The 57,671-nt window shown below is 28.4% G+C and carries 65 protein-coding genes (2 of these 65 only partly in view); 12 read left to right on the top strand and 53 right to left on the bottom strand.

Annotation, left to right across the window (positions count from 1 at the left end; all coding sequences use genetic code 11):
• The 20 genes from CQA42_RS00910 to gmd form a co-directional block, all read right to left on the bottom strand.
• A protein-coding gene (locus tag CQA42_RS00910) for a tol-pal system YbgF family protein (RefSeq protein WP_115582818.1) crosses the window boundary here: on the bottom strand, positions 1–502 show its 5' portion. 419 nt of this gene lie to the left of the window's left edge; the window shows 502 of its 921 coding nt (coding positions 1–502); it begins with the start codon at positions 500–502; its stop codon lies off the left edge, out of view.
• Between the two features lie 98 nt (positions 503–600).
• Positions 601–1,149: an OmpA family protein gene (locus CQA42_RS00915; protein ID WP_115582819.1), complete on the bottom strand. Its 549-nt coding sequence runs from the start codon at positions 1,147–1,149 to the stop codon at positions 601–603.
• Positions 1,150–1,225: 76 nt separating this feature from the next.
• Positions 1,226–2,482: a Tol-Pal system protein TolB gene (gene tolB / locus CQA42_RS00920; RefSeq protein ID WP_115582820.1), complete on the bottom strand. Its 1,257-nt coding sequence runs from the start codon at positions 2,480–2,482 to the stop codon at positions 1,226–1,228.
• Positions 2,482–3,312: an energy transducer TonB gene (locus tag CQA42_RS00925; RefSeq protein WP_115582821.1), complete on the bottom strand. Its 831-nt coding sequence runs from the start codon at positions 3,310–3,312 to the stop codon at positions 2,482–2,484. Before CQA42_RS00925 ends, tolB begins: the two co-directional genes overlap by 1 nt.
• Positions 3,305–3,706, bottom strand: coding sequence for a biopolymer transporter ExbD (locus CQA42_RS00930; RefSeq protein ID WP_115582822.1), 402 nt, complete (start codon positions 3,704–3,706; stop codon positions 3,305–3,307). Before CQA42_RS00930 ends, CQA42_RS00925 begins: the two co-directional genes overlap by 8 nt.
• A 9-nt stretch (positions 3,707–3,715) precedes the next feature.
• Positions 3,716–4,324: a MotA/TolQ/ExbB proton channel family protein gene (locus CQA42_RS00935; RefSeq protein ID WP_115582823.1), complete on the bottom strand. Its 609-nt coding sequence runs from the start codon at positions 4,322–4,324 to the stop codon at positions 3,716–3,718.
• Positions 4,325–4,332: 8 nt separating this feature from the next.
• Positions 4,333–4,728: an ATP synthase F1 subunit epsilon gene (gene atpC, locus CQA42_RS00940; RefSeq protein WP_115582824.1), complete on the bottom strand. Its 396-nt coding sequence runs from the start codon at positions 4,726–4,728 to the stop codon at positions 4,333–4,335.
• A gap of 11 nt (positions 4,729–4,739) precedes the next feature.
• Positions 4,740–6,140, bottom strand: a complete 1,401-nt coding sequence (gene atpD, locus CQA42_RS00945; RefSeq protein WP_115582825.1) for a F0F1 ATP synthase subunit beta — start codon at positions 6,138–6,140, stop codon at positions 4,740–4,742.
• Positions 6,141–6,151: 11 nt separating this feature from the next.
• Complete coding sequence (atpG, locus tag CQA42_RS00950; protein WP_115582826.1) at positions 6,152–7,057, bottom strand: ATP synthase F1 subunit gamma; 906 nt, start codon at positions 7,055–7,057, stop codon at positions 6,152–6,154.
• Positions 7,058–7,069: 12 nt separating this feature from the next.
• A complete protein-coding gene (gene atpA / locus CQA42_RS00955) occupies positions 7,070–8,578 on the bottom strand; it encodes a F0F1 ATP synthase subunit alpha (RefSeq protein ID WP_115582827.1) in 1,509 nt (502 codons plus the stop codon).
• A 21-nt stretch (positions 8,579–8,599) separates the two neighbouring features.
• On the bottom strand, positions 8,600–9,130 hold the full coding sequence (locus tag CQA42_RS00960) for a F0F1 ATP synthase subunit delta (protein ID WP_115582828.1): 531 nt from the start codon (positions 9,128–9,130) through the stop codon (positions 8,600–8,602).
• Positions 9,130–9,636 (bottom strand): F0F1 ATP synthase subunit B, encoded by a 507-nt coding sequence (locus tag CQA42_RS00965; RefSeq protein ID WP_115582829.1) that lies wholly within the window; start codon positions 9,634–9,636, stop codon positions 9,130–9,132. Before CQA42_RS00965 ends, CQA42_RS00960 begins: the two co-directional genes overlap by 1 nt.
• A gap of 13 nt (positions 9,637–9,649) precedes the next feature.
• Positions 9,650–10,084: a F0F1 ATP synthase subunit B' gene (locus CQA42_RS00970; RefSeq protein ID WP_115582830.1), complete on the bottom strand. Its 435-nt coding sequence runs from the start codon at positions 10,082–10,084 to the stop codon at positions 9,650–9,652.
• Between the two features lie 80 nt (positions 10,085–10,164).
• On the bottom strand, positions 10,165–11,019 hold the full coding sequence (locus CQA42_RS00975) for a ParB/RepB/Spo0J family partition protein (RefSeq protein ID WP_115582831.1): 855 nt from the start codon (positions 11,017–11,019) through the stop codon (positions 10,165–10,167).
• A complete protein-coding gene (locus CQA42_RS00980; RefSeq protein WP_115582832.1) occupies positions 11,019–11,813 on the bottom strand; it encodes a ParA family protein in 795 nt (264 codons plus the stop codon). The genes CQA42_RS00975 and CQA42_RS00980 overlap by 1 nt, the downstream gene beginning before the upstream one ends.
• A 119-nt stretch (positions 11,814–11,932) precedes the next feature.
• The gene (locus CQA42_RS00985) at positions 11,933–12,565 is read right to left on the bottom strand and encodes a biotin--[acetyl-CoA-carboxylase] ligase (protein WP_115582833.1); all 633 of its coding nucleotides are present in this window, start codon (positions 12,563–12,565) and stop codon (positions 11,933–11,935) included.
• Positions 12,555–13,463, bottom strand: a complete 909-nt coding sequence (locus CQA42_RS00990) for a methionyl-tRNA formyltransferase (RefSeq protein ID WP_115582834.1) — start codon at positions 13,461–13,463, stop codon at positions 12,555–12,557. The genes CQA42_RS00985 and CQA42_RS00990 overlap by 11 nt, the downstream gene beginning before the upstream one ends.
• On the bottom strand, positions 13,460–14,239 hold the full coding sequence (gene proB, locus CQA42_RS00995) for a glutamate 5-kinase (RefSeq protein ID WP_115582835.1): 780 nt from the start codon (positions 14,237–14,239) through the stop codon (positions 13,460–13,462). Before proB ends, CQA42_RS00990 begins: the two co-directional genes overlap by 4 nt.
• A 235-nt stretch (positions 14,240–14,474) precedes the next feature.
• Complete coding sequence (locus CQA42_RS01000; RefSeq protein WP_115582836.1) at positions 14,475–15,185, bottom strand: Crp/Fnr family transcriptional regulator; 711 nt, start codon at positions 15,183–15,185, stop codon at positions 14,475–14,477.
• 12 nt (positions 15,186–15,197) lie between these two features.
• Complete coding sequence (gmd, locus tag CQA42_RS01005; protein WP_115582837.1) at positions 15,198–16,307, bottom strand: GDP-mannose 4,6-dehydratase; 1,110 nt, start codon at positions 16,305–16,307, stop codon at positions 15,198–15,200.
• A 226-nt stretch (positions 16,308–16,533) separates the two neighbouring features.
• Between gmd and napA the strand changes: the two genes are divergently transcribed.
• Genes napA through msrA form a run of 8 tightly spaced genes read left to right on the top strand, consistent with a single transcriptional unit; the run spans position 16,534 to position 23,652 of the window.
• Positions 16,534–19,293 carry a nitrate reductase catalytic subunit NapA gene (napA, locus tag CQA42_RS01010; protein ID WP_115582838.1) on the top strand — a complete coding sequence of 920 codons (2,760 nt, stop codon included), beginning with the start codon at positions 16,534–16,536 and terminating at the stop codon, positions 19,291–19,293.
• A gap of 10 nt (positions 19,294–19,303) precedes the next feature.
• Entirely contained in the window at positions 19,304–20,095 is a 792-nt protein-coding gene (gene napG, locus CQA42_RS01015; RefSeq protein ID WP_115582839.1) for a ferredoxin-type protein NapG, read from the top strand.
• Positions 20,095–20,916, top strand: a complete 822-nt coding sequence (gene napH, locus CQA42_RS01020) for a quinol dehydrogenase ferredoxin subunit NapH (RefSeq protein ID WP_309544412.1) — start codon at positions 20,095–20,097, stop codon at positions 20,914–20,916. The genes napG and napH overlap by 1 nt, the downstream gene beginning before the upstream one ends.
• Positions 20,913–21,434: a nitrate reductase cytochrome c-type subunit gene (locus tag CQA42_RS01025; RefSeq protein WP_115582841.1), complete on the top strand. Its 522-nt coding sequence runs from the start codon at positions 20,913–20,915 to the stop codon at positions 21,432–21,434. The genes napH and CQA42_RS01025 overlap by 4 nt, the downstream gene beginning before the upstream one ends.
• A complete protein-coding gene (locus tag CQA42_RS01030; protein ID WP_115582842.1) occupies positions 21,418–21,882 on the top strand; it encodes a 4Fe-4S binding protein in 465 nt (154 codons plus the stop codon). The genes CQA42_RS01025 and CQA42_RS01030 overlap by 17 nt, the downstream gene beginning before the upstream one ends.
• On the top strand, positions 21,882–22,823 hold the full coding sequence (locus tag CQA42_RS01035; protein ID WP_115582843.1) for a WD40 repeat domain-containing protein: 942 nt from the start codon (positions 21,882–21,884) through the stop codon (positions 22,821–22,823). The genes CQA42_RS01030 and CQA42_RS01035 overlap by 1 nt, the downstream gene beginning before the upstream one ends.
• On the top strand, positions 22,820–23,167 hold the full coding sequence (locus CQA42_RS01040; protein WP_181881442.1) for a chaperone NapD: 348 nt from the start codon (positions 22,820–22,822) through the stop codon (positions 23,165–23,167). Before CQA42_RS01035 ends, CQA42_RS01040 begins: the two co-directional genes overlap by 4 nt.
• Positions 23,167–23,652, top strand: coding sequence for a peptide-methionine (S)-S-oxide reductase MsrA (msrA, locus tag CQA42_RS01045; protein WP_115582845.1), 486 nt, complete (start codon positions 23,167–23,169; stop codon positions 23,650–23,652). The genes CQA42_RS01040 and msrA overlap by 1 nt, the downstream gene beginning before the upstream one ends.
• A gap of 15 nt (positions 23,653–23,667) precedes the next feature.
• Here the strand turns inward: msrA and CQA42_RS01050 are convergent, their stop codons facing one another.
• The 8 genes from CQA42_RS01050 to CQA42_RS01085 form a co-directional block, all read right to left on the bottom strand.
• Complete coding sequence (locus tag CQA42_RS01050; protein ID WP_115582846.1) at positions 23,668–24,225, bottom strand: isochorismatase family protein; 558 nt, start codon at positions 24,223–24,225, stop codon at positions 23,668–23,670.
• A gap of 10 nt (positions 24,226–24,235) precedes the next feature.
• Complete coding sequence (gene hypD / locus CQA42_RS01055; protein WP_115582847.1) at positions 24,236–25,345, bottom strand: hydrogenase formation protein HypD; 1,110 nt, start codon at positions 25,343–25,345, stop codon at positions 24,236–24,238.
• Positions 25,346–25,430: 85 nt separating this feature from the next.
• Positions 25,431–27,137, bottom strand: a complete 1,707-nt coding sequence (locus CQA42_RS01060) for a WD40 repeat domain-containing protein (protein ID WP_115582848.1) — start codon at positions 27,135–27,137, stop codon at positions 25,431–25,433.
• Positions 27,130–28,950: a DUF342 domain-containing protein gene (locus CQA42_RS01065; protein WP_147289245.1), complete on the bottom strand. Its 1,821-nt coding sequence runs from the start codon at positions 28,948–28,950 to the stop codon at positions 27,130–27,132. Before CQA42_RS01065 ends, CQA42_RS01060 begins: the two co-directional genes overlap by 8 nt.
• Positions 28,951–29,003: 53 nt before the next feature.
• Positions 29,004–29,831 (bottom strand): MetQ/NlpA family ABC transporter substrate-binding protein, encoded by an 828-nt coding sequence (locus CQA42_RS01070; RefSeq protein WP_115582850.1) that lies wholly within the window; start codon positions 29,829–29,831, stop codon positions 29,004–29,006.
• 13 nt (positions 29,832–29,844) lie between these two features.
• On the bottom strand, positions 29,845–30,624 hold the full coding sequence (locus CQA42_RS01075) for a MetQ/NlpA family ABC transporter substrate-binding protein (RefSeq protein WP_115582851.1): 780 nt from the start codon (positions 30,622–30,624) through the stop codon (positions 29,845–29,847).
• Positions 30,621–31,265: a methionine ABC transporter permease gene (locus CQA42_RS01080; protein WP_408941428.1), complete on the bottom strand. Its 645-nt coding sequence runs from the start codon at positions 31,263–31,265 to the stop codon at positions 30,621–30,623. Before CQA42_RS01080 ends, CQA42_RS01075 begins: the two co-directional genes overlap by 4 nt.
• A complete protein-coding gene (locus tag CQA42_RS01085) occupies positions 31,255–32,310 on the bottom strand; it encodes a methionine ABC transporter ATP-binding protein (protein WP_181881443.1) in 1,056 nt (351 codons plus the stop codon). The genes CQA42_RS01080 and CQA42_RS01085 overlap by 11 nt, the downstream gene beginning before the upstream one ends.
• 154 nt (positions 32,311–32,464) lie before the next feature.
• On the opposite strand from CQA42_RS01085, the gene CQA42_RS01090 reads away from it, so the two are divergent.
• A complete protein-coding gene (locus tag CQA42_RS01090; protein ID WP_115582852.1) occupies positions 32,465–32,665 on the top strand; it encodes a hypothetical protein in 201 nt (66 codons plus the stop codon).
• A 188-nt stretch (positions 32,666–32,853) separates the two neighbouring features.
• Complete coding sequence (locus tag CQA42_RS01095) at positions 32,854–34,170, top strand: hypothetical protein (protein WP_115582853.1); 1,317 nt, start codon at positions 32,854–32,856, stop codon at positions 34,168–34,170.
• A gap of 38 nt (positions 34,171–34,208) precedes the next feature.
• On the opposite strand, the gene CQA42_RS01100 is transcribed toward CQA42_RS01095, so the two are convergent.
• The 5 genes from CQA42_RS01100 to mltG all read right to left on the bottom strand — a co-directional run bounded on the left by CQA42_RS01100 (position 34,209) and on the right by mltG (position 38,133).
• Positions 34,209–34,754, bottom strand: coding sequence for a 2-oxoacid:acceptor oxidoreductase family protein (locus CQA42_RS01100; protein ID WP_115582854.1), 546 nt, complete (start codon positions 34,752–34,754; stop codon positions 34,209–34,211).
• The gene (locus tag CQA42_RS01105; protein ID WP_115582855.1) at positions 34,754–35,578 is read right to left on the bottom strand and encodes a 2-oxoglutarate ferredoxin oxidoreductase subunit beta; all 825 of its coding nucleotides are present in this window, start codon (positions 35,576–35,578) and stop codon (positions 34,754–34,756) included. Before CQA42_RS01105 ends, CQA42_RS01100 begins: the two co-directional genes overlap by 1 nt.
• A 1-nt stretch (position 35,579) precedes the next feature.
• Positions 35,580–36,704 carry a 2-oxoglutarate synthase subunit alpha gene (locus tag CQA42_RS01110; protein WP_115582856.1) on the bottom strand — a complete coding sequence of 375 codons (1,125 nt, stop codon included), beginning with the start codon at positions 36,702–36,704 and terminating at the stop codon, positions 35,580–35,582.
• Positions 36,705–36,722: 18 nt separating this feature from the next.
• Positions 36,723–37,034 carry a 4Fe-4S binding protein gene (locus tag CQA42_RS01115; protein WP_115582857.1) on the bottom strand — a complete coding sequence of 104 codons (312 nt, stop codon included), beginning with the start codon at positions 37,032–37,034 and terminating at the stop codon, positions 36,723–36,725.
• A gap of 151 nt (positions 37,035–37,185) precedes the next feature.
• Entirely contained in the window at positions 37,186–38,133 is a 948-nt protein-coding gene (gene mltG / locus CQA42_RS01120; RefSeq protein ID WP_115582858.1) for an endolytic transglycosylase MltG, read from the bottom strand.
• On the opposite strand from mltG, the gene CQA42_RS01125 reads away from it, so the two are divergent.
• Complete coding sequence (locus tag CQA42_RS01125; protein WP_115582859.1) at positions 38,075–40,744, top strand: AsmA-like C-terminal domain-containing protein; 2,670 nt, start codon at positions 38,075–38,077, stop codon at positions 40,742–40,744. The two genes, mltG and CQA42_RS01125, sit on opposite strands and share 59 nt — an antisense overlap.
• A 4-nt stretch (positions 40,745–40,748) precedes the next feature.
• Here the strand turns inward: CQA42_RS01125 and thiE are convergent, their stop codons facing one another.
• From thiE to flgB, 20 genes are all read right to left on the bottom strand, one after another.
• Entirely contained in the window at positions 40,749–41,369 is a 621-nt protein-coding gene (thiE, locus tag CQA42_RS01130; protein WP_258865519.1) for a thiamine phosphate synthase, read from the bottom strand.
• Positions 41,366–42,325, bottom strand: coding sequence for a TIGR01212 family radical SAM protein (locus CQA42_RS01135; RefSeq protein ID WP_115583118.1), 960 nt, complete (start codon positions 42,323–42,325; stop codon positions 41,366–41,368). Before CQA42_RS01135 ends, thiE begins: the two co-directional genes overlap by 4 nt.
• Positions 42,326–42,351: 26 nt before the next feature.
• Entirely contained in the window at positions 42,352–43,731 is a 1,380-nt protein-coding gene (purF, locus tag CQA42_RS01140; RefSeq protein ID WP_115582861.1) for an amidophosphoribosyltransferase, read from the bottom strand.
• Position 43,732: 1 nt separating this feature from the next.
• Positions 43,733–44,503, bottom strand: coding sequence for a 4-hydroxy-tetrahydrodipicolinate reductase (gene dapB, locus CQA42_RS01145; RefSeq protein ID WP_115582862.1), 771 nt, complete (start codon positions 44,501–44,503; stop codon positions 43,733–43,735).
• 22 nt (positions 44,504–44,525) lie between these two features.
• Positions 44,526–45,464: a thioredoxin-disulfide reductase gene (gene trxB, locus CQA42_RS01150; protein ID WP_115582863.1), complete on the bottom strand. Its 939-nt coding sequence runs from the start codon at positions 45,462–45,464 to the stop codon at positions 44,526–44,528.
• Positions 45,465–45,491: 27 nt separating this feature from the next.
• On the bottom strand, positions 45,492–45,920 hold the full coding sequence (locus CQA42_RS01155) for a hypothetical protein (RefSeq protein ID WP_115582864.1): 429 nt from the start codon (positions 45,918–45,920) through the stop codon (positions 45,492–45,494).
• Positions 45,921–45,935: 15 nt separating this feature from the next.
• On the bottom strand, positions 45,936–46,253 hold the full coding sequence (trxA, locus tag CQA42_RS01160) for a thioredoxin (protein ID WP_115582865.1): 318 nt from the start codon (positions 46,251–46,253) through the stop codon (positions 45,936–45,938).
• Positions 46,254–46,322: 69 nt separating this feature from the next.
• Positions 46,323–46,670, bottom strand: a complete 348-nt coding sequence (locus CQA42_RS01165; protein ID WP_115582866.1) for a YraN family protein — start codon at positions 46,668–46,670, stop codon at positions 46,323–46,325.
• Positions 46,660–47,928 carry a homoserine dehydrogenase gene (locus tag CQA42_RS01170; RefSeq protein ID WP_115582867.1) on the bottom strand — a complete coding sequence of 423 codons (1,269 nt, stop codon included), beginning with the start codon at positions 47,926–47,928 and terminating at the stop codon, positions 46,660–46,662. Before CQA42_RS01170 ends, CQA42_RS01165 begins: the two co-directional genes overlap by 11 nt.
• A 9-nt stretch (positions 47,929–47,937) precedes the next feature.
• Positions 47,938–49,146 (bottom strand): LL-diaminopimelate aminotransferase, encoded by a 1,209-nt coding sequence (locus tag CQA42_RS01175; RefSeq protein WP_115582868.1) that lies wholly within the window; start codon positions 49,144–49,146, stop codon positions 47,938–47,940.
• 20 nt (positions 49,147–49,166) lie between these two features.
• A complete protein-coding gene (locus CQA42_RS01180; RefSeq protein ID WP_115582869.1) occupies positions 49,167–49,985 on the bottom strand; it encodes a hypothetical protein in 819 nt (272 codons plus the stop codon).
• Positions 49,979–50,896 carry a hypothetical protein gene (locus CQA42_RS01185; RefSeq protein WP_115582870.1) on the bottom strand — a complete coding sequence of 306 codons (918 nt, stop codon included), beginning with the start codon at positions 50,894–50,896 and terminating at the stop codon, positions 49,979–49,981. Before CQA42_RS01185 ends, CQA42_RS01180 begins: the two co-directional genes overlap by 7 nt.
• The gene (gene rlmB, locus CQA42_RS01190) at positions 50,883–51,563 is read right to left on the bottom strand and encodes a 23S rRNA (guanosine(2251)-2'-O)-methyltransferase RlmB (RefSeq protein ID WP_115582871.1); all 681 of its coding nucleotides are present in this window, start codon (positions 51,561–51,563) and stop codon (positions 50,883–50,885) included. The genes CQA42_RS01185 and rlmB overlap by 14 nt, the downstream gene beginning before the upstream one ends.
• A gap of 3 nt (positions 51,564–51,566) precedes the next feature.
• Entirely contained in the window at positions 51,567–52,391 is an 825-nt protein-coding gene (gene rsmI / locus CQA42_RS01195) for a 16S rRNA (cytidine(1402)-2'-O)-methyltransferase (RefSeq protein WP_181881444.1), read from the bottom strand.
• Positions 52,392–52,393: 2 nt separating this feature from the next.
• Positions 52,394–52,597 (bottom strand): 50S ribosomal protein L31, encoded by a 204-nt coding sequence (gene rpmE, locus CQA42_RS01200; RefSeq protein ID WP_115582873.1) that lies wholly within the window; start codon positions 52,595–52,597, stop codon positions 52,394–52,396.
• Positions 52,598–52,651: 54 nt separating this feature from the next.
• Positions 52,652–53,788 (bottom strand): CCA tRNA nucleotidyltransferase, encoded by a 1,137-nt coding sequence (locus tag CQA42_RS01205; RefSeq protein WP_115582874.1) that lies wholly within the window; start codon positions 53,786–53,788, stop codon positions 52,652–52,654.
• Positions 53,781–55,607, bottom strand: a complete 1,827-nt coding sequence (locus CQA42_RS01210) for a penicillin-binding protein 2 (RefSeq protein WP_115582875.1) — start codon at positions 55,605–55,607, stop codon at positions 53,781–53,783. The genes CQA42_RS01205 and CQA42_RS01210 overlap by 8 nt, the downstream gene beginning before the upstream one ends.
• Before the next feature lie 12 nt (positions 55,608–55,619).
• Positions 55,620–55,877, bottom strand: coding sequence for a flagellar hook-basal body complex protein FliE (gene fliE, locus CQA42_RS01215; protein ID WP_258865536.1), 258 nt, complete (start codon positions 55,875–55,877; stop codon positions 55,620–55,622).
• 56 nt (positions 55,878–55,933) lie between these two features.
• Positions 55,934–56,428, bottom strand: coding sequence for a flagellar basal body rod protein FlgC (flgC, locus tag CQA42_RS01220; RefSeq protein WP_115582877.1), 495 nt, complete (start codon positions 56,426–56,428; stop codon positions 55,934–55,936).
• Positions 56,429–56,439: 11 nt separating this feature from the next.
• Entirely contained in the window at positions 56,440–56,871 is a 432-nt protein-coding gene (gene flgB / locus CQA42_RS01225) for a flagellar basal body rod protein FlgB (protein WP_115582878.1), read from the bottom strand.
• Positions 56,872–57,015: 144 nt separating this feature from the next.
• Between flgB and rfbF the strand changes: the two genes are divergently transcribed.
• Positions 57,016–57,671 carry the 5' portion of a glucose-1-phosphate cytidylyltransferase gene (rfbF, locus tag CQA42_RS01230; RefSeq protein ID WP_115582879.1) on the top strand. The gene runs 142 nt beyond the window's last position, so only the first 656 of its 798 coding nucleotides appear in the window; the start codon lies at positions 57,016–57,018; the stop codon falls past the right edge of the window.

A 57,671-nucleotide genomic window follows, 5' to 3' on the forward strand; every position in this document is an offset into this window, starting at 1 on the left:
CTGCAATAGTGCTATTATTATCTAGTATATCTTTAATGACACTTGAATTTTCTTGTTGAGAATTTTCTTTTTGTGCTTGCTCATTTTTTTGATTGATTTCATTTGTTATTAATTCTTGGATTTGTTTTAGATGCACATCTATGCTGTCTTTTAAAGCTTGTATATTATTTTTATTATTTTCAATTTCTTCTTTTAATTTATTAAAATTTTCTTCTGTTACTTTGGATTCTTGTGGTATTTGATTTGATATAGAATTTAGTTTATCATTTACATCTTTTATATTTATACCATACCCTTCATATATACTTTTTAAGCCCTCAAGTGAAGTTTCTAATTGCTTAACTCTATTTTCTAAAGTAAAGATTCTATCTAGTTGCTGATTATTTGTATTTTTTAACTCTTCAACTTCTTTTTTTGTAACACTACTTTGCATTTCAAATACTGATGGTTCATTTGCAAAAACAAGATCAGCTAATAATATAAAAATAAATATAAATTTCACGGGTAAAAAACATCTTTCTTTGTGGGATTTGTGGAATACTGCAAAATGCAGTTATTAGACTAAATAGAAGAATTATAATTCTTCTATTTAATATAGAATCAATCTATAGAAACAAAATCAACTCTTCTATTTTCTTGCCAGCATTCTTTAGTTTTATCTAAGCATACAGGCTTACTTTCACCATAGCTTACTAATTTTATACTTTCAGCTGCTACACCATTGCTAATAAGTGCATCTCTTGCAGCTGAAGCTCTTTTTAAAGCAAGTGCAAAATTATATTCATCATTTCCCCATTCATCAGTATTACCTTCTACTCTTACTTCTCTATATCTATTATTGTTAATATCTTGAGCATTTGATTTTACTATAGATATATTTTCACCATCTATGCTAAACTTGTCAAATTTGAAATAAATAGATTTTAAATTGTTATTTCCACGATTTGTATTTGCAGAATCTATATTTGTATCTGTTGTATCACCAGACATTGTGCTATTACCATTTAATGTGTCATTATTTGTATTGTTTGCATCGCTTGTTGTTTCACTACTAGTAGCATTTTGATCAGGTTGTACGTCTGATTTATCTGAACATCCAGCAATGATAAAAGCTAAAACTAATGAGCCTATAATAAATACTCTTTTCACCTTATTCTCCTATGTTATATTTTTAAGATTAAATGTTAAATTCTAGCTAAATATATAAGTGCTGTCAATATATAAACTACCAATCTATAGCTTGTATTTTTTCATTTGGTAGCGGAAATAGATAGCTTTTATTGTAATCCAATCTTATGATTCCAAGCGAGCTTTCTTCATTTGTATTTTTTATAAACATTATACTTCCTCCATCTCTTGAGAATCTTGGCATTTGATTGATTCCGCTTGCTGTTAATCTTCTTATGTAATCACTTTTTGTTGATATTAAATATAGATTAAATATATTACTACCAAATTCATTTTCACTCTCTCTGCTTGAATAAACAACATATTCATTATATGCACTTGCAGAGCTATTATTTCTACCATGATATACCATTTGATTTATCAATTTTGTAGATAAATCTAGTGAAAATATATTTGGATAGCCAGATCTATCAGAAATAAACATAATGCTTTTTTCATTATTGATAAAATTTGCTCCTACATCAATACCGCTATAATTTGTAAGACGTTGTATATTATTACTTTTTACATCATACATATATACATCTGGTTGATTATTTGGGGACATGCTTAATAAAACTTTACTTCCATCTTGACTTACATCTGATGCGATCAATATACCATCACTTGATAGCAATTTTTCCATTTTTCCTGTATATATGTTGTATCTTATTAGAGTTGGAGAATCTAAATATTTTGTAAAATAAATACTATCTTGCTCTTTGTTTGCCCATTTAGGAAAAATATTTAATCCATCGCGAATTATTGTATTTTGAAATGTTAGAGTATAGTCTGCAATAACTATATGGCTTTCTTTTGATTGTGTGTATTTTGCAAAAACAACAAATCTATTCATCCAATCAATAGAAGGTGCTTTTATATAGTCATTAATGTCTATTGCCATTTTATGTGATAAAAAAGGATATCTAGAATCTTGATTAACCGTGTATTGTTTTGATAATACTACTTGTTTTATATTTATATCATATACAATTAGTGTAGCCATAATTTCATTATTATTCATAGAACCTTTTACATGTGCAACAAGATTGATATTATTTTGTGCTTGTTTTTCATAATTGATATCTTTATCTCCATTGTTATTTTCTAATACATTAAAATGTCCGCTAACTTTTAAGTCCGCAACAAGCATTTTATAAATCTTACTACCAATTAATACATCATTTTTATCTGTATTTAGATTCTCAACCATTATAATTGGTAACTTAGTAGTGTCTTTGATAATCTCAATAGTCGCATCTGCAGCAAAAATATTGACTACAAAAATAAAATAAATAAAAATTTTTCTTATCATTAATTCTCCTTTTTATTTCTAAAAATTACTTCTAATTTATCAAAATTAATGCCATCTAAAGTTGGAAATTTTACATCTTTTAATTGTTCTAAAGATTCTAATAATTCTTTATCAAAAGTAGCATTATTGGATGATTTTTTGATAGTATAACTAAAATCTCCATTTTTACTAATTTTGATAATTACAATAGATGACAACACTTTATCAAAACCACTTTTTATATTCCAATTTGAATATAAAAGCTCTGCAAGTTTATTGCAATAGTCTTTATAAGTATCGCAAAATTGACTTGCATTAGTATCTTCTATAGATATATTTTGATTTAAGTTTTGTATGCTTTGAGAAAGACTTTGTGTAGATTGTAGAATCTTATTTAGCTGTTCGTTTCTATCTGCATTTTCTTCACTTTTTTTATTTAGTGCAATTTTATCTCTATTATCAGTTATGTTATCTTGTGTTTTTTTATTTGGATTTGTAGTATCAATTTTTTCAAATAAATCCCCAGCACCAAGACCTGCAATAGGTGATTTTGAGCCACTTTCTTTGTCATTTGATTTATTGTTGTTGGAATCTTTTGATAAATTTTTTTCTTCTATATTTTTTGAATTTTTTTCTAAAATCTCATTTACTAAATCAATCTCTATACTACTAATCTTGCTTGAATTGTTTATTGATAAATCTAGTTTCTTATTTATTTGAAATAAAAATATAAGAAAAACTATCATTAAGATATATACAAATATAGCAAATATGCCACTTAATATAAAATATATATTATCTATAAAACTATTTAAAATATTTGCTTTGAAACCTGTATGTTTTCTATCCATTTGTTATCAAAGATGCCTTTAGGAATCCTGCTTCTTTTATCGTTTTTAATACAAAAATAACATCCCCATATACGATACCTTCATCAGCTCTTATTCTTACTTCTGTATCTTTGTCGTATTTATTTGCAAACAAATTAAAATTATCTGTAAAGTTTGTGTATGAATAGATGGAATCTTTAATATAAATATTTTTTTTCTTATCAATTCTAATTTCAATTATAGACTCATCTAGCACTTTTTGTGTTTTTGAACCTTTTGCTAGTGTGATGTCTTCTTTGTAATTTATTGTCGGAACTGTAACCATTAATATAGCAAGAAGCACAAGCATGATATCAACTAATGGAGTTATATTTAAATCTGGATTATCATCCCAATTAAAACTACTATTTTCCAAAAATATACCTTATTTTAATGTAATCTTAGAATCTATACTCTGAGAATCTACATTTTTAGAATCTGTATTTTTAGTGCTTACAATAATATTAATTTGCATATCCAAATAAGTGGTAAATTCATAAGCTTTTCTTCTTAAGAGTATATAAAATGAATACGCTGGGATAGCAGTTAAAATACCAAATGCTGTTGCAACAAGTGCCTTTGAAATGATTGGTGCAATAACATCAAATGATATTTTTCCATCTCCACCTAGATGGTAAAAAGCCTGCAATATTTCAATAACAGTGCCAAATAATCCTATAAATGGTGCTGTTGATGAAATAACACTTAGCATTGATAATCCAGCAGTAGCTTTTTTAACTGCTTCTAATTTATAAACATTAAGCACTTCGACATTTATATATTTTTTAGAATCTAAAATCGAAAAAAAAATAGATTTTCTAATTGGTAAATGATTGCTATAAAGTAACTCTAAAGTATTTTTTTCTAGGGCTATAATATTACTTAATTTAAAGAATCTCCATAAAAAAATCCAAATATTTGCTATAAAATATATAGACAACCATATCAATACAAACCAAGTGATAGCACCTATATCAGAAACAAAACTACTCAATTTATATCCTATAACATATTTTTTGCATCAGTTTCTATTTTATACACTATATGTGCAAGCGATACTTTATCTGATGTAGCATCCTCTAGTAAAGCTTTAGCATTTTCTATTGCTTTAGATACTTCACTATCATTATCCCCAGTAATTGCAATAGCTCCATTTGCCAAAATATCAACACTACTTGCATTTACTTTTACATATCCCCAATTTATAGCAATTAGTTCATTTTTATCATCTTTGTGTATTTCAATAATACCAGCTCTAAGTAAAGACAAACAATCGCAGTGACCAGGAAGAACACCAAAATCACCTTCAATACCAGGTAAATCTACACCTTTTACATAACCATCAAAAATCTCACCATAAGGGGTAACAATGGATAGTTTTATATTATTTGTTTCCATTATAACTACCTTTATTTTAATTTTTTAGCTTTCTCTAATACCTCTTGTATATTACCAACCATATAGAATGCACCTTCTGGAATATCATCATATTTACCTTCTAAGATTCCCTCAAAGCCTTCTATAGTCTCTTCTAGTGTTACATATTTTCCTGGGCTACCAGTAAATACCTCTGCAACAAAGAATGGTTGAGATAAGAATCTTTCCATTTTTCTTGCTCTGCTAACAGTTCTTTTATCTTCTTCAGATAATTCATCCATACCAAGCAATGCAATAATATCTTGTAAATCTTTATATTTTTGTAATACTTGTTGAACCCCAATTGCAACTTTATGATGTCTTTCACCAACAATATGCGGATCAAGGATTCTAGATGATGAGCCAAGTGGATCAACAGCTGGATAAATAGCCTTTTCAGCAATCTTTCTATCTAAAACAGTAGTTGCATCTAAATGTGCGAAAACAGAAGCAGGAGCTGGATCTGTTAAGTCATCTGCTGGCACATATACGGCTTGCACTGATGTAATTGAACCTTTTTTTGTAGATGTAATTCTTTCTTGTAATTTACCCATTTCAGTTGCAAGTGTTGGTTGATAACCAACAGCAGATGGAATCCTTCCTAAAAGAGCTGACATTTCAGCACCTGATTGAGCAAATCTAAAGATATTATCAATAAACATCAAAACATCAAGACCCTTTTCATCTCTAAAATATTCAGCCATTGTAAGACCAGTAAAAGCGATTCTATTTCTTGCTCCTGGTGGCTCATTCATCTGTCCATAACATAAAGCAACTTTATCTAAAACTCCACTTTCTTTCATTTCATTATATAAGTCATTACCTTCTCTTGTTCTCTCACCAACACCAGCAAAGATTGAATATCCACTATGCTTATATGCAACATTATGAATGAGTTCCATAATAATAACGGTCTTACCAACACCAGCACCACCAAATAAGCCTACTTTACCACCTTTTGAATATGGTGCTAATAAATCAACAACTTTTATTCCAGTCTCAAACATTTCTGTTTTTGTGCTTTGTTCTTCAAATACTGGTGCATCTCTATGTATTGGGAGAGTTGTATCCCTTTTTAGTGGTTCTCCTCCATCAATAACATCACCTATAACATTTAAGATTCTACCAAGGACTTCTTCACCAACTGGGACTTCTATCATTGTCCCACGAGCTTTTACTTCTTGTCCTCTTTTAAGACCTTCTGTCATATCCATAGCAATAGTTCTAACTCTATTATCACCTAAGTGAGCAGCGACTTCTAATACTAATTTTTTTTCTTCACCATCAAGTGTATAATTTACATCTATGGCTTCATAGATTTTTGGTAAGTATCCATCAAAATCAACATCAACAACAGGACCCATTACCTGTGAAATTACTCCATTTAAATTCATATATACTCCTTTTACTTCATTGCTTCTACACCAGCATTGATTTCAACTAACTCTGTAGTAATCGCAGCTTGTCTTGCTTTATTAAGTTTTATTGTTAATTCTTTTACTAATTCCGATGCATTTTTTGTTGCTGTATCCATAGCTTGCATTCTAGAGCTTAACTCTGCTGCTAAGGAATCAATTAGTGCATAAAACATATTATAGTTAATATATTGTTTTGCTAGCTCTTCTAATATGCTTTTTTCACTATCACTTGGTTCTATTAAAATTTCACCATTATTATTTTGTTCTTTAGATACTTCATTTAAATCTATGCAAAATGGCAGAATCTCACTTATTCTAATTTCTTGAGTAAGCATATTTTTAAATCCATTATGAACAACAATAACTTTATCTGTCATACCATTCATATAATCTTCTACAGCTTTCATCACGAATTCTGAAGCACCTTCATCAGTTGGATTTGATGATAATGTTAATGATTGGTCATATAATTCAATTTCATTAAATTTAAAATATCTAATACCAGTTTTACCAATACCTCTTAATCTTATTTTTACATCTTCACTTTTGTATTGATTCACAAGTTTCATAACTGCTTTAATTGTATTAGAATTAAATCCGCCACACAAACCTTTATCAGATGTAACAAAAATAATATCAACTTTTTTTACTTTTCTTTCTTTATCTACAAATAAAATATCATTTTTTTCAAACATATTTCCATTAGACAAAGTTTTATTGATAATTTCATTAAATACTTCATTTAATTTTTTTGAATATACTTCACTTCTTTTAGCCGCTTCTATAGCTTTTTTTAGTTTAGAATTAGCTACCAATTTCATAGCCCTTGTAGTTTTCTGGACATTTTTAATACCAGAAATTTTTTTTCTAATATCTTTTAAACTATTACCCATAATTAAGCCTTACTATATTGAAAAAACACTTAAGAATTCTTCTAATGCTTGTTTTAATAATGCTTCTAAACTAGAATCTATAGCTTTTTTTGTACTTAATGTTTCAAATATATTTGGATATTTTGCCTCTATAAATGGATATAAATCTCCTTCAAATTTAGTAATTTTATTTACTGGAATGCTATCTAAATATCCTTTTGTACCTGCAAATATAATAACAATTTGTTTTTCTACAGATAAAGGAGAGTAGGGAGGTTGTTTTAATACTTCAACCATTCTTTGACCTCTATCTAGTTGCTTTCTGCTACCTTCATCTAAATCTGATGCAAATTGTGAAAATGCTTGTAACTCCCTAAATTGTGCTAGATCGAGCCTTAATGTTCCAGATACTTGTTTCATAGCTTTTATTTGAGCTGCACCACCAACTCTAGATACTGATAAACCAACATTAATAGCAGGTTTTATGCCAGAGTAGAATAAATCTGTTTCTAGGAATATTTGACCATCTGTAATTGAAATAACATTTGTTGGAATATATGCAGCAACATCTCCAGCTTGTGTTTCGATAATTGGCAATGCAGTAAGTGAGCCAGCGCCTAAATCATCGCTTAGCTTAGCTGCTCTCTCTAATAATCTTGAATGTAGATAAAATACATCACCAGGGAATGCTTCTCGTCCTGGAGGTCTTCGTAAAATTAAAGACATCTCTCTATAAGAGACAGCATGCTTGCTTAAATCATCATATACTATTAGTGCATGTCTTGAATTATCTCTAAAATATTCACCCATAGTCACACCAACATAAGGAGCTAAAAACTGCATAGTAGCAGAATCTGATGCTGAAGCATTTACTATTATTGTGTATTCCATAGCATTATGCTCTTCTAATCTTCTAACAACTTGTGCTACTGTAGATTCTTTTTGTCCTATTGCAACATATATACAAATTACATCTTGTCCTTTTTGATTGATTATTGTATCGACAGCTACTGTTGTTTTACCAGTTTGTCTATCACCAATAATCAACTCTCTTTGTCCTCTACCAATTGGAACTAAAGCATCGATTGCTTTAATACCAGTTTGCAATGGCTCATGAACTGATTTTCTAGACATAATACCTGGAGCTTTAACTTCAATAAATCTATATTCTTTAGATTCAATAGCACCTTTTCCATCGATTGGCTCACCTAGTGCATTTACAACTCTACCAACTATTGCATCACCAACAGGCACACTCATAAGGCTACCTAATCTTTTTACAGAAACACCTTCTTTTATATCTTTGCCGCCACCAAGTATAACAACACCAACGCTGCTATCTTCAAGATTTAAAGCAAGCCCTTTATCACCAGTTTCAAATTCGACCATTTCATAATACATTACATTTTTTAGCCCATAAACTCTTGCAACACCATCTGCATAGCCAATAACGGTTCCAACTTCATTGATATCAATTTTTAACTCAAAATCATCAATTCTTTGTTTGATAATTGAACTTATTTCATCTACCTGAACTTTCATTCTTTTTACTCCTTACTTAAATTAAAATGCTTTTAAAATGTGTTTTTTTAGATTACTTGAAAATCTATATTTTAAAAATGAAGTTTCCACGCTAATGCCATCTACAAATAGCTTGATACCTTCTATTTCCATATATTTTGTTGTTACATATAGTGAAACTCCAAGTTTTTCGCTTAGCTCTTTTTTGATATGTTCTTGTTCCTTAGAATCTATATCAAATGATGATTGTATGACAAGTTCATATTCATTATTGCTAGAATTGATGGATTTTTTTAATTCATCATATATAAATGGAATTTCATTTAGTCTATTTTTTTGATTTAAAAGTTTAATAAAATTGATGATTTTTTCATCTTTTGTTTCTATCATAGAGAGAATAAAAGATTCTTTTTTATTTTTTTTAATTGTTGGAGAATTGATAATATAATTGAATTTTTCACTCATAAAACAATCATTTAGAGTTTTAAAAATTTCTAATGCACTTTTAGCTTTTTTTAGACCAATTGAATCGATTAATGCTTTTGTATATTTTTTTGATACTATCGATGTCATTATGCAATCCTTTTTAATAATATATCAATATAATCTTTTTTATTCAGTGTTATATTATTATTTGATAATAGCTCATTGATAATATCATCTATCACAGCATTTTTCATTCTTTTTTGTTCAAAATTAATTCTCTCTTTATGATTTTTATTCATAGTTTCTATATCATTTTTACATTGTTCATTTATATGATTTACTATAATTTCAGCTTCTTTTTTTGCATTTTCTATTATTTCTTTTGCATTTTGTTTAGATTTTTCTAATGCTTTTAGTGCTTCTTCTTTTTTCATTTGAGATTGACTAAGTCTATCTTGAACAGCATCTAATTGATTAGCGATATTATTTTGTCTATTTTGTAGAGCCATCTTTATTTTATTTGCAGCAAAATACCACAAAATAACTACAAATATAACAAAATTTATAGTCCTCTCAATAATATCACTTTCTGCGATATTTACTTCTGATGCCATCAAGGATATAGGTAATAAAAATAAATACAATAATTTCATACTAACCCTTTTATTATTTAGATTGCATTTGTTTTAATTTTGCACTTAAACTATTTTTGAATTCTGCCATTTGAAGTGTGAGTGCTTCTCTTAGCTCATTTTTTTCTTCTTTTAGTGAATCTATGAAAGATGCAAGTTCTTTTTCATTTTTTGATTTTATCTCATCAATATTTTTTTCATATTTATCTTTTGCCTGTAATTGTGCTTGCTCTTTAATCGCAGCAGCCTCTTTTTTTGCATTTTCCAAAATGGCATTGATTTGACTTTTTATCTCTACAATCTCACTATCATTGCTACTACTACTTTCTAAATCATCTTTAATCATTTTATCTCTTGCATCCATAAACTCTAATATAGGTTTATAAAGCCATCGATTAAGTAAAAATATACATAATATAAATAAACAAAATACAAGTAGCATGAGCTCTATATTTAATCCAATATTCATAAACTCTCCTAATTCAACTTTAAATACTTTAAGCAAAACCTAACAAAATATAATATTAACAAAATTACATATGATTTGTATCATAAATCTTTAAAATTACTTAATATTTGTAACAATCTATCTACTTTCTCCTTATTTGTAAATTTTATTGTTATCGCATTATTTGATATTTTTACATCTAATTGATTGTTTTGAAAAAAACTAGCAATCTTATTTAATTCATTAGTAAAATTTATATTTTCTTTATTAGTCTTTTTTCTCTTGATATTTTTTACTAGATTCTCTGTTTCTCTTACTGAAAGCTTTTGTCCTACAATAGAATTAATAGCTAGATTAAAATCATCTCCATTTAGATTGACTAAAACTTTTGCATGTCCTTGTGAAATTTTACCATCAATAAGTAATTTTTGAACTTCTTTTGGAAGTCTAAGCAAAGATAGTGTATTTGTGATTTGAGTGCGACTTTTTTGTAATCTTTGTGCTAATTCATCTTGTGTGATATTATAATCTTTAATTAAAGCATCATAAGATATAGCTAAATCTATAGGATTTAAATCTTCTCTTTGTATATTTTCTATCAATGCTAATTCTCTAAGTTTTTCTAATTTTATATCAACAACAATAGCTTTCATAGTGTTTAATTTTGCTAACTTAGATGCTCTTAATCTTCTTTCACCCGCAATTAGAAAATATTCATTGTTATCTTCATATACTAATATTGGCTGAAGTATGCCATGTTCTTTTATAGAATTTGATAATTCTAATAATGTAGATTCATTAAATTTTTTGCGAGGCTGCAGAGGATTTGGCTTTATTAAATCAATATCAAGCTCAACAACTAAATCAGAATTATCATTTAGATTATTATCATAAGCTTGTTCTACTTCACCCAATACAGCACTCAAACCTCTGCCTAAAGCTTTTTTCTTTACCATTATAATCCCTGTTGCAATATTGCTTCTGCTAGATTTTGATATGCAATGCTTCCATTTGATCTAATATCATATAATAATATTGGCTTACCAAAGCTTGGAGATTCAGCTAATTTTATATTTCTTGGTATGATAAGATTTTGTTTATTGTCATCTTTAAACATATATTTATCAAAATGCTGTGTCAAATCATATATAACTTGCTTTGCTAAATTATTTTGCGATGCATACATAGTAGGCAAAAAGCCTTTTATATTTAAATTTGGATTGATTTGCTCTTTTAGAAACTTTATAGTGCTTAATAATTGCGCTAATCCCTCTAATGCAAAAAATTCACATTGTATTGGTATCAATACAGAATCTGATGCAGTAAGAGCATTTATAGTTAATGGACCAAGGGCTGGAGGAGAATCTAAAATAATAAAATCATAATCATCTCTAATCTCACTAACTCTCTTTTTTAAAATTTCCTCTCTACCTTGAATCTTTTTATTATAGTATTCTTTTTCAAATCCAACTAATCCAATATTGGATGGAGCTAAAAATAAACTATCAATACTAGTTTTTCTAATGATTTGTGATATTTTTTTTGAGCCTGTTAATACATGATATAAATAAAATTCGACTTCATCTCTATGCACGCCAAGGCTTGTAGTAGCATTTGATTGTGGATCAACATCAATTAATAATACTTTTTTACCTTTAAAGGCTAAAGATGCAGATAAATTTACTGCTGTTGTAGTTTTTCCAACACCGCCTTTTTGATTGGCAATAGTAATAATCTCACATTTATTCATAAATTTATACCCCAATTTGAATAAAATAGTTGGCTAAAATCCAAAATAAGAAACCCAAAAAATAGATTGATATTTTAACTTTTTTAATATAAATTATATCTTACCTGGATAAAAAATATTTATCTACAAGAGTAGAGTATTGTTCCATCTACCTCGATAGCTCCATCATTTAAAAGCTTTGCATCTCTAAAAGATATTATTTTATTTTTATGATGAAAACTAAAATTATGATTTTTATAAAACTCTAATTGGTATTTATTGAATACCAAATCCCAAGTATATGCTTTTATATTATCAAAATAAGATTCTAAAAATTTATTTATATCATTAATTACATTATTTTCAATGCAAGTAAAAATATTAGATTCTAGATTTAGTCCAATTCCACATATAACAAAACCATCTGTGAGATTGCATAAAATCCCACCAATCTTGTTTTCATCTATATATAAATCATTTGGATATTTTAGCCATGCTTTTGAACCATTTATAGCTAGAATCTCTTTAAAAATAAAACCAAAAAAAATCGACATAGATTCTAATCGTAAATCCCTAGGAAGATTGCTAAGCTTTTTTGCAAAAGAAAAATACAATCCTTTATCAACACCATTCCAAGAATTTTCTCTTGAGCCAATGCCTTGATTTTGATTGATTGCAATGATACATATTTCATCATTTATATTATGATTTTTTATTTCATTAATTAAATATTTTTGTGTAGATGGCAATGTATCAAATATTTTAATTTCCATTTAAGACATCCCCAGCCTTTAGTCGCTTACCAAGCAAATAGACGCTTGCATTTACTTTATTTTTTCCTGTATCTTGTAATTCTTTTACAATCAAACTACCTTTTAGACAACCAATAATAATAGAATCTTTATTGATTTTGAGTATCTCACCTTTTTTATTAGTAGAATCTAATTCATTAATATCAATAGAAAATAATTTTGTGCCGTTTTTTAAAAATATATTAGGCCAAGATTTATATGCTAAATATTTTAGATAAATTTCAAATGCATTTATAAAATCAATTTCTCCATCAGTTTTTTTGATTTTTTTACAATAACTAGAATCTACATGAAACTGGGGTAGGGGAGTGATATAATCTATCTCTTTTAGAATTTTTATGATAAATGCAGAGCTTATAATTGATAAAAGACTAGTAGCTTCATCTATATCCAATCTTGGATTTTCTATATATCTAATTCCAAGTATATCGCCATCATCGAGCTTATGACTCATTTTCATAATGCTTATACCAAAAAATCTATCATTTCTTAATATCATATCTTGAATAGGGCTTGCCCCTCGACTTTTTGGTAATATTGAGGCATGAATATTAATGCAATTAAAATTATCAATAATATCTTTTGGTATTAGATTCCCATAAGCAACAACAAGAATAATATCTGGATTTAAATCATATACAAATTTTGTATCATTTAGATTTATGTGCTGAAATATCGGTATATCGCTTTTGATAGATTCTAAAAATTCCTTTGTTTGTGGAGCTTTTAGCTCTTTTTTGCGTCCAAATGGTTTATCAATTTGTGTTACAAGTCCAATAATATTAAAATATTTATCATTTAGTAGATTCTCTAAAATATTTTTTGCAAAAAGTGGAGTGCCAAAAAAAAGAATATTCAAATTTCAATTCCTTTATTTTTAGAAAATAATGTTCCTAGATAGTGATTATCATATAGTAAAAAATCTAGCGTTGGTTGCAAATCAAATCCGCTACATAAAAACATTTCTTTATTTTTATCCAATAAAAAATTTGCAGCCATTAGTTTTGTTACAATTCCACCTGTGGCAAATTTGCTACCTGCAACTTTATCACTTAAGATTCTATCTTGATTAATTTTATTGATATATTTTATCAGCTTTGCATCTTTGTTTTTTAGCGGATCTTTATCATAATATCCATATACATCACTCAATATCACAAGTATATTAGAATCAAAATAATGCGTTACATAGGCACTTAGCTGGTCATTATCACCAAAAGTTAAATCATTTTGTGCGATAACATCGTTTTCATTTAGTATAGGTAGGATTCCATTTTCTAATAAAGTATCTATTGTCTCTTTTGTGCATTCTATCTTTTCTTTAGAATCAAATATAGTGCTTATGAATAATAATTGTGATGTTATGATATTGTATTTACTAAAAATTGAATTATATGCGTTCATAAGTAGTGGTTGCCCGATACTTGATAATGCTCGTTTGTTTGATAATTTGCTTTTATCAAGGTTGATTCTTGTATATCCGCTTGCAACTGCACCTGATGATACTAAAATAATATCAAATTTGCTTTTTAGCTCTAATACAAAGTTACATATCTTTTCTATTCTTTTTATTTCTAAAATATCACCATTTGATAAGATAGAAGTTCCAATCTTAATAACTAATTTTTGTTTCATAAATAAAATTAATCCTAAATAGTTTAAAAATGAAATTTGGATTCTATCAAAACTAATATATTGTAACCTTAAAGTAATTTTAAGCTTATTTGTATATTTAAGATTTATTTAAGATATCTATAAGTTTTATTTCTTTTAGTATTGAAAACTGCAATTTTCAAACTTTTTTATAATTAAAAAGAAAGTGCAAATAAAACTTAAAGATTTAAGTTCAAAATATAATAAAATCTAGATTCTATTCAGCTTTTAAAATAGAATTTAGTTTATTTTCATTTATAACAACTAAATGCTTATTGATATCTAGTCCTATTATATTTTCATCTTTTAATTTTTGAATATTTCTTGATAATGTTTCTTGGCTAATATTTAACATTTGAGAAATAAATTTTTTATTTAAATCATTGAATATATTTGGTCTTTTACTAAGTATTGAAGCAAGTTTTGCTTTTGCATCATATATCATATTTATATTTATTATATTTTCTTGATCTTCTATTAGTTTATTTGCTCGATCTAACATATTTAGACTTAGATTTATATCTTCTTTTATCATTTCTTTAAAGCTTTCAGAATTTATGCTTAAAATCCTACAATTTTTTAAACAAAAAATATTATTGTATGAATATTTACTAATTAATGCTTGATAATTAATAAGCGGTGGATTCCCTTGATTGATGCAACTATTTGCATATATATTTATGATAACTTCATTATCAAATTTATTAATTTTATAGATTTTTACGCAACCATGTAATAAAAAATGAATGCTATCCATTGGATCATCTTCATAGTATAAAATAGTATCTCTTGGATATTCTTTTACATGTGTTATACTAATGATTTTATCAAATGTTTCTTGAGATATATTTCTAAAATCTTCCATACTATCGATAGATTTTTTTAAATCTAGCAAACAAGATAACGGACAACTTTTTGACTTAAGCATAAAATTACCCTCTTATTCAAAATAATGCATTATTTTATATCCACCATCATCTAAATATTTATCTTTTTGCATTAATTTCAAATCAGAATCTATCATATCATCAATCAATTTATAAAGATCATATTTTGGTTGCCATTTTAGTTTTTCTTTTGCTTTTGTAGGATCTCCAATGAGTAAATCTACTTCAGTTGGACGAAAATACCTAGGATCAACACACACTACTTCACTACCCTCTTTTACTTTATATTTACCACTGCATCTTTTTATATATCCTTTTTCATCTACTCCACTACCACTCCACTCTATTTCTATATCAAGTTTATTGAAGGCTAATTCTACAAATTTTCTAACTTCAGTTGTAATCCCTGTTGCTATTACAAAATCATCAGCTTCTTCTTGTTGTAATATTAAATACATCGCTCTTACATAATCTTTTGCATGCCCCCAGTCTCTTTTTGCACTCAAATTTCCTAAATAAAGCTTATTTTGTAATCCTAAAGCAATTTTACATACTGCTCTAGTAATCTTTCTAGTAACAAAAGTCTCCCCTCGAATAGGACTTTCATGATTAAATAAAATACCATTACAAGCAAACATATTATATGCTTCTCTATAATTTACAGTAATCCAATAAGCATATAGTTTTGCTACAGCATAAGGACTTCTAGGATAAAATGGAGTTTTTTCATCTTGTGGCACTTTTTGCACTAAACCATATAATTCACTTGTTGATGCTTGATATATTTTTGTTTGATTAATTAATCCTAGAATCCTAATAGCCTCTAGCAATCTTAATGTGCCAAGCCCATCTGCATTTGCAGTGTATTCTGGTGTCTCAAAGCTAACTGCTACATGACTCATTGCTGCTAGGTTATAAATCTCATCTGGTTGAACTTCTTGCACAATTCTAATTAGATTCGTAGAATCCACTAAATCACCATGATGTAATCTAAATCGCCCATCACCTTCATGCAGATCTTGATACAAATGATCGATTCTATCAGTGTTAAACAAAGAACTTCGTCTTTTTATTCCATGAACTTCATAACCATTATCTAATAAAAATTCTGCTAGATATGCACCATCTTGTCCTGTTATACCAGTAATTAAGGCTTTTTTCATAGTATTCCTTACGATATATTGAAGTATATTAGACATAATTTTGACATATTTAAGTAAAAAAAATATTTAAGTCAAAATAATATATTGCTTACTTACAGCAATTTATTTATATAAAATTTAATATTTCCCTTATTGATTTAAAACAAAAATCTACATATCTTTTTATCTTAAGATTTTAAAGTTTAAAGCATTAAGGCTTTAAAATACTAATATGTGAAAGGATATTATGTTAAGAAGAGACTTTTTAAAGAGCGCAGCTGTTGCCTCAGCTGCTGTTACTGCTGGAATGTCAGTCCCAAGTTCTTTAAGTGCAGCACAAGGTAGTGCTGAAAGTGGTTGGAAATGGGATAAGAGTGTTTGTAGATTTTGTGGAACTGGTTGTGGGATTATGGTCGCCACAAAAGATGGACAGATTGTTGCGGTGAAAGGTGATCCTGAAGCACCTGTAAATCGTGGGCTAAATTGTATAAAAGGATATTTTTGTGCAAAGATAATGTATGGAACAGATAGAATCACGCAGCCACTACTTAGATGTAATGATAAAGGCGAGTTTGATAAAAAAGGTAAGTTTAAACCAGTTAGCTGGAAAAGAGCCTTTGATGAGATGGAAAAACAATTCAAAAAAACCTATAATGAATTGGGACCAACTGGCATTGGTGTATTTGGCTCTGGGCAATACACAATTCAAGAAGGATATGCAGCTGTAAAACTTATAAAAGGTGGTTTTAGGAGCAATAATATTGATCCAAATGCAAGGCATTGTATGGCAAGTGCTGTTGTTGCATTTATGGAAACTTTTGGTATAGATGAACCTGCTGGTTGTTATGATGATATTGAATTAACAGATACAATCGTAACTTGGGGAGCAAATATGGCAGAAATGCACCCAATCTTATGGAGTCGTGTATCAAATAGAAAATTATCAAATCAAAATGTAAAAATTATAAATTTAAGCACATATACAAATAGAACATCAGATTTGGCTGATATTGAAATCATCTTTAAACCAAATACAGATTTAGCAATCTGGAATTTTATTGCACGAGAAATTATAAAAAGAGGTGCAGTAAATCAAAAATTTGTAAAAGATAATTGCGTATTTACTACAGGTTTTGTAAATATTGGCTATGGAATGAGAAATAATCCAGATCATCCTAAGTTTAAACCAAGTGAAAAAGATACAGTTGCAAAAGAATTATCAAAAATTGTAAGCAAAAATGAGGGTGTTAGCTTGCAATATCTAGGCATTAAAGCTGGTGATAATATGAAAATGGATAATGCTGCAAAAGGTGGGAATCATTGGGAAATTAGTTTTGAAGATTTTAAAACTGGATTAGAACCATATGATATTGATTTTGTAGCACAACTTGCTAAAGGGAATCCTGATGAAAGCATAGAATCTTTTAAAGAAAAACTTAAAACTCTTGCAGATTATTATATAGATAAAAATCGTAAAATCATAAGTTTCTGGACTATGGGAATGAATCAGCACCAAAGAGGAACTTGGGTAAATGAGCAAAGCTATATGGTGCATCTATTACTAGGAAAACAAAGCGTGCCAGGAAGTGGAGCATTTTCTTTGACAGGACAACCAAGTGCTTGTGGAACAGCAAGAGAAGTGGGAACTTTTGCTCATAGACTCCCAGCTGATATGGTAGTAGCAAATCCAAAACATAGAAGTATTACAGAAAAAATTTGGAAATTACCAGAAGGCACATTAAATAGCAAAATTGGCTCACATTATGTAAAAATAATGCGTGATTTAGAAGATTCTAAGATTAAATGGATTTGGGTGCATGTAAATAATCCTTGGCATAACACTGCAAATGCTGAACACTGGATAAATGCAGCTAGAAATTTGGATAATTTTATTGTTGTTAGTGAATGTTATCCGGGTATTTCTGCAAAAGTTGCAGATTTGATTCTTCCAACAGCAATGATTTATGAAAAATGGGGAGCATATGGTAATGCTGAGAGAAGAACTCAACATTGGAAACAACAAGTATTACCACAAGGTAATGCAATGAGTGATACTTGGCAAATTATGGAATTTTCAAAACGTTTTAAAATAAAAGAAGTATGGGGTAAAGATTATAAGAATCTTGATTTAGTAAGTGTTTTAGATAAAGCAAAACAAATGGGTTACAATGAAGATACAACTTTATTTGAAGTAATGTTTGCAAATAGTGATGCTCGCAAGTTTGCAACCAATGATAAAATCATGGCAGGTGATATAAATACAGAAAGCATTGGGGATAGCAGAAATATTGTTGGTAGTGATGGTGAAGTATTTAAAGGATATGGATTCTTTGTTCAAAAATATTTATGGGAAGAATATAGACAATTTGGTCTAGGTCATGGACATGATTTAGCTGATTTTGATACTTATCATAAAGTTAGAGGTTTAAGATGGCCTGTTGTAGATGGCAAAGAGACACAATGGAGATTTAATAGCAAATACGACTTCTATGCTAAAAAAGAAGGAAGAGAATTTGCATTCTATGGAAATAAAGGAAAGGATATTATAAGCGGTAATCTAAAAGCTCCAAATACTAATAAAGTTAGCATTGATAATAAAGCTAAGATTTTCCTTAGACCATATATGGATCCTTGTGAAATGCCAGATAATAATTATCCATTGTGGTTATGCACAGGTAGAGTATTGGAGCATTGGCATAGTGGAACAATGACTATGAGAGTTCCAGAGCTTTATCGTGCAGTGCCTGAAGCATTATGTTTTATGCATAATGATGATGCAGCAGCTCAAGGGTTAAAACAAGGTGATGTTATTTGGGTTGAAAGCAGAAGATCAAGAGTAAAAGTCAAAATTGAAACAAGAGGTAGAAATAGACCACCAAAAGGATTGATTTATATACCTTGGTTTGATGAAAATGTGCTAATTAATAAAGTTTGTCTTGATGCTACTTGCCCAATATCCAAAGAGACTGATTTTAAAAAATGTGCAGTAAAAATATATAAGGCATAAATAAAATAATATGCAAGAAATAAACAAAAATAGACGCAATGCTATACTAAAAACAGCACAAGGTATTGGAATCTTTGCCTTTAGCGGTCTTATATGGGGTGCATATGTATCTAAGGCAAAAGCATCTAGTTTTAGCCTTAGACCACCTGGTGCAAAAGAAGAAAGTGAGTTTTTAAAGTTATGTATTAAATGTGGTAGATGTGTGACATTTTGCCCATTTGATACTTTAAAATTAGCTACTCCAGAAGATGATGTGCCAACAGGGACGCCATATTTTACACCAAGAAAGATTCCTTGTTATATGTGTGTTGATGTGCCATGTGTGCCTGTATGTCCTACAAATGCTCTTGATGAAAAGCTACTAAACATAGTTGAAAATGACAAAGAGATGATGGATATAAGAAATGCTAAAATGGGTGTTGCAGTAGTTGATATAGAATCTTGTGTTGCTTATTGGGGGATTCAATGTGATGCTTGTTATAGAGCTTGTCCATTGATTGATGAAGCTATCAAGCTAGAATATAAACAAAATGATAGGACAAATAAACACTCATATTTATTACCTGTTGTAGATAGCACAAAATGCACTGGGTGTGGTTTGTGTGAGCATGCTTGTATAACAAAAAAAGCAGCCATTATGGTATTGCCTAGAGATAAGGCATTAGGTAGTGTAGATATAAACTATATTAAAGGCTGGGATAAAAGTGATGAAGCAAGATTAAATCAAACAGATAAAATTGCACCAAAAAATAGTGATGATACTAATAGTGTTATAGACTATCTAAATAGCGGGGATTTATGATGAAAAAAATTAGGTTTTTGATTTTAAGGAGATTTATTCAACTTGGAATCTTAGTTACATTTTTTGTTTGTAATTACTATGCAATAAATTTTTTTAATGGGAATCTAAATTCATCAAAAGTTTTTTGGATAATTCCTATGAGTGATCCTCTATCAATAGCACAGATTTTTATATCTGGTGCGATTAGCGGTATAGCTATCGGTAGTGAAGCTGTAATCGGACTATTTGTTGTATTAATTATTTATGGTGTATTTTTTGGAAGAGGATATTGTGCTTTTGTGTGTCCTATGAATATGATTACAGATTTTGCTAATTTTTTAAGGAGAATATTTGAATTTAATACAAATAAAAAGCTAAATATTTCGCGTAAAAGCAAATATGGGGTATTGATACTAAGTTTAGTGCTTAGTTTTATACTTGCTGTCCCTGCATTTGATTTAATAAGTCCTATATCTATGTTGCATCGTGGCATTGTATTTGGCATGGGTTTTGGAATCTTTGGGGTTTTGAGTGTATTTTTATTTGATTTGTTTTTTGTAAAAAATGGATTTTGTGGTTATATTTGTCCTCTTGGTGCGACTTATTCTTTGATTGGAAAATATAGTCTTCTTAGGGTTAAGCATAATAAAGATAAATGCACAAAATGTAATAAATGTATCATTATATGTCCAGAGCCTCAAGTATTAGATTTGATTGGAAAAAGAAGTGGAAGTATAAATAAGATTGATTGCATGAAATGTGCGAGATGTATTGAAGTGTGTGATGATAATGCACTTAAATATGGAATTTTTGATTTTAAGAATATGAGGAGTAAAAAATGAAATATATGATTAATATAGTAGCTATAGTGCTACTTTTTATTGGATGTGCAAGTGATAATGGAAATAAAATGTCACTTGATGAGAGTGAGTTTGGATTAAGGAGTGCATCTTTGTATAGTGAAAATGTAGATCTAAGAGATTTTGCATATTCTACTACTCCAGCCGGAGAGAGCACTAATATTGAAAGAGCATATGAAAATGCACCACCTATGATACCTCATGATGTAGAAGGTATGCTTGATATTACAAGAGATTACAATGCTTGTATTGATTGTCATAGTAGGCAAAATGCACCTCTTATGAATGCTACACCTGTGCCATTATCACATACTTATGATACATTTAGTGATAAGCAAAAAGATAGCATTGTAGATTCTAGATATAATTGCAACTTATGCCATACACCACAAGCAAATGTAAGCCCTTTGGTTGGAAATAATTTTAAACCAGAGTTTAGAAGTAGTGATGGGAAAAGTAAATCAAACTTATTAGAAGTTTTAGATGAAGGTGTTAAATAAAAAGTTGATAAATAGATTTAAAAAAAACCTTCCGCTTCCATATTGCAAAGATTCTAATATACTAGAATCTTGCAAAGAATGCGATAATAACCCATGTATTTCTATATGTCCTACAAATATTATTATAAAAGAAGATGATAGAATCTATTTAGATTTTAGAGATAATGGCTGTATATTTTGCAAGAGATGTGCAGAAGTGTGCAAAAGCGATTCGCTTGGATTGCTTGATTTGGATTTAGAAAACTATATAAATGCAAAAATAAATCTAAATGAAGCAAAATGTCTAGCTTGGAATAAAACAATATGCTCTTATTGTGCTGATGTCTGTGATAGCAAGAGTATTAAATTTAATGCTATGCTTTATCCAGAGATTTTGCAATCTTGCACTAAGTGTGGAATGTGTCAAAGTGTATGTCCAAACGAAGCAATAACTTTTAGAGGTGTATAATGAAGATATTCTTTATTTTATTAATATGTATCGCAGCTCATGCAATAGAACCATACAAAAAAATAACAATAGATAGTCTGATTACTTCAATCAATCTTTATGAAAATAAATTATATATCTCAAGTGATGCAGGTAAAGTTGAAATATATGATATTAATAATTTTAAAAAGATAAAAGAAATCAAACTTGATAAAATATATGACTATTTTGGTGAATATTTTCATCCAAGAATATTTAGCACTCATACAATAGATGGGGAAAATATATTAATTATAAGCCAAGATTCAAATGGTAGTTCAAAGATACAAATTTATAATAATAGTGGATTTAAAAAAATAAAATTAAATAATACTTCATTTGTAAATAAGGCATATTTTGTAGATAAAGATAGAATCTTAATTGGATTATTAAGCAATGAAATTATCTTATATGATATTAATAAGGATGAGATTCTATGGGAAATACAGCCTAGCCAAGCTGTATTTTCAGATTTGATATTTAATGATAGATTTGCATTTAGCACCACAGAAGGTGGAATCGTATATATCATAGAAATAGATTCTGGAAAAATCATAAAAATATTAGAGGGTGCTAATTTTGATAATGTTTATATGCTAGCTAGTGCAAAAGATGTATTGCTTAGTGCTGGTAGAGACAAAACTTGTGGCGTATATGATATAAAAAATGGAGAATTTAAACGTCTAAAAACCAACTTTTTAAGTTATGCAGTGGGAATTTCTAATGATTCTACACTTGGTGCAATTAGTGATAATGAAAATAATGATATTTTAATATTTAATATAAAAACTCTAAGTAAAATTGATATTTTAAAAGGTGGCGATGCATTGCCAAATAAAATTATTTTTATTGATAATAGCACAATAGTAGCTGGATTTGATAGTAAAAATGTGTTATTTTGGAAACTAGGAGGAAAGAGTTGAATATCTCAAGTGTGATTATAAAAACAAATGATTTATCAAAATGCAAAGAGGAACTATCTAAAATAGATGGAGCAGAAGTAGCATTGAGTGAAAATAATACTATTATTGTCGTTATACAAGCAGAAGATGTAAATCAAGAAATAGAAATCTTTAATAAAATAGAAAAAACAAAGCATGTCATCTCTGCTTCTATGCACTATAGTTATATTGAAGATGAATTACGTGATGATTTAGCAAATATGAATAATAGTGTAAATGAGATTTTAAATGATAATTCTACTCCAATTAATAAAATGCAATATAGTGGTAGTGTATATGCAATGATGAATAAAAAGAAAAAATAATGACAAAGACTATATATCTAGCAGGTGGTTGCTTTTGGGGTGTAGAAGAATATTTTGGATATCTAAAAGGCATTATTAAGACCAAAGTTGGCTATGCAAATAGTAGCATTAACAATCCAAGTTATGAGATGGTATGCTATGGAGAGAGTGATGCAGCAGAAGCTGTAGAAATACTATATGATAGTGATATTATTTCTTTAGATTCTATATTAGATAATTTTTTTAGCATTATCGATCCTACCACTTTAAATAGACAAGGTAATGATGTAGGCATTCAATATCGAAGCGGAATCTATTTTATAGATGAGAGTGATAGGGAGATTATTCAAAATTATATTTTAAATATTTCTATGAATTATGATAAAAAGATTCTTACTGAGGTAAAAAAGCTTGAAAACTTTTTTGAAGCAGAATCTTATCATCAAAAATACCTAAAGAAAAATCCAAATGGATATTGTCATATTGATTTAAGTAAAATTATCTAATTTACTTAAATTTACTTACTTTACTAGGCTTGATATTGCTTTAAATTCCTCTGCTCTAGAATCTTTTAATAAATCAAATAAAATACTCTCAATATTTACTACATTTACATCTAATCTACCCATCAAATCTAGTGCATTGTGTTTATTATTTTTATCTCTTGATATTACAGCATCACAAGCTACAACTACATCAAAACCAAGTTTTTTCAAATCTCTTGCACTTTGCAATACGCAAACATGGGTTTCCATTCCGCATATTATAATTTGTCTAATATGCTTATTTTTGTTTAAAAAATCTAATAATTCACTACCATCATAACAACAGCTAAAAACTCTTTTTTCAAAATCAATTTTCTTTATATCATCGCAAAACAAACCCTCTACACTATTTCCTAATCCTTTTACATATTGCAAAGATTGCATTATTGGAAGATTAAGGACATTTGCTCCATTTATTAGAATTTTAGTTTTTTCAAGAAATATCTTAAATTCATCTTTTTGCATACTATTACTTAGCCTATCTTGTATATCTATTACAAGTAACATTGCTTTATTTTTATCCATATAAAACATAAAAATTCCTTTAGCCTATATTTACATTTTTATATTTATAATACGCAGCACAAGAACCCTCACTGCTTACCATACAGCTACCAAGTGGATTTTGTGGATTACAAACTTTTCCAAATACTTTGCAGTCTGTAGGTTTTGCTACACCTCTTAAGATTTTACCGCATATACAAACTTTATTATCCATAATAGGTGTATATGATAATATATCATTAAATACAATCTCTGCATCAAATCTAGCATATTCATCTTTTAATTTTAATGCAGAATCTTTTATATTTCCAAGCCCACGCCATTCAAAATCTCTTTTAATAAAATATTTATTTACTAATTCTTGGGCTAATGTATTTCCTTCCATACTCACTACTCTACTATATTCTATATCTAGCTTTGCTTCGTTGTTACTAGCTTGCTTTACAATCCTAAGCACAGAATCCATAATATCAAGTGGCTCAAACCCACCCACAACAATTGGAATATTGTATTTTAAAAGTGGTTTATATATTTTTGCTCCAGTTATTACACTTACATGTGATGGTGCAATTAGCGCGTTGATATTGCAATCTTTAGAATCTAAGATAATTTCTAGTGGTGGCGGAACTAAAACATGATTGATATGAAAAAAAAGATTCTTTATATCTTGATTGATGGCTTTATTTAATAGTGCGGCACTCATAGGAGTAGTAGTCTCAAAACCTATTGCAAAAAAAACTACTCTTTTGTTTTTATTTTCTTGTGCGATTTTTAAAGCCTCCATCGGTGAATAAATAAATCTTACATCACAGCCCTCGCTTCTTGCTTTTTGTAAATTTCCCCTGCTTCCTGGAATCTTTATCATATCTCCAAGAGTAAGCAATATTACATCATCTTGCAATGCAATTTCATATGCATGATCTATTCTATTTTTTGGCATTATGCACACAGGACAACCAGGACCATGAATGAAATTTATATTATCATCCAAAAGTTTATTTAATCCATATTTCATAATGCTATGAGTATGCCCACCGCATACTTCCATGATATTTAGTTTATGTTTTAGTTTTTTTGCCTCAAATTTTATATTTTTTAAGATTCCTAGAATCTTATCTTTATCTCTAAAAGAATCAATTAATAACTCCATCAACTTTAAACCTTTGTTTTTATAAAAAATTTTACAGAATCTTTATATTTTGTAGCTACAAAAAAATCTTTATAAATAAAATCAACTATTTTCTACCCCCCCCCATGGAGACTTCTTTGGATTCTATGTCAATTTCTAAAATATTTGCAATTTCATATATTTTTAATTCTATTTCCATTACAAATTCTTTATATTCTTTAAAGTTTTTTAATATTTCAATGTATTTTTTACAATTTTGCAAATCTATAGAATAAAATGCGATTAATAATTCATAATAGCAAGATTCACTGCTATTTTCTATCAATTCACTCCCTTGGAGTGAATCTACAAATTTAAAATCTTTTTTTAATCTAAAATATGTTTTGTAATCTTTTTGTTTTATTGCATTAATTGCTTCATCTACTTTGTTGGGATATGATATGACTTCTTGAATGATACGAATCTTTGAAGGTATCTTTTTGTATTGCATCATTATGGTATTTGCTTCTATTTTTTTATTTTTCTTTTTTAGCTCTTTTGCAAGTATTAAAACTTTTTTAAATCTATCTTCAAAATCAATATAGCTTTTTAACTCTTTTAATATTGGATAATTTTTGACTAATGGTATTGCCCTTAATGCCATATTATTGTCCATTAATTCTTGAAACTTATCAATTGAATTGATACTTGCAATAAGATTTGAGACTTCTTTATTTTTGCTTGGCATATTTATATATTTTGTAAGTATTTTAATTGCTAGTTGTTGCTTATTGCTACAAGAGAGTGCTTTTGCTAGTAATAAATCAGCTTGAAATTTTGCTTCTAGTTTTAAGAAGAATTCTTCATTTTTTAAAAATGGATTATCTTCTACAAATTTATATGCTTTGATAATATCACTATCTACCAAAGAGATTCCATAATCTATAAATGATTTAAAGCTATATAGGCATACTTTATTATCTTGAGTTGATAAAATGATATTATCATCTTCAATCATAAATGTTTTATATCTATCATTTGGCATAAAGCTATCTAAGATTCTCTTTCCATCTGAAAAATCAACTATACCAATAACGCCATTTGCATTTAAATAAAATATATATGAATCTTTATAATAATCAATATCAACTATTCTAGCTGAGGTTGCTTGAAATTTATTTAACATAAATTTAGTATCAGTATCAATAATATAAATATATCCAGACATATCACCAAGTGCCAAAAACTTACAATTATCAAAAAAAATAGCACTTCTTATTGTCGCATTTACATCACAATTGATTTTAAAACTTTTATCTTTAAATTTATCAAATAACAATACACTTCTATCATACCCTATAGATAATATAAATCTTTTATCACTACTCTCTTTTGCAAATAATATAGAATCTTTATGCCTATTTGGCATGTCTATCAATTTGCCACTAAAGACATCCCATCTACTAAGCACTCCATTTTTACCACCAATTAGTATAGTATCGCCATTTTGACTTAAGTAAATGCTCTCAATCTTTGAATCTTGAATCTTAAATGAATTTATCACTTTTGCTCTTTGTGCATCTATCACAATAGCACTTGTTTGGTTTAGATTGATATAAGCAAAAATAGGAAAAGTTTTGCATATGGATATTTTGTATATATTAAATGAATCTTTTATCATATTTATTGCAATTTTTTTAGCATTGTTATCATCAAGCGTATTGCTAATCCAAAAGACTTCTTCTTTGAAATCAAATGCAAATATTGAATTATTATAAAAATTTATAATATCTGCACTAAATTTATTTTGTATATTAAAAAGTGGCTCAATCATCTTTTAAATCTTTATAACATAATACTTTAATAGAATCTTCATTTTTTCCCTTTGAGAGCATTACTTTTTTTATTGCATTATTGCTATCTGCAGTTATGTGGATTCTGCTTGTAATGCCATAAATATTGATATATTTTATATAAAAATCTATACTGCATTTATTTACAAAAGTGATATGTATTTCAAACATTTTATTTAGCTTATCTTTTATCTTTTGTGTTATTTCATCTATACTTTTATCCAATTCATCTATCAAGGAATTATATTTTAATAATACTTTCGTGCTAGATTCTAGCTTGAGAGATTGTTTATTTAGCACATTTTTATTCCAATCATACAATGCATTATCAATATTGCTTATATCTATATCATTAAGCTCTTTGTATAATAATTCATTTTTTTTCTTTTCATCATTTAATCTATTTTTATCATTTAAAAAAATATTTTTTAGTTTATTTAGGTTTAGAATCTGTGCATTTAGAGAATCTAGCTCATCTTTTGCATCTCCATAAAGGCATGGATATAAAGTAAATTCATTGTATTTTCCTGTCATATTGCCAACCAAGAGAGATTCTTGAATATAAATATTATTATTTGATTTTATTTGTGATATTTTACCTCTAGTGCAATATACTTTTGAGCCATTTAAAAAATTTATCAATAAATCATCGCTTGCTACATTTCCATTTTCACAATATCGAATTTGTGCAGATTTGGATTCTAGGCTTCCTCTTAAATATAAAATCGATGATTTGATAGATTGTATATTGCTTTTTATATGGACTTGTCCATTTATAAACAAATCTTTGGATATTATATTTGTAGCACCTACATTTCCTGTGATTTTTAGATTAGGGACTTCTAGTGTAAGTCCTGATGATACGACATCTTTTGTGAGATTGTCATTTTTTACAATGAGTGTATCAATGGCTTGTTCTTTTATATTTTGAATACTTTTTTGATTGATATTATCAAGTGTTACAATATCTGAAATAAGCATATTATTTCTAACAATTGATACAAATCCATCTTTATTTGCTGTATATATTATTTTGTTTTCAACCTCACTAACATTAATTCCATCTCCAGCAGAAATACCTATAGGATATGCTTTGCCTATACCATATATATTCCCATATATATTTCTCCAAGGTGAGCTATAATTTGGCTTTGTATAATCAAGTAAAATCTCCCCAGATTTAACCCTAAAAAATCCACCATTTTGCAATTGACTATCATGTGATAAAATCGAATTATTTTTACTTTTAGATAATAATAACTTTATTGCTATGCTATTTATTTGTGGTTCTGTTAAGGTTGATATATCAATAGTATAATATTCAGGATGCGTTTGATTTTCTCTTAGTTTTGAGGCTATATCAGCAATACTAGATTCTATATTATTCCAACCAAGACCAATTATAATGCCTCTATATGCACATATATTTAATATAATATTTTGTATTATTGATTCTAGATTATTTTTATCTTGTGGGATTCTTTGTGTATAAATATGAGCTTGCAAATTTGTTTCATTTTCATTTGTATTTAATTGTATGATGATAGGATAAAAAGAACTCTGTCTTTTAAAAATCGATATAGAATATTCTTGTTTTATATCATATATAGAATCTATGTAATAATTGATTGTTGAATTTGGTACTTTAATTTTATTTGAATTATTATCTATATAATATGTATCATACGATACTACCGAATAATCAAGCAATAATTCAGTGATTTTATATTCTAAAGCGAATTGCTTTAGAATATTTTTTATATTATTTCCTTGTCGTAAATGTTTATTATCCATATTCTTAACTATAAAAAAATTATATGCGGATTCTACCAAAAAATAATATTTATCTAAAATGCACTTACAATCTCGCCTTTATATTGTTCATCTATGAATTGCTTAGTTTTAGGGCTTAATAATCTTTCTTTTAGTTTTAATATTTTTGGATTATTTATATCACTACTTCTAACAACCAAGATATTTGCATAAGGCGATCTAGAATCTTCTAAAAATATTGCGTCTTTTGCACTAAGTCCAGCTTGAAGTGCATAATTTCCATTTATTACTGCACCATCTACATCACCAAATACTTTTGGTAACATAGCTGCTTCTATTTGCTTTATTTTAATATTTTTTGGATTTTCTACAATATCTAATTCTGTTGCATATAAATTATTTGAATCTTTTAGTTTTATAATTCCATTATTATGTAATAGTATCAATGCCCTTCCGCCATTGCTTGGGTCATTTGGTATAGCAATAGTCGCACCATTTTTAATAGAATCTATACTTTTATATTTTTTTGAATAAAATCCTAGTGGCTCTATATGCACTTTTGCAATAGATTCTATTTTTAGTTTTTTATCTTCTACCATTTTATCTAGATATGGTTGATGTTGATGGAAATTCGCATCAATTGAGCCATCATTAAGAGAAAGATTTGGCAATACATAATCACTAAATTCTATGATTTCTAAATCTATACCATCGCTTCTTAAATCATCTTTTATGTTTTCTAAGATTCTTGCATGTGGATTTGGAGTAGCTCCAATTTTTATCACTTCCAAATTAGAAGTAGAATCTGTAGATTCTGCTTGTGTTTTATTATTTGCATTATTTTCGCATGCTACAAAAAATATACTAAAAGCTATCACTAAAAATTTAAAATATTTTTTCATTTTTTTCTCCTTATTAATTCGATGAAATAGGGATTATCTCACCATTATATTTTTTTAGAATAAAATCTTTTACTTCCTTGCTAAGTAATACTTCTTGCACTTTTAAGATATTTGGATTATTTTCATTTCCTTTTTTTGTGGCAAAAACATTTACATATGAACTCTTATCACTTTCATAAAAAAATGCCTCTTTCAAACTCATATTTGCTTGAAGTGCATAATTTGCATTTATTACAGCCCCATCAATTCCATCAAGGACTTTTGGTAGCATTGCTGCTTCAACTTGTTTGAATTTTAGGTTTTTCTTATTTTCTACTATATCAAACTCACTTGAAGATAGATTAGTAGAATCTTGTAGCTTTATCAATCCATTATCATGTAGCAATATAAGTGCTCTTGAATAATTTGTCGGATCATTTGGCAAAGCAATAGTCGCCCCATTTTCAATAGAATCTATACTTTTATATTTTTTTGAATAGAATCCTAGTGGCACGATGTATATTGGCTTTAAAGCAACCAAATCAAATCCTCTATCTTTATTCATTTGCTCTAAAAATGGCTTATGTTGATACATATTTGCATCGCTACTACCATCATTTAATGCAATATCTGGTGTAATATAATCAGTAAAGCTTTGCACTACCAAATCAATACCTTGTTTTTTTAATATCGGTTTTGCAAACTCCAAAATCTCTGCCGCTGGAACTGGTGTAGCTCCTACTTTTATTGTTATATCTTTTGCATTACTAAAAACAGCAATACAAATAATTGTAAGAAAAATATTTTTTATCATCTATGTCTCCTTAATATTTTTACGATTAAATCACCGCCACTTTGGATAATTTGCACAAGTACAATTATCGTAATTACTGAATACATCAGTATATCAGGGCGGTATGTTTGATATCCTATCCTAATTGCCAAATCCCCAAGCCCACCAGCACCAACAGCACCAGCCATAGCAGAATAGCCAATAAGGCTTATTATTGTTATAGTGATTGCATTGACCAAAGAAGGCATGGATTCAAAAATCATCATTTTTACAATCGTTATTTTTTTTGCACCCATACTCTTTGTAGCTTCAATCAATCCCTTATCAACTTCATCAAATGCCCCCTCAAATAATCTTGCAATAAAAGGAATAGCAGATATTGTAAGCGGGATGATGGCAGTTGTGCTTCCTACACTAGTGCCTACAATGATTCTAGATAGTGGTAAAAGTAAAATAATTAAAATAATAAATGGAAATGAACGAACAATATTTACAATACTACCTAGAATCTTGTTTGTAAGTGGCATTGGCATAATGGATTTTTTCTTAGTAATACATAGAAAAACTCCAAGTGGCAATCCAAAAATAATAGCAAGAATGCAAGAGCTTCCAACCATATATAAAGTATCTAGCAAATGTTGCCAAATAGTATTAAATATTATCATTTTCATCTCCACTTAAATATTGAATTGTTACTCCTTGGTTTTTTAGCCAATTTAAACTTTCATTTATGATTACATCATTTCCTAAAAATTTCAGCACCAAATGCCCTACTTCCTCACTTCTAATCTCCTCAATACTTCCTGATAAAATATTTACATCAATATTAAATTTTTTTACCATTTTGCTAATAAGTGGCGATGAAGCATTTGGTCCAGTAAATAGAATCTTATATACATTACTTTTATCATTTAACAAATCTACAATTTGTTCATCACTAGTAGGTGGTAAAAATGATATAAGCTCTTTTGTGATAGCTTCTTTTGGATTTATAAATATCTCTTGAACTTCCCCACTCTCCACTATTTCACCATTACTCACTACACACATCTTATTGCATACTTCTTTTACAACTTCAATTTGATGCGTGATTAGTATCACACTAAGCCCAAGCTTTGCTTGAATGTCTTTTAATAAATGTAAAATAGATTTTGTAGTCTTTGTATCAAGCGCACTTGTAGCCTCATCACATAATAATAAATCAGGGTGATTTGCTAATGCTCTAGCAATAGCTACTCTTTGCTTTTGTCCGCCTGAAAGCTCACTAGGATAATAATTTGCTTTATCACTTAGCCCTACTAATTCTAATAATTCTAATACTCTGTCTTTTATCTTCCTTTTATCCCATTTTGCGATTTCTAATGCAAATGCGACATTTCCAAATACATTTCTTGCACTAAGTAAATTAAAATGTTGAAATATCATACCTATTTTTTGTCGTGCTAGACATAAATCATTATATTTTAGCTTGCTTAAATCTCTACCATTTACTAAGACTTCTCCACTTGTAGGATGTTCTAGTAGATTTATAATCCTAATTAGCGTAGATTTTCCAGCACCACTAAATCCTATCACGCCAAAAATATCACCATTTTGAACTTCAAGATTTATATTTTTTAGAGCATGAAATCCATTTGGATAAATTTTATTTATATTATTTAGCTTAACTATAGTAATTCTCCTAATAATTTTTTTTGTAAAAAACATTTGGAAGTATATCTAACTTTTTTTAATTTGAATATGTATTTTTAAAAAAATGTAAAAATTGTATTTTTATTGGATTTTAGATTCTAAAGATTCTTTTATAAAATATTAGGGATTTATAATATAATAAATCAAAACACTAGGAGGGAAGCAAGAAATGAAAAATATTGCTAGAGGGGCTGCTTTTGTTATCTTGAATATGGGGATAATAAGTGCTACAGATTTGACATTAGAAGGTATAATATCTAATGAAGTCAAAATAACAACACAATATAATACACTCACAAACTACGCTACTTTTACAAATACAGGCACTAGTATCTATGTAGAATCTGGGGGGGGGTTTATAACTTTATAAACTTTGGTAATACATATACATTTTGGACAAGTCATAATGGTGGTGGTAATACAAATATATATAATTATAGATATATAAAAAGTGGTTCAAATGGTAATTTTGCACTTAGTGGTGCAAGCATAACAATACATGTCTTTCATCTAAAAATCAATCAAGATGCAAATGCTTTTAATAATACCAAAGGAGATTTGACAAGCTATGAGGAATCGATTCGTAATTCACATATTTTAATAAGTGGTAGTAATGATGGAAAACTAACTATGGCTAATGATGGCAAAATCATACTTAGCTTTGGTGATGGATTTGAACTAGGACAAAACTATAATAGCAAATATATATTTTTAGATTGTGATGGAAATGGTGGAAATAATGGCAGTAGTGGAAATAATGATGTCAAAAATTGTGCTCTTAAAAATAATGGCAAAGATGTAATCCCATTTCTTACTACTTATAATAATGGACTTTTTTCTATAAAAACTAATGGTGGTGATTTTAGTATAAACATAAATGATGATGAATACGCTAGTATAAATACTATATATAAATCTGCATTATTATCTATGAATACCTATAAAACAATCATAAATAATATTATAAATAATTCAAAAACTTTTACAAATGAAAATAAAAATACAACAACAATAAACAATATAAATGCAAGAAGTGATAGAAGGAGAGCACTTAGTAGAAATATAGAATCTGAAATTACAAATGATAAGAAAGATTCTACTAATTATATGTTTTTCTTGCCACTTGTATCATATCAAAGCATAAATGGTGGTGGTGGATATAATGGATTAAACTATGGCTTTGTAGGTGGATATAATGCAGCAATAAATAATAATTTAGCAGGAATTCATTTTGGTTTTACCTATGGTGGAATAGAAAGTAAAAGTAGCAATTTAATACAGCTAAAAAATACGAGTTATTCAGCACTTTTAGGATTCCACTATAAATATAATTTTAATTATAATCTATATATTTCTACTAGATTAGAGGCATTCTATTATATAAATAATCTAAAAGGATATTTTAATAATATAAATTATGAAACACTAAAACCTACGACTTTTGCCCCAAGTATAAATTTTGCATTTGGTAAAAAATGGCATTTTTATATGAATAAAATTGGCGTAGAAGGTGGATTTGACTATAGTGCAATGATAAATTCAAGCTTAGATAGACTTGGTGAAAGTTATGCTAAAAACTTACTAAATCTCGCATATCTTGATATAAATGGCAATTATGAATTAGCATTGAAATATTTTAAATTTCATTTTTTACTTGGAGCAAAAACATTAATTACACCATATCCAAAAGCTACACTAAATACATCTAATGGATATAAAATAAATATATATGAAAACCGAATAAGTGCCTATACATCAATAGGGACAACATATCAACTAAATGATATCATAGCTTTGGAGCTGAATTATTTAGGAATATATGGTGATAGAATGATTAATCATAGTGGATTTTTTAATACAAAAATATGGTGGTAGAAACTAGAATCTTTTAAAGATTCTAGTATTCAAAGATATTATTGTTTTAGTGCTTCTAGTGCGTATTTTTCACCAAGTTCAAAAGCTTTTTTATTTAATTCGGCAACTTTTGCAGGGACTTTTGAGAGCATAGTATCAAACACTATATCTCTATCAACACATTTTGTAAGTGTTATGGTGATCGCAAGTGCTACGACTGATTGTGTGACGGCATTGCCCACCTCATCTTTTGCTATTGTAATAATTGGAATAGAATAAATCTTGTATTTCTTTAAATCTTCCATAGATGGCTTTACTAGATTTGATTCAACTACAACAATAGAACCATCTCTTAAATCAACTTTGAATTGATCATAACTAATTTGTGCAGTAGATAGCATAAAACCTACACTTTGTGCATATGGATATAATATTTCATTATCATCAAGTATGATATCAACTTTTGTAGGTCCGCCACGCACTTGACTTGTGTAAGTAGCAGCTTTTACCCCATAACCATTATCTCTAATCTTTGCTTCTGCTAGAATCTCCCCAGCAAGCAATACACCCTGCCCTCCTACACCTGTAAAGCGAAGCTCTGTCATTATTTGCCTCCTTTAGCTTTTGCAACTACTTTATTAAAATAAGCATTGCAGTATTCTTCTTTTGTTGTATCTTGTTTTAAGATTCCAGTTACAAATTTATTTTCTTTTTCTTCATCACTTAATTTATCATATTCTGATTTATTTACTAATCTTCCATCTATCCAATTAAGCATATCTGTAGCCTCTAGCATTTTATTTTTTCTGCCAAGATTTACATGACAATTACTATGAATATCAAAAAAGCTAAATCCTTCATGTTTAAATCCAGATATAAGTAAATTTTCTAATTTTTGTGGCTTTGTAACACTACCCCTAGCTACAAATGTAGCACCTGCTGCATCAGCAAGCTTGCAAGGGTCAAAGCTATAATCAATATTCCCATATTGTGCAGTAACAGTCCAAAAACCTCTAGGTGTAGTAGGTGAAGTTTGAGAATTTGTTAATCCATAAATAAAATTATTTACTAATATAAATTTTATATCTATATTTCTTCTACAAGCATGTATTGTGTGATTTCCACCTATTGCCATGCCATCACCATCACCAGAGATAACAATTATATGTTTTTTTGGATTTGTTAGCTTTATGCCTGTAGCATAAGCTAGTGTCCTACCATGAGTAGTATGAACAGTATTACAATTTAAGTATGAAGAGAATCTTCCACTACAACCAATACCACTAACTACACAAACATCATTCATATCCCAGCCTATTTTTTCTATAGCTCTAATAACAGTTTTTAAAATTACTCCATCACCACAACCCCAGCACCATAGTGTAGGCATTTTATCCATTCTTAAATATGTATCATAATTGTATGCCATGTTATAACCCTTTTACTTCATTTATAATTTCATTTGGAGAGATAGCTCTACCATTTGCTTTACCAAAGAATTTAATATCCTTTTTCATAACTCGCTCAATTTCTCTTACATATTGCCCCAAATTTAGCTCTGCTACCAGGATTTTATCAAATCTCTTTCCTAAGGCAGCTAGCTTTTGTTCTGGTGATGGCCAAAGTGTAATTGGTCTAAAAAGTCCTGCTTTTATTCCATTGTTTCTTAGCTCTTTTATTGCTTCTTTTGCACTTAATGATACAGAGCCATAGGCAATGATTAGAATCTCTGCATCTTCTATCATATACTCTTCGTATCCTTCAATAATAGATGATTTTGATTCAATCTTGTTAAATAATCTATTTATTAGCTCTGTGCTTAGTTTTTCATCTTCTGTTGGGAATCCACTATATCCATGTGTAAGTCCTGTGATATGATATTTATATCCACTAAAAAATGGATTTAATATAGCACTTTCATCATTTCCTACTTTGTATGGTTGATAATCTTTTGGATCTCCTTGAAATTGTCTTCTATTTTTTATTGTCTTTTTTACATCTTCAATCTCTGGTAATGAAGCCCTACCTTGCATGTGTCCTAGAGTTTCATCAAGCAATAAAAAAACAGGAGTCATAAGCTCTTCTGCTAAATTAAAAGCTTTTATTGTCTGTGTATAAGCCTCGCTTAAATTACCTGGACATAATGCAATAGAACAATAATCCCCATGAGTTGGTGATTTTACTTGATTTATATCACCTTGTGATACTCTTGTTGGAAGACCAGTTGATGGACCACCACGCATAACATCAACAATAACAAGTGGAATCTCTGCCATAAAAGCATATCCTATTTGCTCGGCTTTAAGGGAGATTCCAGGACCAGAGCTTGCAGTAAGAGACTTTGCTCCACCCATTGATGCTCCAATTGCAACAGAAATACCAGCTATTTCATCTTCCATTTGTATAAAAACACCATCATTTTTTGGCAGTAAAACACTCATATTATGAGCTATTTCACTAGATGGAGTGATTGGATATCCACCAAAAAATTTACATCCAGCATCAATAGCAGCTAATGCTACTAACTCATTTCCCTCTGAAATAATATCTCTCATATTAAAACTCCCTCACTCTTATAACATCATATAATTATTATTTTTTATTTTTTCTGCAAGTTCTTTTGACTCTTGTGTAAGTTTGGCAAATTTAAACTCACTTTTACTTGCTACATGGATTGCAAAATCTGGACAAGATAATTCACAATTATTACAACCTATGCAATTATTAGGATTAATCACTTCTATAATCTTTCCACTTACATAAGATTTATTAGATTTCATAGCAAGTGTTCCACTTGGACAAACCTCTACACAAATATCACAACCTTTGCATCTATTATAATCAACCCATACAGGGACATTAGGCGGTGCTATTAAACTACTCATACAAACTCCTTTTTTGTTAATCTATTAAAATAAATTATACTTCTAAATTTTAGTTACTATTAAATAATTTGCAATAATTTAATAAACTCTTTTAATTATTTTGATTTTATCTGTAACATTTCTACATTTAAAGATTCTATAAATAATTTTTTTATTGATTGATATTATCTATATGAGTTTTGTAGTTGTTAGAGAAACTATGCCCTCCAGATGCGTTTTTCACAAAAAACAAATAATCAACATCAGCTGGTTTTATCGTAGCTATGATTGCATCCATACTAGCACTTCCAACTGGATATGGTGGAATCCCATAGTTTTTATAAGTATTATAAACACTTTTATCATTTCTAATTCGATGCGGTGTAACTTTTTGATGAGAATATTCTCCATAATTTAGCGAGCCATCCATTTGAAGTGGCATTTTTATTTTTAATCTATTATATATCACGGCAGCTATTAGTGGCATTTCTTCTTTGCTTGCGGCTTCTTTTTGGATAATTGAAGCAATAGTTATATAATTAAACCATTGTTTTTCATCATATCTTCCTAGAATCTTGATTGCATTTCTTTTATGTTCTTTCATTGATTGTTCTATTAGATAACTCATCAAATATCTAGGACCAATATCAAGAGGCACTTTGTAAGTATTTGGAAGTATTACACCATCTGGATAAGATGTATATTCTTGATATGCTTCCCATAATTCTTTTTTATCTAATCCAAGTGTAGAGCTGATATTTTCTATAAAAAAATACATTGTTTCACCAGGAATTAATGTAATTTCTTTTAATGCAGCTTTTGAGTTTGTAAGCTGATATAAAAAATCACCCTTTGATGTTTCATAAGTAATATTATTTGTTGGGTGTATTTCTATCCAACCACTTTGTGGGCTACCAAAAAAATTAAGCAATATAGAATCTAATCTATTTATATCTAAATTATTTTTTTGTAAATGTGTTATAATTGATGTAATACTACCTTTTGGTATATTGATTACACTTGGATATGATGAAGTTAAACTTAAATAATAGAAAATAGATATGAAAAAAAATAAAACTACATTAAGAAAAACATATAACAAAATAGCATTTCTACTCATTATTATTCTACTTTTTATATTAATTTTTAAAACCCTAAGCGATGGCCTTAGAATAAATAGCCTTTCATTTGCAGGAATTAAAGTCGATGGATTATATCTAAAATTAAACGAAAAACTCATCTTAGATATTGATAATATTGATATTAGTGGAATCTCAAGGTCAAAAGATTCAGAGCCTATAAGTATAGAAGATATTGAAATAGGTGTAAGAAGGGCTATTTGGCTTGTATCATTTTTTGAACGATTAAATATACCAAATATTCAGTATGCAAATGATAGTTCATCAATTTATTTTGATGGAAAGCAATATAAAATAAATGTTCCTCAAGCATTGGCTGTATTTGAATTAAGAGATAGTGATGGTGATATATTTCTTGATATAGATACATTGAAAATAAAACAGCAAAATATAGATGTAAAAGGAAGTATTTTATATTATAAAAGTGATGGTGTTTTTGCTTTTGATTTATCTTCATATATAAACAAAAGAGATGATAATATCATAAATATAATAGGACAGACAGATTTCACCCACTTAAATGTTGTATTAGATACTACAAATTTAGATTCTATATCTGTTCTTGCTCCATATATAAAAGAGTTTGATTTAGATGTTTATGATTGGATGTATGAAAGATCTTATTATGATAAAGTTAAGGTTGATTTTGCATATATAGTCATAAATAATTTAAAATCAAAAAATATTCAAAAAGATATAGTTGATAATTTGTATGCAAGTGGTATAGTTGAAAATGTATCATTGAAGTTGGATTCTTCATTGTTACCAATTATGGCAAATAAGGTTGAAGTATTATTTGATGAGGGTAAATTATTATTTAAAGTCAAAGATGCATCATATGGTGGGGTGGTAGCAGATAGTGGAATTGTAGAGCTGTCAAAATTTTTACATAAACAAACATTACTAAAATTAAATATCCAATCAAAACAGGCAATATTAGATTCTAGGATACTTGGAATACTAAGCTATTATGATATTAATTTACCAGTTAGTCAAAAAAGCGGATATGTGGATGGTTATATCAATCTTGATATATTATTACCAACAAAAAAATTAGAAACAAAAGTAGCTACAAGCGGATTTTTTAAAATTATAGATTCTACTATAGGTATAAGCGGAGTAGAATTGTTTATAAAACAAGCAGATTTATATATAAAAGACAATATTGTAGCTGCTGCAAATACATATGTGCAATTTAAAGATATATTAGATTCAAAAGTTGATTTAGTGATTGATACCGATATAAAACAAATAGATTTGGTTGCTGTGCCTACATATTTTAATATCAATAAAAATAATAGCAATCTAGTAGATTTTGCAAATAAAGCAATCAAAACAAAAATAGACTTCTCAAAAGATGATATTTTTGTAGATTTTGAGGATCATAATGCTAGTGTAGAGATTAGTGATTTTATAAAAGTAAATATTAATGACATTAGCAAGCTGCTTCCTTATGCACCTATACTTCAAATATTGGATTTAAAAAGTGGAAATATAAATTTGATGATAAAAAATGCAAATGATATGACTATGAATGCAAATTTATATAAGCTTAATTATCCTGTGTATGGTTTAGATGGAAATAAGATTCAATCACTTGCTATAAGCGGTGCATTGAATAATGGAAATTTATTATTACAAGATTCATCTAATAGATTGAATGCCACTATAAATTTAACAAGCGGTGATATATTGATTAATGGAAATAATGTATTAGTTGATCTAGATGAAATGCTAGAATCTAAGATTCCATTATTTGCAAATATGAGAGATGAAAATCAAATAAGTCAAGATGATAAAGAACCAACAAAAATAACCATAAATGCTAGCAATACCTTGCTTAAACTATTTAAATATGAATTTGATATCAATCAAGGAGCTTTGCAAACTACAAAAAATGGCTTTGTAAGCAATGCTAGAAATAAAAATGGTGTAGCAAATTTAAAATTGGATAATAAAACAATTGAAATTAGAGCAAGTAATTTTGATGATGAATTTATAAATAAAATATTTCACAAAGAAATCGTTAAAGGCGGCACATTTGGGCTTATTGGAATCTACAAAGATGGTAAGTTTTTAGGTGATGCAACTATGTCTAATACAAGTGTAACAAATATGGCATCACTGCAAAATATATTGACTTTGATAGATGCTATACCATCACTTGTTGTGTTTAAATTACCTGGTTTTAGCACAAGTGGATATGAAATTGATAATGCAAAAATTAGGATTGGTATAAATAGTGAATTTATTGCGTTAGAAAAAATTGCAATAAATGGAAGCTCTGTTGATATAGAAGGTGCAGGTGTGATAGATTTGGTGCAAGAAGATATAAATTTGCAATTAAGCATATCTACGATGAAGAGCTTAAGCTCTATTTTAAATAAGATTCCAATATTTGGATATTTATTACTTGGAGATGATGGAAAGATTACAACTGAAGTTGCTGTAACAGGAAAGATAGATGATCCAAAAACAGAACTCTCTCTTCTTGAAGATACAGCTAAAGCACCAGTAAATATATTAAAAAGGATTTTTTCACCATTTCAATTATTAGTAGATGAGTTGAAAAAGGAAAGTCAAAATAAATAATTTTTTAAGATTCTGCTAATTTATTTTGTAATTCTTTTAGATTTGATTTTATATCACCTATCCAAATAGAATTAATCATTGCAATCATATCATTAGAATCTAATTTAGTATTTTGAAATTTAGCTATGTTTCTAGTATTTATGCCACCAATAGCACATATTGGTATATTTATCATTTCTTTTGCTTGATTTAATATATCAATATTTACAACCTTTGCATTTTGCTTTGTTTTGCTTTGAAAAATACTTCCAAATGCAACATAATTAGCACCAAGATTCTGGTATCTAAGCGCCCTATTTATATCTCCATAACAAGAGATTCCAATAATTCCACTAAAATTTTTTCTTAAAACCTCAAAGCTTATATTTTCATCATCTTTACCTATATGAATCCCATTTATATTTAATTTTATAGCTAATTCCACTCTATCATTTAAAATAAAATCTACTTTATTCTTTTTACATATATCATTTAATTCTAAGCATAATGTAGAAATATCACTATCTTTTGCACTCTTGTTTCTAAATTGAAATATTTTACAACCGCCTTCTATTGCCAATTCTAGCATATTTGGCAATTTTGTAGCTGGTGTTAGAATCTCATCACTAATTGCATAGAATCTCAATATGCTATTCCATTTTCTAATAATCTATCTCTAATATATCTCATTTGTATATTTTTATCAAAACACCATTTTGGGGCAACAAGACTATCATCATGAGCACCAGCAGAAATTCTTTGCACTACTACATTATGCGGAATTAATTTTAATGATTGCACTATCAAATCTGCATAATTTTCCAGTGAAATTGGCTCGTATTTATTAGCATTATACATTTTCTCTATTGCAGTATCTTTTACTATATAAAGTGGATGGATTTTTATTCCATCAATTCCCCAGCTTAAGACTTCTTTTAGTGATGCAATCATCATTTCATTATTTTCTTTTGGTAATCCATATATCAAATGAATACACACTTTTATGCCATATTTTCTAGTTTTTTGCACCAATTCTTTTGCACCAGCTATCCCATGTCCTCTATTTATTAATCTAAGCGTAGAATCAAAAATTGATTGTATGCCATATTCAAGCCAAATTTCTTTTTTATTTTTTACATAATTGCCAAGTAATTCCAAGATTCTATCTTCTATGCAATCCGTTCTAGTCCCTATTGATAAACCAACCACATTTGGTAATTTTAAGCCCTCATTGTATAGAGTTTCTAATGTATCATATGGAGCATAAGTATTACTAAAAGATTGAAAATATAACATATATTTATTTGTGCCAAATTTATCATTATGTGATTTAGAATAGTTATAAAATTGCGATTTAAGCGTCTCTACCTGCTTATCTAATATTGGATTATAAGTAAGATTGAAATTCATATTTATATTTGATTTTTCAAGTGAGAGTAAAGATGGTGAAAATGTCTCATTTTTGCAATAGGTGCAACCACCTTTTGCAACACTGCCATCAATATTTGGACATGTAAAACCCTGCAAAGATATAGGCACTTTTCTTACCATTTGTCTATATCTTGATTTAAAATACCTTCCAATAGTGAGTATTTGCTTCATATTTTCTTTATCTAATATATCCATATTTATATGATATATTGTCTATCAAAACAAGCTTTGCAGTAACTTTCTCCATTATTTGCTTCATAGCCAATACTCTTATACAAGCCATCTAATGATAGAAAATGCAAAGAATCTGCATTGATAAAATCTCGCACTTCCTCTATACTTTTTGTCGCTGATATTAAATGAGATTCATCTGGTGTATCAACTCCATAATAACAAGGCGATATTGTTTGAGGTGAAGCAACAACTAAATGTATTTTTTTTGCACCTGCTTTTCTTAAGATTTTTATAATTTGCTTGCTTGTAGTGCCACGAACAATGCTATCATCAATTACTATTATTTCTTTATCTTTAATTATTTCTTTTATAGGATTTAATTTTAACCTAACTTTTAATTCTCTATTTGATTGCGTAGGCTCAATAAATGTCCTACCAATATAGTGATTTCTAACGATTCCTAATTCAAATGGAATCTTGCTTTCTTGTGAATACCCAATAGCAGATATTACTCCGCTATCTGGCACTGGTATCACTAAATCAGCCTTAATTTTACATTCTTTTGCAAGCTCAATTCCCATATTTTTTCTAACCTCATAAACGCATTTGTTAAATACAAAGCTATCTGGGCGTGAAAAATACACAAACTCAAATATACATTTTTTTGGTTTTGGAGGGAAAATCTGCACACTCTCAAAAGTTGCATTATCATCTTTTAGACTAAAAATAAGCATTTCACCTGGATTTATATCGCGAATATATTTTGCATCTATCAAATCAAAAGCACAAGTTTCACTAGCTACAACATATCCTTTTGTGCCATCTTCATTTTTTACTTCACCCAAAGAAAACGGTCTAAATCCATATTGATCTCTTATTGCAAATAATTTTCCTCTACTTAAAATGACAAATGAATATGCACCACTTATATGAGATAATGCCTCAATAATCCTATCTTGTAATTTTTCTGCTTTACTTTGGGCTATTAGATGTATTAGATTCTCTGTATCTAAGTGACTTTGGAAAATTGCACCTTTAGATATCAATTTGTCTCTTACCTCTTTTGTATTTACTAGATTCCCATTGTGGGCTACTGCAATTTGTCCTAGTGAATATCTAGCAAAAATTGGCTGCACATCACATTTAGAATCTTCACCAGCGGTAGAATATCTATTGTGTCCTATGCTTATATTTCCTACTAATTTTTGTAATCCATCACTAAATACATTAGTAACCAATCCTTCACCTTTTTGAGTGATGATATTACAACCATTAGAAGTTGAGATACCACTTGATTCTTGCCCTCTATGTTGCATTGCAAATAATGAATAATAACACAAAGTTGCTGACCGATTTGAGTTAAAAACACCTACAACAGCACATTTTTCATTAAGTGAATCCATATTAAAACCTTAATGCATCTTCTATGCTATAAAAACCATTTTTTTGTTTAATCAACCATTTACCAACATCTATTGCCCCATTTGCAAATGTCATTCTACTTGTAGCATTATGTATTAATTCTATATATTCTCCATCAAGATAGAATCCTACACTATGACGACCTACAACATCTCCACCACGAAGAGCCATAACAGCAATTTCATCTTTACTTCTTTTTCCAATCATTCCATCCCTACCGCTTATCCTAACTTTGTTGATATCTAAATCTCTTGCTTCTGCACAACTCTTAGCAAGTCTCAAAGCTGTTCCAGATGGAGAATCTTTCTTTTCTCTATGATGGATTTCTACTATTTCTATATCACTATCTTTTAGAGTGCTTGATACTATTTGTGCTAATTTATTTAGGACAACGATACCTTTTGACATATTTGATGCATACAATATTGGCATTTTTTGTGATGCAACAATCATTAAATCTTGCTGCATTTTATCTAATCCAGTAGTTCCAATAACAATTGGTCTTTGAACTTTATCAATAGCCATATCAAGTAGTAATTTTGTTGCTTCTGGAGAAGAAAAATCAATGATTAAATCACTAGATTCTAAAAATACGCTAATATCATTTGTTACCAAAACACCTTGCGGTATGGAATATTGAAGTTCATTTCTTACATATACACAAGATAAATTTGCTTCTTTATCTTTTTGTAATGCTTCTATTAATAACTTACCAATTCTTCCTGTCGCCCCAAAGATTCCAATACCTAACATTTTTATACCTTGAGATTTAAAATTATCCTATAGATTGTAAATATTCTATCGCACTTAATGCTGCTGTAGCACCATCACCAGCTGCAATAACTACTTGTTTTAGAGATGCTTCTCTTATATCACCTGCTGCAAATAATCCTTCTACTGATGTTTTCATTTTTAGATCTACTACAACCTGTCCCATTTCATTAATCTTACAAAGCATACTTCCATCATCTTGCTTTAAGATTCCAGTATTTACATCATATCCAACAAATACAAAAATTCCAGGAATATTTAATTCTCTTTTTTCATTTGTTTCTAAGTTATTTATCCTTATTCCTGTAACTCCGCTGTTATCTCCATATATTTCTTCTACAATTACTGAAGTTAATATTTCAATTTTTGGATTCTTTTTTACATGTTCAACTGTAATAGGAACTGCTCTAAATTCATTTCTTCTATGGATTAAATATACTTTGCTACACATTCTAGTAAGATAAATTGCCTCTTCAAGTGCCGTATCTCCACCACCAAGAACAGCAACTTCTTTGTTTTTATAAAAGAATCCATCACAAGTAGCACAAGTGCTAACTCCTCTTCCTATAAATTCATCTTCACCTTTTATATTTGCTCTTTTTGGTCTTCCGCCTGTGCATAATATTACAGCTTTTGATTGGATTGTGCTTCCATCGCTTAATTTAATGTCAAAATGATTAGTATTTTTTGATACCATTTGAACTTCATTCATATTATGAACTAAACCAAATCGAAAACATTGTTCCTGCCATGGTTGCATAAAATCAATACCGCTCATAACATCTTTTACACCAGGGTAATTTTCTATTTCACTACTACTTGTAATTTGTCCTCCAGGCATTCCACGTTCAAATAATACTACATCTTTTATTCCGCCTCTAGTTGCATATAAGCCAGCAGATAGACCAGCAGGACCACCGCCAATAATTGCTAAATTAATCATTATTCACCTTTTTTATATTTATCAAAACTAAAACTTTACTACCTTGCTTATTTGAATAAACTTAAAAGAACTCTTTTTCTTTATCAAAAAATATGATGGTAAATTTGTTATATGAAAATTATTAGATAATTTTAATAATGTATTCATTCCAGCACTAAGTGGAATGATATTGTCTTTTATATCTTTATTTGTATCTTGATAAAAATCAATAGCTAAAATTTCAAGATTATACTCATTTGGTATTTTCTTTATTATATCAAATATATTGCTTGATTTAGAATTATAAAAAATTACTATATATTCATCATTTAAAGGTGAGAATATATAGTCTTTACCATATAACACACTATTTTGAAAATCAATAAACTTAAATTTACTAAAAGTCCATTGAAAATAAAAAAATGATGCTGCTAAGAATAAAACAGCAAAAAATGGTAAAAGAAATGAAAATCTCAAAGGATAATTTAACTATTACAATAAAGAATTTATTTTATCCCTTAAAACTTGCTCTGAAGTAACACCTATCATTTGTGCAACAACTTCACCATTTTTCATAAAGATTATTGTAGGAACACTTCTTATGCCAAATTTTGATGCTAAATCATTTTCTTCATCAGTATTTACCTTGCAAATATTTGCTTTTCCTTCAAACTCATCTACTAATTTTTCGATTATAGGATTAAGCATTTTACAAGGACCGCACCAAGGAGCCCAAAAATCTACTAAAGATACACCATTATTCGTGATACTCTCAAAATTATCATTGTTTAATTCTATATATTTACTCATTTTTAATTCTCCTAATTAAATTTAAAATTACTAAGGGCATATTCTAGCATAAATTTAAAATAAAATATTTCAACCATAACTAACATTGCTAAAAAAATCTATTTTATCTCTACATATCCTAATTACATCTACACTATATATAACATCAATATTGTTTTTACTTAAATATATATCTATAGATTTGTAGATTCTCTCTAATTTCTTTTGTGTGATATTTAACAATGGCTCAATCTTATCTCCACTTTTTACTTCTATAAAATGATAAATATTATCTTTAGTAGCAATAATATCAATTTCACCATATGGAGTATAATAATTTGATGTAATAATCTCAAATCCATTATCTAGCAAATATTCTTTTGCTCTATTTTCTGCAATATTGCCTTTTTGTCTGCTACTAAGTTTATTATTCTTCAATTCTAATCATATATGGTTTATCATGTATAATATCTAGCTTACATAAGTTTGATATAGCTTTTTGAATACTTAATTCATTGCTTTTATGTGTTGATAATAGCAATGTAGCTATGCCATTATTTGAAGTTTTTTGTAAAAGTATTTTTATTGAGATTCCATTATCTCCTAAAATAGATGTGATTTTAGATAATACGCCAGCTTTATCTAAGACATTAATTCTTATATAATATCTACTTTCAATTTTAGATATTGGCTTTATTTTTAATCCACTCTCAAGTGGTTGCTTAAATCCAAGCATAGGTGAATAAGAATCTCTAGCTATTTCTATTAAATCCGATACAACAGAGCTTGCTGTTGCATTTCCACCTGCTCCAGCACCATAATACATAGTTTCTCCAACTTTATCACCAATTACACTTACACCATTCATAACACCTGAAATTTTGCTTATCATTTCATCTTTGTTAATCATCGCAAGATGCACTCTAAGTTCTACTTCATTACCTATCTTTTTGGCAATAGCCAATAATTTTATTGTATATCCAAATTCATTTGCAAAAAATATATCATCTTGATTTATATCACTAATACCTTCAATCAAAATATCTTGTGGCATTGCATTTACACCATATGCAATTGATGCAAGTATTAAAAGTTTATGTGCAGAATCCATGCCATTTATATCAAGTTCTGGATTAGATTCTGCATAGCCTAATTCTTTTGCTTCTTTTAGACATTCATTAAAACTTATATCTTGATTTGTCATTTTTGTGAGGATGTAATTGCAAGTGCCATTTAGGATTCCACGAATACTTGTGATATGATTTGCGCTAAGTCCATCCCTTAAAGCCTTTATTATTGGAATCCCACCAGCAACACTTGCCTCAAATCCAATTGGCGTATCTAATGCAATTTTTTGTAAATCATATCTATGATATGCAAGCATTGCTTTATTTGCAGTCACAAAAGCTTTCTTTTTACTTAGGGCTTTTTTTGCTACTTCAAATGCAACATCAACTCCACCCATCAGCTCAACAACTACATCAATATCATCATCTTCCAAAATATCATTTATATCATTACTAAGTGGAATCTTGATATTTTTATCTGTTTTGCTCATATCGCGCACTACACCTTTTTTGACTATTAGATTTGCACCTGCACGAGCTGATATAATATCTTTATTTTGTTCTAATAATAATACAGTGGCACTTCCAACTACGCCAACACCAATAATTCCAATATTAATATTTTTCAAAAAATACCTTTATTTTTTATTTTTTAAATATTGTTTTATATTTCTTGCTGCCTGTCTTATTCGTTTTTCATTTTCTATGAGTGCGATTCTTACATAACCTTCGCCATTTTCTCCAAAACCGACCCCAGGACTAAAAGCAACCTTTGCTTCTTGTAATATCTCTTTGCAAAACTCTAGACTGCCTAAATGTTTATATTGCTCTGGAATCCCAGCCCAAATAAACATGCTTGCTTTTGGTTTTTTTATATCAAATCCTGTTCCTTTGAAACTATCTATTAAAACTTGCATTCTATTTTCATATTTATTTCTTATATCAACAATACAATCTTGAGGACCATCTAATGCTATTGTGGCAGCTATTTGTGTAGGTGTGTGCATGCCATAATCAATCCAGCTTTTTATTTTTTGCAAGGCTTCTACCATTTTTTTATTTCCGACAACAAATCCTACTCGCCAACCTGCCATATTATATGTTTTAGATAGTGTGTATGTTTCTACTGCTACATCTTTTGCGCCATCTACTTCAAAAATGCTAGGAGTTTTAAAATCTCCAAAACATAATTCTGCATACGCAATATCGCTAATAATATAGAATCTTTCTTTTTTTGCAATGCTAACTAATTTCTCATAAAAATCCTTATTTACAACTGCAGTAGTTGGATTGTGAGGGAAATTTACAACAACAAATTTTGGTTTAGGAAATGCGCTTTTTAGTGCTTTTTGCAAATCATTAAAATAAGATTGATAATCTAGTAGCATTTCATCATCCCATTTAATTGGAATATTTATTACATTTGCACCATTTAATATAAAAGCATAATAATGTATAGGATATGCTGGAGAACAAACTATTGCATTATCACCAGGATTTGTGATGGCTTGCACTAAATGGACATATCCTTCTTTTGAGCCCATAGTTACACATACTTCAGTATTTGGATCTAAATTTACACCATATTTTCTTTTATACCAATTAACAATAGATAATCTAAGCTTGTAGATTCCCTTGCTTACTGAATACCCATGATTTTTTTCTTTTTTTGCTGCTTGGCATAGCTTATCTATTATATGGTTTGGAGTTGGACCATCTGGATTTCCCATACTAAAATCTATAACATCTTCACCATTTTGTCTCATTTTAAGCTTTATTTCATTTATGCTAGCAAAAACATATTTTGGTAGCCGCTTGATTTTGTCAAACTCAATTTCATCAAACATAATGCACCCTTTTTTGATATTTATTTAAATCTTACATCTATCCCACTATTAATATTAAAAGAAGATACAGAATCTTTTATTTTTATAAATTTTGTATTATTTACTACATTAATATTTACATTTGATCTTTTGCTTAGATTCTTAACTTCTAAAATATTTAAATCTTTATCAAAAAACACAATAACCGGATTAAAGCTCTTGCCATTTCTAGTTGAAATCTGTAATCTTCCATCGGATGAACCTAACTCAAGCCAATATTCACCAACAACTTCTGTTATTGATATGCTATTTCCTTTTGAAATAAATCTAGAATCTGGAAGCTTAGAATCCCTAACTAATAGTTTATATTCCCATTTATTATCTGTTTCTCGTAAAATACCAACGCTTACAAAACCATTTTTTTGTAATTCATTTAGTAATGCGATAGGATCTACTATATGCTCTGTAGTAAGAGAAATAGTTATTTTTGCTATATTTTCTTTATAACTTGCTTCATTTGTTGTCCAATATGAATACCCCATGCTAGCTAAACTTCTATTGATTGTTCTAAGTAAAAATATGGGACTTGTTTCTGCTATAAAAACCATACTAAATTCTTGTGGATTTTTAAATTTTAGCTGCAATAAGCCGTTATTTTGTAATGTTAAAATAACTTGATAAATATCTAATGCACCATTTTTATAAAAATTTGTTTGGTTGCTAAATAATTTATTTATAAATTTTATATTTCTATTGTATGAGTTTTCACCAAGTATATTTTGAATCTTTTCTTGCAATACATTATCGCTATTAGCATTTAAAACAACGCACAATATAGCAATAAATACAAACCTTACCACTCTTGTCCCCTATTAAACTCTAAAAATTCTTCTTTTGTTATTTCTTTAAATCCACTCTCTCTAGTATAAATAAAATATTTGCTATTGCCGCCAATATAACTCTTATTTAAAGTTGGAGATTTGATATCAAAATATCCATGCCCTGTTCTTATAATCTTTGAATCATCTAGTTTTATGCTAAATGCATCTGCAATTGAAACTTGCTTTTTCTTATAAGTTTGCAAATCAATAATACCAACCCATAATGGAGATTGTGGAGTAATTATCACTTCTTCTACTCCAAATGTATTTATATTATTATTTGAATCTATAAATGTATTATCAATATTGTCATTTTTATCAATAGATTGACCTTCTTGTGTTATATCGCCATTTTCTTCATTTATTATTGTGGCATTAGAATCTACTATCTCTTCATCTTTAGATTTTATTATGGGATCATATTCTATTGTAGTATTAGATTCTATAGGGGTAGATTTTATTATAGGATTTTCAGTAGTATATTTGTTTGTAATTTCACTTTTCTTACTTGATGAGTTATTGTAGATAAAATATGCAATAAATAATATAAGCAGTATTATAAATACAATTAAAAGTCTTTTGTATGTTTTATTTTCTATAGTTGTATCAATAAATGAAATATTTATATTATCTGGCTTAGTTTCTTCTATCTCTTCATTTTCTTTATTTAATTCTTCTTGTTGTTTATGGTATTCATCATATTTTTCAAGCCATTCACTCATATCTATTTTATATTCTCTTTGTAATATATATAAAAAACCTTTGAGGCGAATCCTATCAATATTATCAAATCTACATTCAAAAATATCATCTAATCTTTTTATAGCAATTTTTGTTTTAGCATTTACCTCATGCAAACCGATTTGTTTGAGCTTTTCAATACATTGCATTATTAACCATCCTATATATTAATATTCCTGCTGCTACAGAAACATTTAAAGAATTAAAATTATTCATTTTTATAGATAAAATACTATCCATTTTTTTTATTATTTTATTTGGCAAACCTTCACCTTCACTTCCTAAAAATAATGCCCATTTAAAATCATGGCTATTATTTGATTTAGATTCATTTGGACTTGAACCAAATAATTTAAAATTGCTATGTTTTAATTCATTTATCAAAGTCATAGGATCTTTATGAACCATATATGGCATATCAAAAAAAGCCCCACTGCTAGAGCGGGCAACACCACTTTGATTAAATGTATTTGTAATTATTATCCCATCTACTCCAAATGAAAGTGCAGAGCGAAATATAGAGCCAATATTGCCTACATCAGTTACACCAACAAGAACTATAATTTTACTACAACCTTTAAAAAAATTAAAGTCAAATTCATCTCTAATATTAACATCTAATAAAAAACCTTGATGATTTCCACCTTTTGCTAGACTTTGGATTTTTTTAGAATCTGGTTTTATAATCGGTTTATTTAGTGATGCAAATTTATTAAATATTGCTTTATCAATTTCTTTACCAAAATATATTTCATTGATAATTCTACTATGTTTTTCTAGCACATATAAGCAAACTTGTTTGCCATAGATTATCATTTTTTATCCTTGATTTATTATCTCATTATAACAATCTTGAGTATTTTTACCTGTTAGCTTTGATAATATTTTTGCTTTAATTTTAGGTGGAATAGAAAGTGAGATAATATCTTCTATGCCTAAATATTGCTTTTTTGTATCATTAGAACTTGTATTTATTACAATAACCCACTCACCATTTAAATTTGCTACCCTAATTTTTTCTAATACATCTTTAATGCTTCCAAAATAAAACTTTTCAAATGTTTTTGTGATTTCTTTTGCTAGAAAAATTTCTCTATTTTGTTCTATATCATTTAATATTTGCATAGAATCTAAGATTCTCTTTGGCGATTCAAAACATATAATGATATTATCTTCACTAAGAATCTTGTGAAATAATGATATTTTATCTTGTTTTTTATGTGGCAAAAATCCAATAAATTTAAAATTTTTATCACCAAAACCACTTAATGCAAATGCACTAAGCACGGAACTACAACCAGGAATTATGGTATATGGGATATTATATTTTTGCATATTTTTTACTATTTTGTATCCAGGATCACTAATGCAAGGCATGCCCGCATCGCTTATTAGTGCAATATTATTATTTTGATAAAAACTAGAATCTAGAGATTCTACCCTAGAATCTTCATTGTGAGAATGTAAAGAAATATATATAAAATCTATATTTTTCAATAAATTTCTAGAATGAAGGATTGATATTAGTTTTTTTGCGACCCTAGTATCTTCACATAAAATATAATTACAAATCTCTATAGTTTCTAATGCTCTAATAGTAATATCAGCAATATTACCTATTGGAGTAGCAATTAAATAAAGCAAAATTATTTCATGCTATATTTTTGTTTAAACTTCTCTACTCTACCTGCACTATCTGTAATTTTATCAGACCCAGTGTAAAATGGATGACAAAATGATGAAATATCGATTTTTAACTCACTTTTATTGCTCATAACTTCTATTGTTTTACCACTTGTTACACAAGTAACTTTGCATGGAACATATTTAGGATGAATATCTTTTTTCATAACTTGCCTTATTTTGTATTGAAATATTAAATTTGCGATTATATTTAAAATCTTTTAAGATAAATTTAATTTCATGGCAATTTTAAACAAAATATTTTTATCTTTTATTTTATTTGTGATTGCTTGTATTAATAATTCTTGTTTTATTTGTTTTATTTGCATTTTATCAAATCCTAGATTTAGTAATTTATGCCCATCAATATGTGTTATTTTTCCAATATGATTAAAAACTCTTTTGTAGATTCTGTATTTTTTATTTAATGCTATTTTTAAATGCAAAGCAATATATATATCCTCTATTTTATGATTTAGGAGCAAATTTGCTAGTATAAATCTCACTTCTTTTATATGTTTTTTTTGTATGATTTTTATAAATATTGATTTTATTTCTAAAGTTTTTATGCTTATTTTTGGATGTAGATAAATAAGACTATCAAATATTAAAAATGAAGCATAGATTCTATATTTTGCATTTATATTATTTATATTTGCTGGTATATGCTTAGTATTTAATATGTTATATTTTTTCATTAAATCGAATGCTTTTTTTGGATTCTTGCCACTAAATATTTTTGTGATTTCAGCCCTTATTCGTTCTATTTTTATATTTTTTAATAATTCTTTTGAATTTATTATTGCCTGCAATGTATCATTTGATATATCAAAATCCAATTTTGAACAAAATGATAATGCACGCAAGATTCTAAGGCTATCTTCTTTAAATCTCTCATTTCCATCGCCAATGCATTTAATGATTTTAGAATCTATATCTTTTATACAATCAAACTTATCAATTAATATTTTATTTTTCAAATCATAAGCAATCGCATTAATAGTAAAATCACGTCTTTTTAAATCAGTGTATAAATCATTATGAAATACAACTTTATTTGGATGGCGATTATCTATATAGATTCCATCTAATCTAAAAGTGGTAATCTCGCATTTTATTCCCCTAAATAAAACTCCGATAGTCCCATATTTTTCACCACTTCTAAAAGTTTTATAATCTTTTAGAATATCTAATATATCTTTTGTTTTTGCTCGTGTAGTGAAATCGAAATCATCTGGAATCTTGCCTAAAATACAATCTCTAATACTACCACCAACAAGATACAAATCAAAATTATATAAATCAAATAAATGTGATAATTCAAATATTTGTCTTGGGATAATATTTATATTATTCAATTGGTTTTAAATATCCTTCTTCAACCATTGCTTTTATTATTTTGTTTGCTATTGGAGTTGCAGTTTGTGAAGCATAATAGCTACTTTTTTCACTAGATTCAAATACAACAACACCTATTGTATAGTTTGATTTTTCATCCTTTGCAAATCCAAAAAATGATCCCATATAGTTATTGCCATATTTGCCATTTACTGCAACTCTTGCAGTCCCTGTTTTTCCACCTATTATAATACCTTCTACTTTAGTTTTTTTTGCCGTGCCTTCATCTACTGTTTTGATAAGTGTTTTTTGCATTTTATCTGCAGTATATGGGCTTAATATCATTAGTGGATTATCATTATGGTGAAAATCTATTTTTTTATTATTGCGAGATAATGTATAGTCTCTTAGATATGGAGTGACTAGATATCCACCATTAGAAAATGCGGCATATGCTCTAAGCATTTGAAGAAATGTTACTCTAAGACCATATCCATAAGATACACTTCCTTTATATACATACGATTTAAATGTCGCTTGAGATGGTATTAATCCGTCTTTTTCATATGGTAGATCTATATTTGTAGGAAATGAGAATCCAAATGCTTGAAGTCCATTGTAATAGGATTGCTCATCTAATCGTTGAGCCATTTGCACCATTCCTATATTGCTTGATAACACTATGATATTTTCAGCACTTGCATATTGCCTTCTTATGCTATCTCTAATAGTATAAGAGTCAAGCTTATAAATTCCATTATAAATATTAAAGATTTCATTTGGATTTACAAGTCTTTTTTCTAGCAAAATCGAATATACAATAGGCTTCATAACGCTACCTGGTTCAAATGAAAACTCTGCTACATTTGCATTTAACTTAGAATAATCATTAGATGTTATTTTTTTTGCGTCAAATCGTTGATTTGATGCAAGAGATAGGATTCTGCCTGTTTTTGAATCCATTATCCCAGCTACAATTTCTTTAGATTCTAGATTTTTTCCTGCTTCATCCAATATATTTTCTATTTTTTTTTGCAATTTAAGTGGAATTGTAAGAACTATATTTTGTCCATCAACTCTTCTTTTTAAGATCGCATCTCTTGATAAAATGATATTAAAACCAATATCTCTATATCCACGATAGAATCCATCTTGTTTAGATTCTAAAGTGTTATTGTAAAATTTTTCTATACCTTTTACACCATTTGGTGTGGTAAAACCATCGCTTTCTAATTTATTTGTATATCCTAAAATTGGCTCTGTCAAATCCTTGTATAAATAATCTCTACTCTCACCACTAATCTCAATGCTCAATCCAAATTTGGGCATGATTCTTCCATTTTCCTCATAAGAACGAAAAATTCCATATTTGATAAATTTTTGATTTAGTTGTTTTAGATTTAATGCAGTTTTTGGATTGATACTATAAGATATAGTGATATTTCCATTGCCATTTAGCTTTTCTCTTACATAATATTCATCCATTCCACTATATATTGAAAAAAGCTTAATAAATAAATCCATTTTATCTGGATCTATGCTTTTTTTAAAAACACTAACTTTGTATAGATTCTTACTACTTGCGAGGTTAAATCCATCGCTACTATATATAGTCCCTCTTTGTGCGACTTCTTTTTTTGATGTGATTATTGTTGGCAGTTTTCTTGGTGAAAATACTTTAAAAATAACAATAATTAATAATAAAATAATACAAAAACATATAAAAAAATATAATGCTACTATTCCTAAAGAGCGATTTTGTGGAATATTATTTTGTAAAGATTCATTTTGCTCTGTATTAGAGCTTTGAGCATTGGCATCAAAATCATTATTTTGCATTTAAAATAAATTTTAAACCTGTGTTCTTAAGATTTCTTTATAGGCATTTATTGCTTTATTTCTCACCTCTAGCATTACTTTCATACTTGTTTCTGCTTTTCCTATTGCAATAGCAGCTTGATGCAAATCTTTTATTTGCCCTGTGGCAACATCGCTTAGCGCTTTTTCTGAAGTTTTTTGATCTTTATTTACCTCATCTATTACTTCTTTCATTGTATCCATAAAGTTTTTGTTTGGTGCTTTTTTTGATACGGCTGAATTTGGTGAAATGCTATTAATGTCTAAATTGTTTAATTTAATATCTGCCAAAATATACTCCTTTAGAATTAAGCCTGAAACATTATTATAGCATTATTTGCCATATTTTTTGCACTTTGGAATGCTGCTACATTTGCTTGATAAGCTCTTGTTGCTTCTATTAAATCTGCCATTTCTATCACTGGATTTACATTTGGAAATGCGACATAGCCATTTGCATCTGCATCTGGATGGCTTGGATCGTATTTCATAATAGGAGATCTATCATCTCTAACTATTTTATCTACATATACGCTCATTATATTTGGCTTTGGTTTTTTACCATAGATTCCTTCATTTAATGGATCTTCATATTCTAAGAGATTATTATTTTCTCCTAATTTGTTATTTAACTCTTTATTAAAATCAAATGCCTTAAATATCACTTCTCTTCGTCTATATGGACCGCCTTCATCTGTCCTTGTTGTATTTGCATTTGCTATATTTGATGAAATCACATTTAATCTAAATCTTTGTGCTGATAATCCATATCCGCTTATATCAAAACTGCTTAAAAATGCCATTTAAAAAACCTTTAAATATTTTTTGAAGATTCTAATGCATAAGCAAATATACCTTTGTGTTTTTTGCTCGCATTTACAATTGCATTATACATAATAGAATTTTTTCCAATTTCACTTGTCTCTACATCTAAATCAACACTATTTCCATCATTTCTTGCTAAATGTCCATCTCTATAAAATATAGTCGCTTTATTGTCATTTATATCAAATGGAGGCATGTGCCCTTCATTTGTAGTTGCTAATGGAAGCTTTGATGAAGATTGATTATTAAAAATTTTTGATGCTTCTTTTGATAGATAAGATTCAAAATTCACATCTTGTGGTCTATAAAATGGAGTTGATATATTTGCAATATTACTAGCTATCAAATCTTGTCTAAGTGATCTATAATCTAGAGATTTATTTACTATATTATATACCTTGCTTATCTCAAAGATTCCCATAATCTTCCCTTATAAAATATTTTTGTAATACATAAGCAATATATATTCCATATTTTTTTGATAAATGATACAAAATATAGATAAACTATGTATTTTAATCATGTTATAATATTTGATTTTACTAAGTATATAAGCGAGTGATTTATGAAAGTTTTAATTCTTGCAGGTGGGTTTGGCACAAGATTATCAGAAGAAACAGATATGAAACCAAAACCTATGGTAGAAATCGGTGGAAAACCAATGCTATGGCATATTATGAAAATTTATAGTCATTTTGGTTTTAATGAATTTATAGTGCTTACTGGATATAAAAGCCATATTATAAAAGATTATTTTATAAATTATTATACAAGGTATAGCGATATAACTATTGATATGGCAGATAATACATTTGAAATTCACAAGATTCGGCATGAACCATGGAAAATAACGATGCTTTACACAGGACAAGATACAATGACTGGTGGTAGAATTAAATATGCTAAAGATTATATAAATAATGAAACTTTTATGCTTACATATGGTGATGGTGTCGCAAATGTAAATATAAAAAAATTATTAGATTTTCACAAATCGCATAAAAAATCAATAACAATGACAGCTATACAGCCAGAAGGTAGATTTGGTGCTATAAATATTAGAGAAAATGATAAAAAAATATTAAATTTTATAGAAAAACCAAAAGGTGATAGCAATGGTTATAATGGCGGTGGATGGATAAATGGTGGCTTTTTTGTATGTGAGCCAAAAGTGTTTGATTATATTGATGATGATTCTACTATCTTTGAGCAAGAACCACT

Source organism: Helicobacter sp. MIT 99-5507 (assembly GCF_003364295.1).
GTDB lineage: Bacteria > Campylobacterota > Campylobacteria > Campylobacterales > Helicobacteraceae > NHYM01.

Bases quoted from the DNA above. Each gene is read 5' to 3' on its own strand.
- tolB (WP_115582820.1), bottom strand. From the start codon at position 2,482: ATGATAAGAAAAATTTTTATTTATTTTATTTTTGTAGTCAATATTTTT.
- CQA42_RS00925 (WP_115582821.1), bottom strand. From the start codon at position 3,312: ATGGATAGAAAACATACAGGTTTCAAAGCAAATATTTTAAATAGTTTT.
- atpC (WP_115582824.1), bottom strand. From the start codon at position 4,728: ATGGAAACAAATAATATAAAACTATCCATTGTTACCCCTTATGGTGAG.
- atpD (WP_115582825.1), bottom strand. From the start codon at position 6,140: ATGAATTTAAATGGAGTAATTTCACAGGTAATGGGTCCTGTTGTTGAT.
- atpG (WP_115582826.1), bottom strand. From the start codon at position 7,057: ATGGGTAATAGTTTAAAAGATATTAGAAAAAAAATTTCTGGTATTAAA.
- atpA (WP_115582827.1), bottom strand. From the start codon at position 8,578: ATGAAAGTTCAGGTAGATGAAATAAGTTCAATTATCAAACAAAGAATT.
- CQA42_RS00960 (WP_115582828.1), bottom strand. From the start codon at position 9,130: ATGACATCGATAGTATCAAAAAAATATACAAAAGCATTAATCGATTCA.
- CQA42_RS00965 (WP_115582829.1), bottom strand. From the start codon at position 9,636: ATGAAATTATTGTATTTATTTTTATTACCTATATCCTTGATGGCATCA.
- CQA42_RS00970 (WP_115582830.1), bottom strand. From the start codon at position 10,084: ATGAATATTGGATTAAATATAGAGCTCATGCTACTTGTATTTTGTTTA.
- CQA42_RS00975 (WP_115582831.1), bottom strand. From the start codon at position 11,019: ATGGTAAAGAAAAAAGCTTTAGGCAGAGGTTTGAGTGCTGTATTGGGT.
- CQA42_RS00980 (WP_115582832.1), bottom strand. From the start codon at position 11,813: ATGAATAAATGTGAGATTATTACTATTGCCAATCAAAAAGGCGGTGTT.
- CQA42_RS00985 (WP_115582833.1), bottom strand. From the start codon at position 12,565: ATGGAAATTAAAATATTTGATACATTGCCATCTACACAAAAATATTTA.
- proB (WP_115582835.1), bottom strand. From the start codon at position 14,239: ATGAAACAAAAATTAGTTATTAAGATTGGAACTTCTATCTTATCAAAT.
- CQA42_RS01000 (WP_115582836.1), bottom strand. From the start codon at position 15,185: ATGCTTAAGTCAAAAAGTTGTCCGTTATCTTGTTTGCTAGATTTAAAA.
- gmd (WP_115582837.1), bottom strand. From the start codon at position 16,307: ATGAAAAAAGCCTTAATTACTGGTATAACAGGACAAGATGGTGCATAT.
- napA (WP_115582838.1), top strand. From the start codon at position 16,534: ATGTTAAGAAGAGACTTTTTAAAGAGCGCAGCTGTTGCCTCAGCTGCT.
- napG (WP_115582839.1), top strand. From the start codon at position 19,304: ATGCAAGAAATAAACAAAAATAGACGCAATGCTATACTAAAAACAGCA.
- napH (WP_309544412.1), top strand. From the start codon at position 20,095: ATGAAAAAAATTAGGTTTTTGATTTTAAGGAGATTTATTCAACTTGGA.
- CQA42_RS01025 (WP_115582841.1), top strand. From the start codon at position 20,913: ATGAAATATATGATTAATATAGTAGCTATAGTGCTACTTTTTATTGGA.
- CQA42_RS01030 (WP_115582842.1), top strand. From the start codon at position 21,418: ATGAAGGTGTTAAATAAAAAGTTGATAAATAGATTTAAAAAAAACCTT.
- CQA42_RS01035 (WP_115582843.1), top strand. From the start codon at position 21,882: ATGAAGATATTCTTTATTTTATTAATATGTATCGCAGCTCATGCAATA.
- msrA (WP_115582845.1), top strand. From the start codon at position 23,167: ATGACAAAGACTATATATCTAGCAGGTGGTTGCTTTTGGGGTGTAGAA.
- CQA42_RS01050 (WP_115582846.1), bottom strand. From the start codon at position 24,225: ATGTTTTATATGGATAAAAATAAAGCAATGTTACTTGTAATAGATATA.
- hypD (WP_115582847.1), bottom strand. From the start codon at position 25,345: ATGGAGTTATTAATTGATTCTTTTAGAGATAAAGATAAGATTCTAGGA.
- CQA42_RS01060 (WP_115582848.1), bottom strand. From the start codon at position 27,137: ATGATTGAGCCACTTTTTAATATACAAAATAAATTTAGTGCAGATATT.
- CQA42_RS01065 (WP_147289245.1), bottom strand. From the start codon at position 28,950: ATGGATAATAAACATTTACGACAAGGAAATAATATAAAAAATATTCTA.
- CQA42_RS01070 (WP_115582850.1), bottom strand. From the start codon at position 29,831: ATGAAAAAATATTTTAAATTTTTAGTGATAGCTTTTAGTATATTTTTT.
- CQA42_RS01075 (WP_115582851.1), bottom strand. From the start codon at position 30,624: ATGATAAAAAATATTTTTCTTACAATTATTTGTATTGCTGTTTTTAGT.
- CQA42_RS01085 (WP_181881443.1), bottom strand. From the start codon at position 32,310: ATGTTTTTTACAAAAAAAATTATTAGGAGAATTACTATAGTTAAGCTA.
- CQA42_RS01090 (WP_115582852.1), top strand. From the start codon at position 32,465: ATGAAAAATATTGCTAGAGGGGCTGCTTTTGTTATCTTGAATATGGGG.
- CQA42_RS01100 (WP_115582854.1), bottom strand. From the start codon at position 34,754: ATGACAGAGCTTCGCTTTACAGGTGTAGGAGGGCAGGGTGTATTGCTT.
- CQA42_RS01105 (WP_115582855.1), bottom strand. From the start codon at position 35,578: ATGGCATACAATTATGATACATATTTAAGAATGGATAAAATGCCTACA.
- CQA42_RS01110 (WP_115582856.1), bottom strand. From the start codon at position 36,704: ATGAGAGATATTATTTCAGAGGGAAATGAGTTAGTAGCATTAGCTGCT.
- CQA42_RS01115 (WP_115582857.1), bottom strand. From the start codon at position 37,034: ATGAGTAGTTTAATAGCACCGCCTAATGTCCCTGTATGGGTTGATTAT.
- CQA42_RS01125 (WP_115582859.1), top strand. From the start codon at position 38,075: ATGAAAAAAAATAAAACTACATTAAGAAAAACATATAACAAAATAGCA.
- mltG (WP_115582858.1), bottom strand. From the start codon at position 38,133: ATGAGTAGAAATGCTATTTTGTTATATGTTTTTCTTAATGTAGTTTTA.
- CQA42_RS01135 (WP_115583118.1), bottom strand. From the start codon at position 42,325: ATGAAGCAAATACTCACTATTGGAAGGTATTTTAAATCAAGATATAGA.
- purF (WP_115582861.1), bottom strand. From the start codon at position 43,731: ATGGATTCACTTAATGAAAAATGTGCTGTTGTAGGTGTTTTTAACTCA.
- dapB (WP_115582862.1), bottom strand. From the start codon at position 44,503: ATGTTAGGTATTGGAATCTTTGGGGCGACAGGAAGAATTGGTAAGTTA.
- trxB (WP_115582863.1), bottom strand. From the start codon at position 45,464: ATGATTAATTTAGCAATTATTGGCGGTGGTCCTGCTGGTCTATCTGCT.
- trxA (WP_115582865.1), bottom strand. From the start codon at position 46,253: ATGAGTAAATATATAGAATTAAACAATGATAATTTTGAGAGTATCACG.
- CQA42_RS01175 (WP_115582868.1), bottom strand. From the start codon at position 49,146: ATGTTTGATGAAATTGAGTTTGACAAAATCAAGCGGCTACCAAAATAT.
- CQA42_RS01185 (WP_115582870.1), bottom strand. From the start codon at position 50,896: ATGCAATGTATTGAAAAGCTCAAACAAATCGGTTTGCATGAGGTAAAT.
- rlmB (WP_115582871.1), bottom strand. From the start codon at position 51,563: ATGATAATCTATGGCAAACAAGTTTGCTTATATGTGCTAGAAAAACAT.
- rpmE (WP_115582873.1), bottom strand. From the start codon at position 52,597: ATGAAAAAAGATATTCATCCTAAATATGTTCCATGCAAAGTTACTTGT.
- CQA42_RS01210 (WP_115582875.1), bottom strand. From the start codon at position 55,607: ATGCAAAATAATGATTTTGATGCCAATGCTCAAAGCTCTAATACAGAG.
- flgC (WP_115582877.1), bottom strand. From the start codon at position 56,428: ATGGCATTTTTAAGCAGTTTTGATATAAGCGGATATGGATTATCAGCA.
- flgB (WP_115582878.1), bottom strand. From the start codon at position 56,871: ATGGGAATCTTTGAGATAAGCAAGGTATATAATATAGTAAATAAATCT.